This is a genomic window from Tropicimonas sp. (genome assembly GCF_047971885.1).
Lineage (GTDB): Bacteria > Pseudomonadota > Alphaproteobacteria > Rhodobacterales > Rhodobacteraceae > Tropicimonas.
The window spans coordinates 1-56,834 of the sequence record NZ_JBKEAE010000146.1 but is presented as its reverse complement, the minus strand read 5'-3'; the positions used below and the strand labels follow the sequence as shown (position 1 = coordinate 56,834).

The 56,834-nt window shown below is 66.9% G+C and carries 54 protein-coding genes (1 of these 54 running past the window's edge); 32 read left to right on the top strand and 22 right to left on the bottom strand.

Going from position 1 to position 56,834, the window contains the following annotated elements; genetic code table 11:
• The 13 genes from ACK5IR_RS12465 to secG form a co-directional block, all read right to left on the bottom strand.
• A protein-coding gene (locus ACK5IR_RS12465; RefSeq protein WP_416929365.1) for a type 1 glutamine amidotransferase crosses the window boundary here: on the bottom strand, window positions 1-567 show its 5' portion. Its footprint begins 120 nt before the window's first position; only the first 567 of its 687 coding nucleotides appear in the window; it begins with the start codon at window positions 565-567; its stop codon lies off the left edge, out of view.
• Window positions 568-606: 39 nt separating this feature from the next.
• Window positions 607-1,941 (bottom strand): glutamine synthetase family protein, encoded by a 1,335-nt coding sequence (locus ACK5IR_RS12460; RefSeq protein WP_416929386.1) that lies wholly within the window; start codon window positions 1,939-1,941, stop codon window positions 607-609.
• Between the two features lie 51 nt (window positions 1,942-1,992).
• Complete coding sequence (locus ACK5IR_RS12455; RefSeq protein ID WP_416929363.1) at window positions 1,993-2,832, bottom strand: ABC transporter permease; 840 nt, start codon at window positions 2,830-2,832, stop codon at window positions 1,993-1,995.
• The gene (locus ACK5IR_RS12450) at window positions 2,829-3,707 is read right to left on the bottom strand and encodes an ABC transporter permease (protein ID WP_416929361.1); all 879 of its coding nucleotides are present in this window, start codon (window positions 3,705-3,707) and stop codon (window positions 2,829-2,831) included. The genes ACK5IR_RS12455 and ACK5IR_RS12450 overlap by 4 nt, the downstream gene beginning before the upstream one ends.
• Window positions 3,708-3,752: 45 nt before the next feature.
• Window positions 3,753-4,475, bottom strand: a complete 723-nt coding sequence (locus ACK5IR_RS12445) for a transporter substrate-binding domain-containing protein (RefSeq protein WP_416929359.1) — start codon at window positions 4,473-4,475, stop codon at window positions 3,753-3,755.
• A gap of 38 nt (window positions 4,476-4,513) precedes the next feature.
• Complete coding sequence (locus ACK5IR_RS12440; RefSeq protein WP_416929357.1) at window positions 4,514-5,293, bottom strand: ABC transporter ATP-binding protein; 780 nt, start codon at window positions 5,291-5,293, stop codon at window positions 4,514-4,516.
• 97 nt (window positions 5,294-5,390) lie between these two features.
• On the bottom strand, window positions 5,391-6,149 hold the full coding sequence (locus ACK5IR_RS12435) for a phosphate/phosphite/phosphonate ABC transporter substrate-binding protein (protein WP_416929355.1): 759 nt from the start codon (window positions 6,147-6,149) through the stop codon (window positions 5,391-5,393).
• A gap of 1 nt (window position 6,150) precedes the next feature.
• The gene (locus ACK5IR_RS12430) at window positions 6,151-6,591 is read right to left on the bottom strand and encodes a TerB family tellurite resistance protein (protein ID WP_416929353.1); all 441 of its coding nucleotides are present in this window, start codon (window positions 6,589-6,591) and stop codon (window positions 6,151-6,153) included.
• A gap of 5 nt (window positions 6,592-6,596) precedes the next feature.
• Window positions 6,597-7,073: a TerB family tellurite resistance protein gene (locus ACK5IR_RS12425; RefSeq protein ID WP_416929351.1), complete on the bottom strand. Its 477-nt coding sequence runs from the start codon at window positions 7,071-7,073 to the stop codon at window positions 6,597-6,599.
• A 61-nt stretch (window positions 7,074-7,134) separates the two neighbouring features.
• The gene (locus ACK5IR_RS12420; RefSeq protein ID WP_416929349.1) at window positions 7,135-7,434 is read right to left on the bottom strand and encodes a DUF1330 domain-containing protein; all 300 of its coding nucleotides are present in this window, start codon (window positions 7,432-7,434) and stop codon (window positions 7,135-7,137) included.
• Window positions 7,435-7,517: 83 nt separating this feature from the next.
• Window positions 7,518-8,432 carry a PhzF family phenazine biosynthesis protein gene (locus tag ACK5IR_RS12415; RefSeq protein ID WP_416929347.1) on the bottom strand — a complete coding sequence of 305 codons (915 nt, stop codon included), beginning with the start codon at window positions 8,430-8,432 and terminating at the stop codon, window positions 7,518-7,520.
• An 83-nt stretch (window positions 8,433-8,515) separates the two neighbouring features.
• Window positions 8,516-10,159 (bottom strand): CTP synthase, encoded by a 1,644-nt coding sequence (locus ACK5IR_RS12410; RefSeq protein WP_416929345.1) that lies wholly within the window; start codon window positions 10,157-10,159, stop codon window positions 8,516-8,518.
• 196 nt (window positions 10,160-10,355) lie between these two features.
• Window positions 10,356-10,718: a preprotein translocase subunit SecG gene (secG, locus tag ACK5IR_RS12405; RefSeq protein ID WP_416929343.1), complete on the bottom strand. Its 363-nt coding sequence runs from the start codon at window positions 10,716-10,718 to the stop codon at window positions 10,356-10,358.
• Between the two features lie 157 nt (window positions 10,719-10,875).
• Here secG and ACK5IR_RS12400 point away from each other — a divergent pair, with 157 nt between their 5' ends.
• Window positions 10,876-12,168, top strand: coding sequence for an adenylosuccinate synthase (locus tag ACK5IR_RS12400; protein WP_416929341.1), 1,293 nt, complete (start codon window positions 10,876-10,878; stop codon window positions 12,166-12,168).
• A 1-nt stretch (window position 12,169) separates the two neighbouring features.
• On the top strand, window positions 12,170-12,436 hold the full coding sequence (locus ACK5IR_RS12395) for a DUF2842 domain-containing protein (protein ID WP_416929339.1): 267 nt from the start codon (window positions 12,170-12,172) through the stop codon (window positions 12,434-12,436).
• A gap of 57 nt (window positions 12,437-12,493) precedes the next feature.
• On the opposite strand, the gene ACK5IR_RS12390 is transcribed toward ACK5IR_RS12395, so the two are convergent.
• Window positions 12,494-13,333, bottom strand: a complete 840-nt coding sequence (locus tag ACK5IR_RS12390) for a hypothetical protein (RefSeq protein WP_416929337.1) — start codon at window positions 13,331-13,333, stop codon at window positions 12,494-12,496.
• 129 nt (window positions 13,334-13,462) lie between these two features.
• Here ACK5IR_RS12390 and ACK5IR_RS12385 point away from each other — a divergent pair, with 129 nt between their 5' ends.
• Complete coding sequence (locus tag ACK5IR_RS12385; RefSeq protein ID WP_416929335.1) at window positions 13,463-14,158, top strand: thiamine diphosphokinase; 696 nt, start codon at window positions 13,463-13,465, stop codon at window positions 14,156-14,158.
• Window positions 14,159-14,167: 9 nt separating this feature from the next.
• Here ACK5IR_RS12385 and ACK5IR_RS12380 read toward each other — a convergent pair whose 3' ends face one another.
• Window positions 14,168-15,541: an L-serine ammonia-lyase gene (locus tag ACK5IR_RS12380; protein WP_416929332.1), complete on the bottom strand. Its 1,374-nt coding sequence runs from the start codon at window positions 15,539-15,541 to the stop codon at window positions 14,168-14,170.
• Between the two features lie 192 nt (window positions 15,542-15,733).
• Here ACK5IR_RS12380 and rpiA point away from each other — a divergent pair, with 192 nt between their 5' ends.
• From rpiA to ACK5IR_RS12330, 10 genes are all read left to right on the top strand, one after another.
• On the top strand, window positions 15,734-16,513 hold the full coding sequence (gene rpiA / locus ACK5IR_RS12375) for a ribose-5-phosphate isomerase RpiA (RefSeq protein ID WP_416929331.1): 780 nt from the start codon (window positions 15,734-15,736) through the stop codon (window positions 16,511-16,513).
• A 22-nt stretch (window positions 16,514-16,535) separates the two neighbouring features.
• On the top strand, window positions 16,536-17,924 hold the full coding sequence (gene gor / locus ACK5IR_RS12370) for a glutathione-disulfide reductase (RefSeq protein ID WP_416929385.1): 1,389 nt from the start codon (window positions 16,536-16,538) through the stop codon (window positions 17,922-17,924).
• A 100-nt stretch (window positions 17,925-18,024) separates the two neighbouring features.
• The gene (gene hflK, locus ACK5IR_RS12365; protein ID WP_416929329.1) at window positions 18,025-19,182 is read left to right on the top strand and encodes an FtsH protease activity modulator HflK; all 1,158 of its coding nucleotides are present in this window, start codon (window positions 18,025-18,027) and stop codon (window positions 19,180-19,182) included.
• Window position 19,183: 1 nt separating this feature from the next.
• Window positions 19,184-20,074: a protease modulator HflC gene (hflC, locus tag ACK5IR_RS12360; protein WP_416929327.1), complete on the top strand. Its 891-nt coding sequence runs from the start codon at window positions 19,184-19,186 to the stop codon at window positions 20,072-20,074.
• Window positions 20,074-20,268 (top strand): DUF2065 family protein, encoded by a 195-nt coding sequence (locus tag ACK5IR_RS12355; RefSeq protein WP_416929325.1) that lies wholly within the window; start codon window positions 20,074-20,076, stop codon window positions 20,266-20,268. The genes hflC and ACK5IR_RS12355 overlap by 1 nt, the downstream gene beginning before the upstream one ends.
• A 245-nt stretch (window positions 20,269-20,513) precedes the next feature.
• Window positions 20,514-21,956 (top strand): DegQ family serine endoprotease, encoded by a 1,443-nt coding sequence (locus tag ACK5IR_RS12350; protein ID WP_416929383.1) that lies wholly within the window; start codon window positions 20,514-20,516, stop codon window positions 21,954-21,956.
• A 109-nt stretch (window positions 21,957-22,065) separates the two neighbouring features.
• Window positions 22,066-22,899: an aldo/keto reductase gene (locus tag ACK5IR_RS12345; protein WP_416929323.1), complete on the top strand. Its 834-nt coding sequence runs from the start codon at window positions 22,066-22,068 to the stop codon at window positions 22,897-22,899.
• Window positions 22,900-23,075: 176 nt separating this feature from the next.
• A complete protein-coding gene (locus tag ACK5IR_RS12340; RefSeq protein WP_416929321.1) occupies window positions 23,076-24,257 on the top strand; it encodes a vWA domain-containing protein in 1,182 nt (393 codons plus the stop codon).
• A gap of 56 nt (window positions 24,258-24,313) precedes the next feature.
• A complete protein-coding gene (locus tag ACK5IR_RS12335; RefSeq protein WP_416929320.1) occupies window positions 24,314-25,195 on the top strand; it encodes a DMT family transporter in 882 nt (293 codons plus the stop codon).
• Window positions 25,196-25,242: 47 nt separating this feature from the next.
• Window positions 25,243-25,944: a M48 family metallopeptidase gene (locus ACK5IR_RS12330; protein WP_416929318.1), complete on the top strand. Its 702-nt coding sequence runs from the start codon at window positions 25,243-25,245 to the stop codon at window positions 25,942-25,944.
• 4 nt (window positions 25,945-25,948) lie between these two features.
• Here ACK5IR_RS12330 and ACK5IR_RS12325 read toward each other — a convergent pair whose 3' ends face one another.
• A complete protein-coding gene (locus ACK5IR_RS12325) occupies window positions 25,949-26,491 on the bottom strand; it encodes an RSP_2648 family PIN domain-containing protein (protein ID WP_416929316.1) in 543 nt (180 codons plus the stop codon).
• Window positions 26,491-27,681 (bottom strand): RSP_2647 family RNA methyltransferase, encoded by a 1,191-nt coding sequence (locus tag ACK5IR_RS12320; RefSeq protein WP_416929314.1) that lies wholly within the window; start codon window positions 27,679-27,681, stop codon window positions 26,491-26,493. Before ACK5IR_RS12320 ends, ACK5IR_RS12325 begins: the two co-directional genes overlap by 1 nt.
• 205 nt (window positions 27,682-27,886) lie before the next feature.
• On the opposite strand from ACK5IR_RS12320, the gene edd reads away from it, so the two are divergent.
• The 10 genes from edd (at window position 27,887) to ACK5IR_RS12270 (ending at window position 39,163) form a co-directional block, all read left to right on the top strand.
• A complete protein-coding gene (gene edd, locus ACK5IR_RS12315) occupies window positions 27,887-29,692 on the top strand; it encodes a phosphogluconate dehydratase (RefSeq protein WP_416929312.1) in 1,806 nt (601 codons plus the stop codon).
• 77 nt (window positions 29,693-29,769) lie between these two features.
• Window positions 29,770-30,411: a bifunctional 4-hydroxy-2-oxoglutarate aldolase/2-dehydro-3-deoxy-phosphogluconate aldolase gene (gene eda / locus ACK5IR_RS12310; protein ID WP_416929381.1), complete on the top strand. Its 642-nt coding sequence runs from the start codon at window positions 29,770-29,772 to the stop codon at window positions 30,409-30,411.
• 537 nt (window positions 30,412-30,948) lie between these two features.
• Entirely contained in the window at window positions 30,949-32,280 is a 1,332-nt protein-coding gene (dddP, locus tag ACK5IR_RS12305) for a dimethylsulfonioproprionate lyase DddP (RefSeq protein WP_416929310.1), read from the top strand.
• A gap of 194 nt (window positions 32,281-32,474) precedes the next feature.
• Window positions 32,475-33,686 carry an alpha/beta fold hydrolase gene (locus ACK5IR_RS12300; protein WP_416929308.1) on the top strand — a complete coding sequence of 404 codons (1,212 nt, stop codon included), beginning with the start codon at window positions 32,475-32,477 and terminating at the stop codon, window positions 33,684-33,686.
• Between the two features lie 60 nt (window positions 33,687-33,746).
• Window positions 33,747-34,688, top strand: coding sequence for a nucleoside hydrolase (locus ACK5IR_RS12295; protein ID WP_416929306.1), 942 nt, complete (start codon window positions 33,747-33,749; stop codon window positions 34,686-34,688).
• A gap of 52 nt (window positions 34,689-34,740) precedes the next feature.
• Window positions 34,741-35,202 (top strand): GNAT family N-acetyltransferase, encoded by a 462-nt coding sequence (locus ACK5IR_RS12290; protein ID WP_416929304.1) that lies wholly within the window; start codon window positions 34,741-34,743, stop codon window positions 35,200-35,202.
• Between the two features lie 60 nt (window positions 35,203-35,262).
• On the top strand, window positions 35,263-36,705 hold the full coding sequence (locus tag ACK5IR_RS12285) for a protein adenylyltransferase SelO (RefSeq protein ID WP_416929302.1): 1,443 nt from the start codon (window positions 35,263-35,265) through the stop codon (window positions 36,703-36,705).
• Between the two features lie 177 nt (window positions 36,706-36,882).
• Complete coding sequence (locus ACK5IR_RS12280; protein ID WP_416929300.1) at window positions 36,883-38,292, top strand: DUF2927 domain-containing protein; 1,410 nt, start codon at window positions 36,883-36,885, stop codon at window positions 38,290-38,292.
• A gap of 29 nt (window positions 38,293-38,321) precedes the next feature.
• Window positions 38,322-38,486, top strand: coding sequence for a hypothetical protein (locus tag ACK5IR_RS12275; RefSeq protein WP_416929299.1), 165 nt, complete (start codon window positions 38,322-38,324; stop codon window positions 38,484-38,486).
• A 353-nt stretch (window positions 38,487-38,839) separates the two neighbouring features.
• Window positions 38,840-39,163, top strand: a complete 324-nt coding sequence (locus ACK5IR_RS12270) for a 2Fe-2S iron-sulfur cluster-binding protein (RefSeq protein ID WP_416929297.1) — start codon at window positions 38,840-38,842, stop codon at window positions 39,161-39,163.
• A 57-nt stretch (window positions 39,164-39,220) separates the two neighbouring features.
• On the opposite strand, the gene truA is transcribed toward ACK5IR_RS12270, so the two are convergent.
• Window positions 39,221-39,991 carry a tRNA pseudouridine(38-40) synthase TruA gene (gene truA, locus ACK5IR_RS12265; protein ID WP_416929295.1) on the bottom strand — a complete coding sequence of 257 codons (771 nt, stop codon included), beginning with the start codon at window positions 39,989-39,991 and terminating at the stop codon, window positions 39,221-39,223.
• Between the two features lie 114 nt (window positions 39,992-40,105).
• Between truA and ACK5IR_RS12260 the strand changes: the two genes are divergently transcribed.
• The 4 genes from ACK5IR_RS12260 (at window position 40,106) to ileS (ending at window position 48,462) form a co-directional block, all read left to right on the top strand.
• The gene (locus ACK5IR_RS12260; RefSeq protein ID WP_416929379.1) at window positions 40,106-41,527 is read left to right on the top strand and encodes a YcjX family protein; all 1,422 of its coding nucleotides are present in this window, start codon (window positions 40,106-40,108) and stop codon (window positions 41,525-41,527) included.
• On the top strand, window positions 41,524-42,531 hold the full coding sequence (locus ACK5IR_RS12255) for a YcjF family protein (protein ID WP_416929293.1): 1,008 nt from the start codon (window positions 41,524-41,526) through the stop codon (window positions 42,529-42,531). Before ACK5IR_RS12260 ends, ACK5IR_RS12255 begins: the two co-directional genes overlap by 4 nt.
• Window positions 42,532-42,600: 69 nt before the next feature.
• The gene (locus ACK5IR_RS12250; RefSeq protein WP_416929291.1) at window positions 42,601-45,327 is read left to right on the top strand and encodes a DUF2339 domain-containing protein; all 2,727 of its coding nucleotides are present in this window, start codon (window positions 42,601-42,603) and stop codon (window positions 45,325-45,327) included.
• Window positions 45,328-45,528: 201 nt separating this feature from the next.
• The gene (gene ileS, locus ACK5IR_RS12245) at window positions 45,529-48,462 is read left to right on the top strand and encodes an isoleucine--tRNA ligase (protein WP_416929289.1); all 2,934 of its coding nucleotides are present in this window, start codon (window positions 45,529-45,531) and stop codon (window positions 48,460-48,462) included.
• Window positions 48,463-48,539: 77 nt separating this feature from the next.
• On the opposite strand, the gene ACK5IR_RS12240 is transcribed toward ileS, so the two are convergent.
• From ACK5IR_RS12240 to ACK5IR_RS12225, 4 genes are all read right to left on the bottom strand, one after another.
• Window positions 48,540-49,250, bottom strand: coding sequence for a CDP-alcohol phosphatidyltransferase family protein (locus ACK5IR_RS12240; protein ID WP_416929287.1), 711 nt, complete (start codon window positions 49,248-49,250; stop codon window positions 48,540-48,542).
• Window positions 49,251-49,321: 71 nt separating this feature from the next.
• On the bottom strand, window positions 49,322-50,242 hold the full coding sequence (locus ACK5IR_RS12235; RefSeq protein ID WP_416929377.1) for a tyrosine recombinase XerC: 921 nt from the start codon (window positions 50,240-50,242) through the stop codon (window positions 49,322-49,324).
• Window positions 50,239-50,946, bottom strand: coding sequence for a DUF484 family protein (locus ACK5IR_RS12230; protein ID WP_416929285.1), 708 nt, complete (start codon window positions 50,944-50,946; stop codon window positions 50,239-50,241). Before ACK5IR_RS12230 ends, ACK5IR_RS12235 begins: the two co-directional genes overlap by 4 nt.
• A 56-nt stretch (window positions 50,947-51,002) precedes the next feature.
• Window positions 51,003-51,413: a transaldolase family protein gene (locus ACK5IR_RS12225; protein ID WP_416929375.1), complete on the bottom strand. Its 411-nt coding sequence runs from the start codon at window positions 51,411-51,413 to the stop codon at window positions 51,003-51,005.
• Between the two features lie 48 nt (window positions 51,414-51,461).
• Between ACK5IR_RS12225 and ACK5IR_RS12220 the strand changes: the two genes are divergently transcribed.
• From ACK5IR_RS12220 to ACK5IR_RS12200, 5 genes are all read left to right on the top strand, one after another.
• On the top strand, window positions 51,462-53,660 hold the full coding sequence (locus tag ACK5IR_RS12220; protein WP_416929283.1) for a primosomal protein N': 2,199 nt from the start codon (window positions 51,462-51,464) through the stop codon (window positions 53,658-53,660).
• Window positions 53,661-53,831: 171 nt separating this feature from the next.
• Window positions 53,832-55,064 carry an MFS transporter gene (locus tag ACK5IR_RS12215; RefSeq protein WP_416929281.1) on the top strand — a complete coding sequence of 411 codons (1,233 nt, stop codon included), beginning with the start codon at window positions 53,832-53,834 and terminating at the stop codon, window positions 55,062-55,064.
• Between the two features lie 92 nt (window positions 55,065-55,156).
• Complete coding sequence (gene msrA / locus ACK5IR_RS12210) at window positions 55,157-55,816, top strand: peptide-methionine (S)-S-oxide reductase MsrA (RefSeq protein ID WP_416929279.1); 660 nt, start codon at window positions 55,157-55,159, stop codon at window positions 55,814-55,816.
• A gap of 13 nt (window positions 55,817-55,829) precedes the next feature.
• Entirely contained in the window at window positions 55,830-56,390 is a 561-nt protein-coding gene (locus ACK5IR_RS12205; RefSeq protein ID WP_416929277.1) for an adenylate kinase, read from the top strand.
• A gap of 31 nt (window positions 56,391-56,421) precedes the next feature.
• Window positions 56,422-56,834: 50S ribosomal protein L11 methyltransferase (locus tag ACK5IR_RS12200; RefSeq protein ID WP_416929275.1), on the top strand; the 413-nt coding region annotated here is incomplete at its 3' end.

Below are 56,834 nucleotides of genomic sequence, written 5' to 3'. Positions count from 1 at the left end.
CTGGCCACGCAGGCGGATCAGGGCATCGATGAAGCCGGGCGAAAATTCCGGGTGCGGTTGCAGAGATAACATCTGATCACCATAGGCGAGGCCGGCGAAACGGCAGAAATCGGTTGCGGCGATCACCTCGGCACCATCGGGCGGTTCGACGACCTGATCCTGATGCCAGGCGTTGAGCGTGATTTCGCGGCCGTCCCAGCGATAGGCGGTTGGCCCGATCGACCAGCCGCCGGCAAATTTCTCGACCTTTCCGCCAAGCGCCTGCGCCATGATCTGATGACCGAAGCAGATACCGACCATCGGGCGCCCGTCGGCGCGTACCGCGCGGATGAACCGTTCCAGCGGGGCGATCCAGGGGTGATCCTCGTAAACGCCGTGCCGCGAGCCGGTGATCAGCCAGCCATCGGCATCGGCGACCGAATCGGGGAACTCGCCGTTCACCACCAGCCAGGTACGGAAACGCAGCCCGTGCCCCGCCAGCAGGGTTTCAAACATCTCCGGATAATCGCCGTGTTCGGCCACGGCATCTTCGGGCGGAAGCCCGGTCTGCAGGATTCCTATCAGCATCGGGTGGCTCTTGTCCTGAAACCGCCGGCCGGGGTGCGATCAGACCGTATCAATGTAGATCTCGGTCATCTCTTCCCGCGATGTCTCGGCCATGTAGCGCAGTTCCTGCCGTTTTGTCATCACGTAGTTGCGAACGAGTTCGGGGGCGAATATGCGCCCGGTTTCCGGGCAGGTCTCGAACGTGTCGATGGCACGTGCCCAGTCGGTCGGGATGGTCGGCAAGTCGAGGTTGTAGGCGTTGCCGGAGATCGGCTCTGGCGGCAGGATGCCGTCCTCGATTCCGTTCATCGCCGCGCCCAGCACCGCCGCGATGATCAGGTAGGGGTTCACGTCGCCACCCGCCAGCCGGTGTTCGATTCGCCGTGCCCGGTGATTGCCACTGGGAATGCGCAGCGCGGTCGTGCGGTTTTCGTAGCCCCAGCAAATGCCGGTCGGAGCATGGGCGCCCGGCACCATGCGCTCGTAGCTGTTGGCGTGCGGCGCGAAGATCAGGGTCGATCCGGCCATCGCGTTCAGGCAGCCGTTGACCGCATGGAGCAGCAGGTTGCTGCCTTTTTCGGATCCGTCATCGAAGATGTTGTTGCCGTTCTTGTCGAGCACCGAGAAATGCATGTGCAGCCCCGAGCCGGCGTAATCGTCGTAGGGTTTGGCCATGAAACTGGCGGCAAAATTGTGCCGCCGGGCAAGCCCCTTGACCAGCATCTTGAACAGCCACGCGTCGTCGGCGGCGCGCAGCGCGTCGTCCTGGTGCATCAGGTTGATCTCGAACTGGCCCAGCCCTGCCTCGGAAATGGCGGTGTCGGCGGGAATGTCCATCGCCTCGCAGGCGGCATAAAGTTCGGTGAAGAAGCCGTCGAACACGTCGAGCGCACGCAGCGACAGAATTTCGCCCATCATCCGGCGCTTGCCGGTCCGGGGCGAGGGCGGTACGCGAAGCTGCCGGCCGCTGTCGTCGATCAGGAAGAACTCAAGCTCGACCGCGACCACCGGGGTCAGGCCGCGCGCGGTATAGCGCGCAACGACATTTGCCAGCGCGTGCCGCGGATCGCCTTCGAACGGGTGGCCGTCCTCGTGGTACATCCAGATCGGCAGCAGCCCCGTCGGCGTATCGAGCCACGGCATCGGCAGAAAGCCGCGTTCGGTAGGCAGCAGCACGCCGTCACGGTCGCCGGTCGCCAGCACAAGCGGGCTGTCGTCGATATCCTCGCCCCAGATATCGAGGTTCAGCACCGACATCGGAAACCGGGTTCCATCCTCGATGGCCTTGTCGGCGAAGCGGACCGGAACGCGCTTGCCGCGCGGCTGGCCGTTCAGGTCGGCCGCCGCGACCCGTATCGCACGGACCTGCGGATTCTTCCGCAGCCAGTTCTTCATCAGCAGAATATCACGTCCCACGACCGTCTCCGAAATTTGATCAAATTTCTACTATCGGATCAGGTTGAGGCGCAAGCGCATTCGTCTGCGCCGGTCGGTGGGCAGGTGGCGGTTCAGGCGTTTGTTGACGATGCCGAAAAGCGCGATGATCAGCAGTGTCATGACGATGAAATAGCCCGCCACGATCGGATAGGGGATGAAGGGGTTGAAGGTCTTGTCGGCGAAATAGCTTGCATAATACAGCGCGTCACCCATCTGCTTCCACGCCGGAAATCCCGAAAAGAAGACCAGCGTCGTGGCGTGGAAGAGAAAGATCGCCTCGTTGGTATAGGCCGGCCAGCCAAGCCGCATCATGGTCGGCCAGACGATGCGGCGGAACCGGTGCCACCCGGTCAGCCCATAGGCATCGGCCGCTTCCAGATCGCCCTTGGGAACCGAGCGCAGCGCGCCATAGAAGATCTCGGCCGCATAGGCCGAGGTGTTGAGCAGCAGGACGATCGTCGCCCCCAGCCAGGCGCGGGTCAGCCAGCGGGTTGAGGCGGAGAATTCCATGCCGAACAGGTGAAAGTCGATTTCCGCCTTGGGCAGCAGGACGAATGCCTCGTAGGCGAGGAAGAACTGGATGAAGAGCGGCGAGCCGCGAAAGACGAAGATGAACCATTCCGCCGGCTTGCGCAGCCATCTTGTGCGGCTGTTCTTGGCCATCGCCAGCCCGGTGGCAAGGAAGAAGCCGAAGAACAGCGCCAGCACCGCGAAGTAGATGTTCCAGATCAGGCCCGAACCGATCAGGACGGTCTGATCGCAGACCGAAATGTCCGCGCGCGGCAGCAGCCGCTCGCCCTGGCCAAGCGAGCGCAGAGCATAGGCATGGAAGGTGTCCCAGCAACTCATGCCGCGCGCCTCAGTTCTTCGCCGGCGGCGGTGGCCTGCCCGTGCGACAGGCGGCGAGTGAGGCGTTCGAGGACGATCTCGGAAACCCGGGTGAAGGCAAGGTAGAAGACCAGCAGGAAGAGGAAATAGTATATGCGCCAGTCAGGGTGCGGATAATCGTAGATCGCCGTCTTCGACCCGCCCAGCTCGCGCGCCCAGTAGACGATATCGCGCACGCCCAGCAGAAACAGGAGCGGCGTCGCCTTGATCAGGATCATCCACAGGTTGCCCAGCCCCGGCAGCGCATAGATCCACATCTGCGGCACGAGGATTCGCCAGAAGGACTGGCGGTTGTTCATGCCATAGGCATGGGCGGTTTCAAGCTGTGCCCGGGGAACGGCGTTCATCGCGCCGTAAAGCACGTTGGCGGCGAAGGCGCCGAAGACGATGGAAAAGGTGAAGACCGCCAGCGAGAAGTTGTAGATCTCGTGAATGCTTTCGGGGGCGGTCGAAAGCGGCATCTTTGCCTGCGGGCAGACGACAAAGTCGTTTCCCTGTCGCACCGCTGCGGTCCAGTCCGGGCACAGCGCCTTGTGCCGCAGCCATTCGATTCCCTGATCGAGCGCGATGACGAAGAACAGGAAAAACACGATGTCGGGAACGCCGCGCACCACCGATGTATAGACTTTGCCCAGAAGAGACAGCGGCAGGAAATGCGAGCGCGACGCCATGGCCCCGGCAAACCCGAAGGCCAGCGCGACCGGCGCGGTGATTGCCAGCAGCAACAGCACGGTTGCGAAAGAGCCATAGAAGAGCATGTGCTTGCCGCTGGTCAGGTAGCAGGCGAGCCATGACAGGCCGTCGAGGGCGGAGGGATCGCTACAATATGCGAACATGGCGGCGGGGCGCAGCCCGCAGGGGCTGCGCCGTGGCGTTGCGGATCAATACGGGCCTTCCATGCCGTCGAACCATTTGGCGATAAGCTCGTTGAGCGAACCGTCCTCCTTCATCGACCGGATGGCGGCGTCGAACGTTGTTTTCAGTTCGGCATCGGACTTGCGCAGCCCCATGCCGATACCCTTGCCGAGCATCACGTCGTCGCTGACGATATGCAGGTCGGGGTCTTCGTTGGCGATCGGCGCAAGAAAACCCTTGTCGCCGAAGGCGGCATCGGCCTCGCCGTTGCGGACGGCGGCGACCGCCTCGTCACCGGTGGCGAATTCGACCAGTGTCGCGCCGCTGGCGGCGACATGGTTGGCCTGAATGGTGCCGGCCTGTGCGGCGACGACGCCGCCGTCAAGATCGACATCCTCGTCCAGGCTGACATAGATCGACGGATCGGGGGGGAAATAGGCCTCGGTGAAATCGATCACCGCCTCGCGCTCCTCGGTGATCGACATGCCGGCGAGGATCGCGTCGTAGTTGCCCGAGGTCAGGTTGGGGATGATCGAATCCCAGTCGTTGGTCACCCAGCTACAATTCAGTTCGGCGCGCTTGCAAAGCTCGTCACCCAGTTCGCGCTCGAAGCCATCGACTTCGCCCGAATCGTTGATCAGGTTGAACGGAGGATAGGCGCCCTCGGTCCCGAGGCGCACGACATCCTGCGCCAGCGCGAAGCTGGTGGAAAGCGCCAGCGCGGCGGTGGAAAGGATCAGTTTTTTCATCAGTTTTCTCCCGGTTGGTATCTGGATCCCGCTGGTTCTCAGCGGGCCTGCGTATGCGACAGGAATTGTTGCAGCCGTTCCGTCTGCGGATTGCCGAAAAGGCTGCCGGGCGGCCCCTCCTCCTCAATCTTTCCCTGATGCAGAAAGACGACATGATCCGACACGTCGGCCGCCAGCCGCATGTCGTGCGTCACCAGCAGCATGGTGCGCCCCTCCTGGGCAAGCTGCTTGATGACCTTGACGACCTCCTGCTCAAGCTCGGGGTCGAGGGCCGATGTCGGCTCGTCGAGCAGCAATGCCTTGGGCTCCATCGCCAGCGCCCGGGCAATTGCGGCGCGCTGCTGCTGACCACCCGAAAGCTGTGCCGGATAGGCATCGCACTTGTCGCCGATGCCGACCTTGTCCAGCAATTCGCGCCCCAGCGCCTCGACCGAATGGCGGTTGCGCTTCAGAACCGTGACTGGCGCCTCCATGACGTTTTCGAGGATCGTCATGTGCGCCCAGAGGTTGAACTGCTGGAACACCATCGACAGATTGGTGCGGATGCGGATCAGTTGCCTATGATCGCCCGGCCGCCGGTGCATGCCGGTGCCGTGCCATTTCACCGGCTCGCCCTCGAACAGGATCTCGCCCTGCTGGCTGTCTTCCAGCAGATTGGCACAGCGCAGCAGAGTGGACTTTCCCGAACCTGACGAACCGATCAGCGAAACCACCTCGCCGCGTTCGGCCACCATGTCGACACCCTTCAATATCTCCAGCGCCCCGTAGGACTTGTGCAGGTCGGTGATCTTGATGACGGGTGGCGGTGTCTGGGTCACTGGAAATACGCGTTTGTTCGTCTGGTGGGGGAGTAGGGCCTAATTGCGGAGCAAATGCAACGCCGAATGGCGCATCGCGTGCTGCGGGGCTGCACGATCATGCCGGTCGGGAGGCAAATGCCGCGGGACTGGGCGGAACGGGAACCGCAAGATACTCGGCCGGGGATATCCTGACAAATCCCACTGTTCCCAATGCCTGACGGTCCGGCGGGGCGAGATCGGCGATTGCACCGGCAATCGCCGCGCGCAGCGCCGGCGCCCTGTCGGCAAAGGCGGTGATCAGCGCCTGGCCGGGCGTTGCCGCGCTGCGTCCGACGATCTTCAGCCCTCCGGTCAGATCGGTATGTGCCGCCAGAAGCCGCCAGCTTATCGCGTCGATCGCCGCGATATCGGCCTTGTGCCCGGCGATGGCGCGGGCGCTTTCGCGGTGGCTTCCGGTCTGCGGGCCGATGCGGAAACCGACCCGCGCGGCGGCGGCGGCGGCCCAGCCCGAATGCGAGACCGCCTCGTTATAGGCAAGCAGGGCGCCGTCAAACTCGGCCAGCGTGTCGCGCGTGTCGTCGGCGCGGGCGACGAAAAGCGACCGGTAATAGCCCGGGGGCGTATCCGGCAGCCCGTAGTCGATGGCCCCGAGCAGCGTGACGTGTTGGTGCAGTTCGCTGCGAAAGGGCAGGCCGCAGGTCTGGCCGAGCAGCAGCGCCGGGCTGCGCCACTGGGCGAAAAGATCGTCCGAGCGGCTGAGCGCCTCGGGGGCGTCGATGCCCGAGGCCCGCAGCCTGTCGCGGATTGCCTGCCAGAGCGCATCGGTCGCGCCACGTACGCCGGGGTGGTCGTACATCGGCAGGGCGGCGATCATCTCAGCGACGCGCCTGAACGCGCTGACGGGCCAGCGCGCTGTCGCGGTCGTTTACACCCAGAAGGCTGGCGACCAGCCGGATCATCGCATCCTCATCCTCGTCGCGAACCCCGTCGGCCAGCACGACCGCCCAGAGCGCCTCGATCACCGCGCTGCGGTCTTCATACGGCACCGCGTCCTTGATCGCGCGGGTGAAACGCACGTTGTCGGGCGCCTCTGTCTCGAGCTGTTCGGCCTCGACGCGCAGATGCGCGGCCTCGAAGGGCGAAAGCCCGTAGCGCCGCACGAGGATCCGGTCGATGCGCGCGATCTCGTCCGGCGCATAATCGCCGTCCGAACGCGCGACTCGTACCAGAAGCGCCGTCAGCGCCAGCCGTGCGTCCGGGTCGGGCAGGCGCCCGGGTTGCGGTTCGGTCAATCGTTTCAGAAGATCGCCAAACATCGTCTCTATCCCCTGCTGCCGCGACCCGAGGCGGCGTCGGGCGGATCGGCACGCCCGGCAGCCTCGCGTGCGCGTGCCGCCTCGTCCTCGTCCAGGCCCAGCCGTGCCGCCGCGCGGTCAAGGTAGGCATGTTCTTCGGCGCGTTCCACCCCGTCCGACAGAGCGACCCGCCACATGGCCGCCAGAACCGCGATGCGCCGGCCCGTCTCGACCCGCTCGCGTACCGCCCTGGCGAATCGGCCGTCCTCGGGCGCCTGCGCCTCGAGCCGCTCGCTTCCGGCCCTCAGCCGGGCGGCCTCGACCGGGTTCAGATCGAAGGTGGCGGCGAGGATCCGGTCGATGCGGCGGATTTCCTCGAAATGGTACGAGCCGTCGGTCTTGGCGGTGCGCACGAGCAGCCCGGCCAGCGCATGGCGGATGTCAAGCTCGGGCAGCGGGACCGGATGGGGCGAGAAGAGACGGTTGAGCAGTTGGGTGAACATGCGTTGGGTATGCCGGGACGGGCAGGCGGCGGCAAGCCCCGTCACGTGTCGCAGCGCGGCGTCAGCCGGCGTCGTCGTAGCCTTCGACGATCACCACATCGCCGTCGGCGATCGGATCGCGTATCGCCTTGGCAGCCAGATGGTCCGGATCGTCGTAGCAGGCCAGCGCGTCGGCAAAGGTCGGAAACTCGATCACCACGGTGTGCGGGTGCAGTTCGCCCTCGCGCACATCCGACTGCCCGGCGCGAACGAGAAACCTCGCGCCGTAGCGGGCAAATGGCCTTGCCGCCGCCTCCTTGTATTTCGCGAAGATCTCCTGATCCTGCACGTTCACATGGGCGACCCAGTATCCTTTTCGCATCGGCTTTCTCCCTCCCCCGTATCGCATGGCTACCGCAGCCCCGCGTTCCGGCAAAGCGATATTCCGGCGCCTCCGCCGTGGTGTCAGGCGGCGGGGGGCGGCGGCGCAAGCTCGCCGGCCGAGATCGCAACCGCCGAGCCCGCGATATGCACACCGGTCAGCGCGCCGTTCTGCACGGTGATTCGCGCGTCGATCCGGCTCGGCCGGCCCATCTCGAGTCCCTGATGCAGCAGAAGGCGGGTTTCGCCGTTTGCCAGCGCGCCGCTGTCCAGCAGTTGCGCCGCGAGGATCGCGCTGGCCGAACCGGTCGCCGGATCTTCCGGGATGCCGGCGGTGGGCGAGAACATGCGCGCGCGGTAGTCGCAATCCTCGCCCGGCGTATAGAGATAGGCCGCGTCGACGCCCGCCTGCCGCATCAGGTCCGACCAGTGCGGTTCGGCCGGCCGGGCCGCCGCCAGCGCGCCGCGGTCCCGCAGCGGAACGAACAGGAAGGCCGGGCCGCCGCGATAGCTGCCCGGGCGGTGAGCGGCGAAACCGACCGCTTCGGCGGGCAGGCCGATGGCGGCGGCGACAAGGTCCGCCGGGGCCGGCCCGTGGTGGAGATGCGGAAGAACCGGCGCGGTGAATTCGGCGCGGGGCCTGCCGGCGATGCGGCTGATGCGGACGGGCACCGGTCCGGCCTCTTCTTCGAGAACGAGTTCCGTTTCGAAATCCTCCGCCCCCCGGCCCATCTGCGCCAGCAGCAGGGCGCAGCCGATGGTCGGATGGCCGGCAAAGGGGATTTCCGCCGTGGGAAAGAAGATCCGCACCCGCGCGATATTGCGGGCGTCACGCGGGGCCATGACGAAGATCGTCTCGGACAGGTTGAACTCCCGCGCGATGATCTGCATCTGCGCATTGTCCAGCCCGTCGGCATCCAGCACCACCGCAAGCGGATTGCCGGCATAGGGTGTATCGGTGAATACGTCCAGCGTGTGGAAACGAAGTGTGCCGGCCATGCTGAAACCCCTTCCGGTACGCGACATACGGCGAATGCTATGTCATTTGTATCCGGGCGCAAGGTATCTCTGCCAGCGGCCGGTCAGACCAGCCGGCTGACATCCTTGGCGGCGCGGATGAAATCGCGGAACAGCGGGTGCGGCTCGAACGGTTTCGATTTAAGTTCCGGGTGAAACTGCACGCCGATGAACCACGGATGGTCCGTCACCTCGACGATCTCGGGCAGGCGGCCATCGGGTGACATGCCCGAAAACCGCATCCCGTGCTCCTCGAGCCTGTCCTTGTACCTGACATCGACCTCGTAGCGGTGACGGTGGCGCTCGTCGATCCGCGTCGTGCCGTAGATTTCGGCCACCTTGCTGCCCGGGGTCAGAACCGCGTCGTAGGACCCCAGCCGCATCGTGCCGCCCTTGTCGTCCTCGACCGCGCGTTCGATCTTCGCGTTGCCCTGCACCCATTCCTTCAGGTGATAGACCACCGGGGTGAAGCGCTTCCGGCCCGCCTCATGGTCGAATTCCTCGGAGCCCGCATCGGGGATATCGGACAGATGCCGCGCCGCCTCGATCACCGCCATCTGCATGCCGAGGCAGATGCCCAGATAGGGAACCTTGCGGGTGCGGGCGAATTCGGCTGCCTTGATCTTGCCCTCGGTGCCGCGCTCGCCGAAGCCTCCCGGCACGATGATGGCGTGATAGGGCTCCAGATGCGGCGTCGGATCCTCCCTGTCGAAGATCTCGGCGTCGATCCAGTCGGCCCTGACCTTGACCCGGTTGGCCATGCCGCCGTGGGTCAGCGCCTCGGCGATGGATTTATAGGCGTCCTCAAGCTGGGTGTACTTGCCGACGATGGCCACGCGAACCTCACCGTCGGAATTGTGAATCCGGTCGGAGACATCTTCCCAGCGATCCAGATTGGGTCTGGGCGCCGGGCTGATGTTGAAGGCATCCAGCACCGCCTGATCGAGCCCTTCGCGGTGGTAGGCCAGCGGCGCGTCATAGATCGACTTGAGGTCCTGCGCGGCGATCACCGCATCGGGGCGGACGTTGCAGAAGAGTGCCAGCTTGTCGCGCTCCTTCTGCGGGATCGGCATTTCCGAGCGGCAGACCAGCAGGTCCGGTGCCAGACCGATGGAGCGCAACTCCTTGACCGAATGCTGCGTCGGCTTGGTCTTGAGTTCGCCCGACGCCTTGATGAAGGGCAGCAGCGTCAGATGCATGAAGATGCACTGCCCGCGGCCCTTGTCCTGCGCGAACTGGCGGATCGCCTCGAAGAACGGCAGCCCCTCGATATCGCCGACCGTGCCGCCGATCTCGCACAACATGAAATCGACCTCGTCCTCGCCGATGGCGATCCAGTCCTTGATCTCGTTGGTGACATGCGGGATCACCTGTATTGTCTTGCCGAGGTAATCGCCGCGCCGCTCCTTCTCCAGCACGTTGGAATAGATCCGCCCGGAGGAGACGGAATCGGTCCTGCGCGCGGCCACCCCGGTGAAACGCTCGTAATGGCCGAGGTCGAGATCGGTCTCCGCGCCGTCATCGGTGACGAACACCTCGCCGTGCTCGAACGGGCTCATCGTGCCGGGATCGACGTTCAGGTAAGGGTCGAGCTTGCGCAGCCGCACGCTGAAGCCGCGTGCCTGCAGGAGCGCCCCGAGCGCGGCCGAGGCAAGCCCCTTGCCAAGCGATGAAACGACGCCGCCAGTGATGAACATGAACCGAGCCATGAGCGGCCGTCCCCCGTGATCGTTGAGAATTATGCGACTGCACTATTCCGAGAAAATCCACAACTTGCGCGTGTGCGGATAACACATCAACACGGGATTAGGACTCTAACGGATTCGCTCCGGATGGGCAACACGCACCGCAACATGATGTTGCCGGAAATGGCGAACGGGCAACGGATGGTAGAGCCACCCGCGATCATTCGGCGGCTTGCGGAACCACCGGTGCGTTCGAGACCGGCGCGGGCGGAAGCAGGTCGTCGCTTGCCGGTTCGGCCGGCGCGGGTTCCTCGGCCGCCGGCGGCTGGTCGGTGATGCGGTCGACAACCGAACTGCTGTCCGATCTGGCCGCCGCCAGGATCGTCAGCGTGATCGAGGTCACGATGAAGGCGATGGCGAAAAGCCAGGTGAGTTTTCCGAGCGCCGTGGCCGCTGCGCGCCCCGACATCACGCCGCCGCCGCCGCCCATGCCCAGACCGCCGCCCTCGGACCGTTGCAGCAGCACGATGCCGATCAGGCACAGGGCCAGGATCAGGTGGATAATCAGGATGACATTCTGCATGCGTCGGGCCTCGGTTTCGGATGGGCGGTATCTAATGGGAAGGCCGGTGGCCCGCAACCCCCGACCTCCGGTGTGAGGGCGCGGCGAATTGCAGGTTTCCCGCTGCCGCAACTGCCGCTATACGGTGCGCGTTTGCCGGAGAGCCAAGGAGATCGATATGGCCAACGTCGTCGTCGTGGGCGCCCAGTGGGGCGACGAGGGAAAGGGCAAGATCGTCGACTGGCTGTCCGAACGCGCCGACGTGATCGCGCGCTTCCAGGGTGGTCACAACGCCGGGCACACGCTGGTGATCGACGGTACCGTGTTCAAGCTTTCGCTGCTGCCCTCGGGGATCGTGCGCAAGGGCAAGATCAGTGTCATCGGCAATGGCGTGGTGCTCGATCCGTGGGCGCTGGTCGACGAGATCGAGAAACTGCGCGGCCAGGGGGTGGAGGTCACGCCGGAAAACCTGATGATCGCCGAGAACACGCCGCTGATCCTGCCGCTGCACGGTGAACTGGATCGCGGGCGCGAGGCACAAAGCGCGGTTGCCAAGATCGGCACCACCGGCCGCGGGATCGGCCCGGCCTACGAGGACAAGGTGGGCCGCAGGGTGATCCGGGTTGCCGATCTGGCCGACGAAGCGACGCTGGACACCCGGATCGGGCGGCTGCTGGTGCACCATGACGCGCTGCGCAAGGGGCTTGGCCTGCCGCCGGTGGATGCCGATGCGCTGCGTGCCGCGCTGCGCGAGGTCGCACCCAGGGTGCTGCCCTTCGCCCGGCCGGTCTGGCGCGAGATGAACATCGCCCGCAAGGCGGGCAAGCGGATCCTCTTCGAGGGTGCGCAGGGCAGCCTGCTCGATGTCGATTTCGGCACCTATCCCTTCGTTACTTCGTCGACCACGCTGTCGGGCAGTGCCGCCGCCGGCACCGGGATGGGGCCGGGCGCGATCGGCTTCGTTCTGGGCATTGTCAAGGCCTATACCACCCGTGTCGGTGAAGGGCCGTTCCCCTGCGAGCTTTTCGACGAGGTGGGCGAGCATCTGGCCACCGTCGGACGGGAGAAGGGCACCGTCACCGGCCGGTCACGGCGCTGCGGCTGGTTCGACGCGGTTCTGGTGCGCCAGACCTGTGCGCTTTCCGGGGTCAACGGCATTGCGCTGACCAAGCTCGATGTCCTCGACGGGCTCGGGGAACTCAGGATCTGCACCGGCTACGAACTGGATGGCGAACGGCTCGACTATCTGCCCACCGCCGCAGACCAGCAGGCGCGTGTCGTCCCGGTCTACGAGACGATGGAGGGGTGGCAAGACAGCACCGCCGGCGCGCGAAGCTGGGCGGATCTGCCCGGCGCGGCGGTCAAATACGTGCGCCGGATCGAAGAACTGATCGAATGCCCGGTGGCGCTGCTGTCGACCTCGCCCGAGCGCGAGGATACGATCCTCGTCACCGATCCGTTCGCCGACTGACATGGCGCTTTCCTACCGGGCACGGCGGCGCTGGTCGCTGTTCGTTCTGCTGGTGGGGATGCCGGCCTATGTGGTGCTGGCGGTCACCCTCCTGTCGCATATCGACCGGCTGCCGTTCCTGGCCGAGGTTCTGGTCTATGTCGCGGTCGGGATAGGCTGGGTCTTTCCGCTGCGCTTCGTTTTCCTCGGTGTCGGAAAGCCCGATCCGGATCAGGCGGACGACGATGCGCCCGCCAGGGGGGCGTCCGCGCCGCCTCCGGAACGGTAGCGCCGGCACCCGGATCGGTGGTGCATTCTCCCGTGGCGGCCTGTCGGTTCCGGGCAGTCAGATATCCGGTTCGGTCGTCGTGCCGGGGCGGTGCGGCCGGACGGGATTTATTCGGCGCGTCTCCGGGCTCGTGTCTTCCCCTGCATCGCGATCTTCCCTGTCCCCGGCGATCGGCGCCCGTTGCATGGTTTCGCGCGCTGCCGAGGCGGCTGCCAACCGTTTGGCCGGAGGGGCGGGGCGCTCGTGCCGTTCCGCCGAAACCGGATGTCGCGGGCGCACCGGACCGGGCGCCTGCCGGTCCTGCGGCAGGCCGGCCGCACTCTCGCCGGCGGCCGGCGGTTCGGCTGCAGGCGTGTTGGATCGCGGGTTCAGGTGCGGCAAGAGTTTCGCAAAGGCGAGGTCTTCCCGATAGGGCTGCTCCTGCGTGCGGTCCTGCCCGTATATGTCGCCATTCGCGGTGTGGATCGCCTTGAATGCGGATTTGAGGTGTTCGATGGTCGCGCGCCGCCGCAGATGATCCCGCCCCTCCATCTCCAGACCGGCCTTGTCGAGCAGGCGTTCGACATCCTCCTCGCCGGAGGCGACCGGACCACCCTGCGGGGAACCGTCCTCTGCGTATGAAACCGACGGATCCTCCCGTGCCGGAGACACCCGCAGGATTACCCTGTCGTCATCGGCATGTGCCTCGACATGTCGCCGGGTTTCCCGGCTGGCGATCTGTTGCAGCATGTCGACAGAGGGGGCTGGCGGTGCGGCACCGGCATCGGCCTCATCCGCAGCGAGGGTGCAGAAATACGCGCATATCGCCTTCAATGCGCCGAACGATCCCTCGAACCCCTCCAGCCTGCAGGAAAACGCCCCGTAGGAAACGGTCAGTACCTTGCTCGTCTCTGTCATTGTCCTGTTCGCGCCCATCTTTCCCGAGTGGCGCCGGAATCGCGCCGCCAGTCTTCGATCCGAACAGATCAAGGGTATCATTTTCGGGCAAGAATGTGTTTTTCATGTGGAAAAAATGGGAAGCCCGGAATGAATGCCATCATCGTCAGCAGCACCGAAAACGTGACCCTGCTCGGAGGGGGCAAGGCGCGGCCGGACGAACTTGACGAGGCATTGGGCCTTGCGCCCGTCCTGGTGGCCGCCGACGGTGGCGCGGCCTATGCGCTGGCCCGGGGGCGCATGCCCGAGGCGGTGATCGGCGATCTCGATTCGCTGCCGCGCGAGGTGCGCGATCGCATCCCGGCGGGGCGCGTTCACGAAGTGGGCGATCAGATAAGCACCGATTTCGACAAGGCGCTGCGCTCGATCCGGGCGCCGCTGGTGCTGGGGGTCGGATTTCTCGGGCGCCGCGTCGACCATCAGCTTGCCTGTTTCAACGTGCTGGTCCGGCGCGCCGACCAACCCTGCATCCTGATCGGCAAGCACGATGTGGTGTTTGCCGCTCTGCCGCACCTGTCACTCGACCTGCCGGCAGGAAGCCGGGTTTCGCTGTTTCCGATGGCGCCGGTCACCGGGCGTTCGGCCGGTCTGCACTGGGCGCTGGACGGGCTGGAATTTACGCCGGGCGGGGTGGTCGGAACCTCGAACCGGGTGGCGCACGGGCACCGGGGGGCGGTCGATCTGGCATTCGACGGACCGGGCATGCTGGTGATCCTGCCCCGGCGGGCGCTCGGTGTCGCGATGCGCGGCATTCTTGCCCGGAACGATCCCGACGGCGGGCGATAGCCGCCGGGATCAGCAGTTCGGCACGTTCACGGCAAGCCCGCCGAGCGATGTTTCCTTGTATTTTTCCGACATGTCGCGTCCGGTCTGACGCATCGTCTCGATACAGGCGTCGAGCGGAACCAGATGATGCCCGTCGCCCCGCAGTGCCAGCGACGCGGCGCTGACCGCCTTGATCGCGCCCAGCCCGTTGCGTTCGATGCAGGGCACCTGAACCAGCCCCCTTACCGGATCGCAGGTCATGCCAAGGTGATGTTCGAGCGCAATTTCGGCCGCGTTTTCGATCTGCTCCGGCGTGCCCCCCATCACGGCGGTCAGACCGGCGGCGGCCATGGCGCTGGCGGTGCCGACCTCGGCCTGACATCCCGCCTCGGCGCCCGAGATGGAGGCGTTCGTCTTGACCAGCCCGCCGATGGCAGCGGCGGTCAGGAAGAAATCGGGCAGCCGCGCGCCGGCCGCGCCCGGCACATGGCTCAGCCAGTATTTCACCACCGCCGGCAGCACGCCCGAGGCGCCGTTGGTCGGCGCTGTCACCACCTGCCCGCCGGCGGCGTTCTCTTCGTTCACCGCCATGGCGTAGGTGCTCATCCAGTCGTTGATCGTATGCGGCGCGCCGAGGTTCAGTCCGCGTTCGTCGAGCAGGGCGGTGTGGATCGCCGCCGCGCGCCGCCGCACGTTCAGCCCGCCGGGCAGGGTGCCGCGTGCCGCCAGCCCCCGGTCGATGCAGTCCGACATGACCTGCCAGAGCCGGGCTATTCCACGGTCGAGATCCTCCCGCCGGTGGTGCACCAGTTCGTTGGCCCGTTTCATTGCGGCGATGGACCTGCCCGAGGTCCGCGCCATATCGAGCATCTCGGCGGCGGACTTGAACGGGTAGGGTACCGCCCGGGCCTCGGCCACGCTTTCGCCGCGCGCCAGTTCGCCGGCGGTCAGGACGAATCCGCCGCCGACCGAATAATAGGTTTCCCGCAGCAGGACATCGCCCTGCGCATCGGTCGCCATCAGGATCAGCCCGTTGGAATGCCCCTCGAGCGCCGGGCCGAAATCGAAGATCACATCCTGCTTCGGATCGAAGCGCATCGGTGGCAGGGCGGGCGGGGCAACCCGCCGGTCGTGAGCGATTGCCGCCAATGCGGCCTCGGCGGCGTCCGCGTCATAGGTCTCGGGCGAAAATCCGGCGAGGCCGAGGATCACGGCACGGTCGGTCGCGTGACCGACGCCGGTAAAGGCGAGCGAGCCGTGCAGCGAGGCGCGCAATCCGTCGGGATGGAAGGGCGAGGCGCGCAGCAGATCGAGAAAGCGGCCCGCCGCCACCATCGGTCCCATGGTATGCGACGAGGACGGCCCGATGCCGATCTTGAAGATATCGAAGACGCTGAGAAACATCGGCCCCCCGCATGTGCTTTCCCCTGCAATAGCGTGACGCACCGGCAGGCGTCAGCAGATTTGCGACCGATCCGCGCGAAAAGAGGCAATGCACCGGGTTTGTGCCGCACCGGAAGGCACCCGGCGGCACGAAACCGCTCGCAGCCGCCCGAACCATGGCCTATAACTTCCCCGACTTCGGGAGAGAGTGCCATGACATCCGATCTGTCGCCCGCCGACCGGGCCAAACGCGCCGCCGCGATCCGTGCCTGCGATTTCGTCGAGGACGGAATGCGGGTCGGGCTGGGAACCGGCTCGACCGCCGCCTGGATGGTCAGGCGGCTGGGCGAGCGGGTGCGCGACGAAGGGCTGAGGATCACCGGTGTTCCCACCTCGGACCGGACGGCGGCGCTGGCGCGCGAACTGGACATTCCCGTCATCACGCTGGACGACGCCGGCTGGCTGGATGTCACCATCGACGGCGCCGACGAATTCGACCCGGCATTCAACCTTATCAAGGGCGGCGGCGGTGCGCATCTGCGCGAGAAGATCGTCGCCACGGCATCCGAAAGGATGGTGGTGATCGCCGATGCGGGCAAGGATGTGACAACGCTCGGGGCCTTCCCGCTGCCGGTCGAGGTCATTCCATTCGGCCATGTGGCAACAAGAAAACTGATCGGGGAACTGCTCGCCGGTTACGATGTGGGCGGCCGCGATGTGGCGCTGCGGATGGCTGGCGGCGGTCCCTTTGTCACGGACGAGGGCAACTACATCTACGACCTTCACCTGAAACGGATCGGCGATGCGCCGCGGCTGGCGGCCGGCCTGAACCGTATCGCCGGGGTGGTCGAGAACGGGCTGTTCATCGGTGTCAGCGATACGGTCGTGATCGGCTTCGAGGACGGATCGGCCGAGGTGCGCACCCTGACCGCCGCGGGCGGGGCGTGGGATGTGCTCGACGGCGAGAATATCTTTGCCGATCCCGGCACCTGAGCCGGAAGCGGAAAGCATGGCGATGGAATTCGATTTCGATCTGTTTGTCATCGGTGGCGGCTCGGGCGGCGTGCGGGCGGCGCGGGTCGCGGCGGGCGAAACCGGCGCCCGTGTCGGGCTGGCCGAGGAAAGCCGACTGGGCGGGACCTGCGTCATCCGCGGCTGCGTGCCGAAAAAGCTGATGGTGTTCGCCTCGGAATATGCCAAAGGCATGCACGAGGCGGCCGATTACGGCTGGGAGGTGAAGATCAGGGGGTTCGACTGGCCGCGGTTCCGCAAGCGGCTGGAGGCCGAACTCGACCGGCTCGAAGGGGTCTACAACGGCCTGCTCGAAAATGCCGGGGTGCGGGTCTTCGCCCGGCGGGCGATGGTGGCGGATGCGCATTCGGTGCGGCTTGCCGACGGAAAGACCTTTACCGCCAAGCATATCCTGATCGCCACCGGGGGCCGGCCGGCGCTGCCCGAGATCGGAAACGCCGGGCTCGGCATCACCTCGAACGAGGTTTTCCACCTCGACGAGTTGCCCCGGCGCCTGCTGATCGTCGGCGGGGGGTATATCGCCTGCGAAATGGCCTGCATCTTCAACGGGCTGGGCAGCAAGGTCACGCAGTTCTATCGCGGTGCGCAGATCCTGCGCGGCTTCGACGACGAGGCGCGCGGCCATATCGCCGAACACATGGAGCGCCACGGGATCGACATACATCTCGGGACGACCGTGCTCGGCATGGACAGGGCCGGGGGGGCGGGCGGTCTGCTGCACAAACCTGCCGGCGGGATCGAGGTCCGCTCGTCAACGGGCGATACCTTCACCTTCGATCAGGTGCTGTTCGCCACCGGCCGCATCCCGAACACCGCCGGGCTCGGCCTCGAGGCGGCGGGGGTGGAACTGGGCCGTCGCGGCGAGGTGGTGGTGGACGAATACAGCCAGACGGCGGTGCCGTCGATCTACGCCATCGGCGACGTGACCGACCGGGTGCAGCTGACGCCGGTGGCGATCCGCGAGGGCATGGCCTTTGTCGAGACCGTCTTCAGGGGGAACCCGACGCCGGTCGATCACGAACTGATCCCGTCGGCGGTATTCACCCAGCCCGAATACGGATCGGTCGGGCTGACCGAGGACGAGGCGGCGGCGCGGGAGCCGGTCGAAATCTACTGCACCACCTTCCGGCCGATGCACAAGGCCTTCATCGGGCGCGAGGATCGTGTTCTGATGAAGCTGGTGGTGTCGAAGGCGACGCGCCGGGTGCTGGGCGTGCACATCGTGGCCGATCATGCGGGCGAGATGATCCAGCTTGCCGGTGTCGCGGTGAAGATGGGGGCCACCAAGGAGGATTTCGACCGGACCGTGGCGGTGCATCCCACCATGTCCGAGGAGCTTGTGACACTGAAATCGCCGGTGCGCACTCTCTGAGCCGTGGTCTTTCGGCGCTTGAAATGCGCAGAATGGCACACACATGGCTTGAGACGGGCATTCCCACCGGCCCACCCGAAACCGAGAGGATAAGATACTCATGGCAGGAAACAGCGGCGGACCCTGGGGCGGCGGCTCCGGCGGCGGCCAACAGGGCGGAGACAATCGCGGCGGCAACGGTGGTGGCCGCAGACCGGGCGGCGAGGGGCCGCAGATCCCCGAAATCGACGAGATCGTGAAGAAGGGGCAGGAGCAGCTTCGCGTCCTGATGGGTGGCAGGGGCGGCAACCGCGACCCCAATCGTCCGGGGGGCGGTGGCGACGGCCCGAAGCTGACGCGCGGGACGGTGCTGATCGGTCTGGCTGCGGTGCTGGCGCTGTGGGGCTTCGCCTCGTTCTACACGATCAAGCCCGAAGAACAGTCGGTCGAGCTTTTTCTCGGAGAGTTCTCGACCATCGGCAATCCGGGCCTCAACTTCGCGCCTTGGCCGCTGGTGACGGCCGAGGTGGTGAACGTGACCTCGGAACGGACCGAAGACATCGGCGCCGATTTTGCCTCGCGCGCGGACGACAGCGGCCTGATGCTGACCACCGACGCCAATATCGTCGACATCGATTTTCAGGTCGTCTGGAACATCAACGATCCGGCCAAGTTCCTGTTCAACCTGCGCGATCCGCGCGACACGGTGCGCGCGGTTTCGGAATCGGCCATGCGCGAGATCATCGCGGCGTCGGAACTCGCCCCGATCCTGAACCGGGATCGCGGCATCATCGCCGAGTCGGCCAAGACCTCGATCCAGGACACGCTCGACAGCTACGAATCGGGCATCACCATCGTCCGCGTCAACCTCGACAAGGCGGACCCGCCGCGCGAGGTGATCGACGCCTTCCGCGAGGTGCAGGCCGCCGAACAGGAGCGTGACAGGCTGGAACGGCAGGCGGATGCCTATGCCAACCGGGTGCTTGCCGGCGCCCGCGGCGAGGCCGCGCAGGTGCTTGAGGAATCCGAGGCCTATCGCGCCCAGGTCGTCAACGAGGCGCTGGGCGAGGCGAGCCGCTTCTCGGCGGTGCTTGCCGAGTATCAGAAGGCGCCCGAGGTGACGCGCAAGCGTCTCTATCTGGAAACCATGGAAAAGGTGCTGGGCGACGTGGACAAGGTGATCCTCGGCGAAACCGGCGGAGAGAACGCGCAGGGCGTCGTTCCCTATCTGCCACTGAACGAGCTTCGCAACTCCGGCAGCACGCGGGAAGGGAACTGACATGAAGCGGATGACCTTCTTTCTTCCGATCGCCATCATCGTCATCGCGGCGCTGATGTCGTCGATCTTCATCGTAGACGAGCGCGAAAAGGCGCTGGTCCTTCAGTTCGGCCAGATCAAGCGGGTCAAGGAGGAGCCGGGCCTCGCCTTCAAGATTCCGCTGATCCAGGAGGTCGTGACCTATGACGACCGGATTCTGGCGCTCGACACCGACACGATCGAGGTTACGCCGTCTGACGACCGGCGCCTTGTGGTCGATGCCTTCGCGCGCTACCGGATCTCGGATGTGGTGCGGTTCCGTCAGGCGGTCGGCGTCGGCGGGCTTCCGGCGGCCGAAACGCGCCTCAGTTCGATCCTGAACGCGCAGATTCGCGAGGTTCTGGGTGCCGATCAGGTGACATCGGACACCATCCTTTCCGAAGACCGGCGCGTCCTGATGAACCGCATCCGCGACCAGTCGCGGGCTCAGGCGCGGGCACTCGGGCTCGATGTGGTCGACGTGCGGCTGAAGCAGACCAACCTGCCGCAGCAGAACCTGAACGCCACCTTCGAGCGGATGCGCGCCGAGCGCGAACGCGAGGCCGCCGATGAGATCGCGCGCGGCAACGAGGCGGCGCAGCGGGTGCGCGCGCAGGCTGACAGGACGGTGGTCGAACTGGTTTCGCAGGCCAACAGAGAGGCCGAGATCGTGCGCGGCGAGGCCGATGCCGAACGCAACGGAATCTATGCCGAGGCCTTTGGTGCCGACGAGGATTTCTTCGAGTTCTACCGCTCGCTTTCGGCCTATGAATCCTCGCTCAAGGGCGAGAATTCGTCGATGGTCATCGCGCCCGACAGCGAGTTCTTCGATTTCTTCGCCGGGTCCGACGGCCGCGGCCGCACGGCGGAGTGATGTCGGCCCTCCTGCTCGGCCTCGGGCTGGTATTCGTTCTGGAGGGGCTGGTGCTTGCGCTGGCCCCTTCGCGTATCGACGAGATATTGCAGGCGCTGGCCGCCATGCCGGTGGAAACCCGCCGGCTGCTCGGGTTGCTGGCGATTACCCTGGGCGGGCTGCTTCTTTGGCTTGCGAACTTCCTGTCGGCCTGAGACACTTTCCCCAGATGCGAAGGGGCTGCGGGCCGTTCCCCGGCCATCGCCGAAGCGTCACAGAGACGTGACGCCGCGCGATGGCCCTTTGAGTTGCCACGCCGACCCCCAAATCCAACATTGCGGCCGAGTGCTCGCGCTCGCGCATTCAGGAACAACCAACGACCCGCGCGATGCGGGTAACGGACATGAAGGAATATCGAGTGACCTCCAACATCATCCCCGTGCCCCGGCCGCGAGCCGGGATGATCCCGTCGCGGCTGGTGCCGGGTTTCCTGCTCGGTCTGGCTTTGCTCATCGCCCAGGCCGTGGGCGCGCATGCCCGCGCCGCGCCCGAGAGCTTCGCCGATCTTGCCGACAAGGTGAGCCCGGCGGTGGTGAATATCACCACATCGACCACCGTCGCCTCGATCGGATTCGGCGATGGTGGCCCGATCGTTCCCGAAGGCTCGCCCTTCGAGGATTTCTTCCGCGACTTCATGGAGCGCAACGGGCCGGGCGGCGACCAGCGGCGCCCGCAGCGGTCGTCGGCGCTCGGGTCCGGCTTCGTGATCTCCGAAGACGGCTTCATTGTCACCAACAACCACGTCATCGAACAGGCCGACGAGATCTCGATCGAGTTCATGGACGGCAGGGAACTGCCGGCCGAGGTTGTCGGCACCGATCCGAATACCGATCTCGCGCTGCTCAAGGTCGAGGCCGAGGCACCGCTGCCGTTCGTCTCGTGGGGCGATTCGGACAAGTCCCGCGTCGGCGACTGGGTGCTGGCGGTGGGCAACCCGCTCGGGCAGGGCTTTTCGGTCTCCGCCGGCATCGTTTCGGCGCGGGGCAGGGCGCTTTCGGGCTCATACGACGATTTCATCCAGACCGACGCCGCGATCAACCGGGGCAATTCGGGCGGACCGCTCTTCAACATGGATGGTGCGGTGATCGGGGTGAACACCGCGATTCTCAGCCCCAACGGCGGCTCGATCGGCATCGGCTTCGCCATGTCGAGCCGGGTGGCCGAGAACGTCATCCACCAGCTCAAGGAATTCGGCGAGACCCGTCGCGGCTGGCTGGGCGTACGCATTCAGGACGTGACCGACGACGTTGCCGAGGCGATCGGGCTCGATAACGCGCGCGGCGCGCTGGTGACCGACGTTCCCGACGGCCCGGCGGAAGAGGCCGGGATGAAGGCGGGCGACGTGATCACCTCGTTCGACGGCGTCGAGGTGGGCGACACCCGCGAGCTTGTTCAGCAGGTCGGCAATACCGACGTGGGCAAGGCGGTGCGCGTCATCGTCTACCGCGACGGCAAGACCGAGACGCTGATGGTCACCCTTGGCCGTCGCGAGACCGCCGAGGGTGCGGTGCCCGCCGCCGCGAGCGAGGATGCGGGTGAAGCGCAGGATGCGGATGTTCTCGGCATGACGGTTACCGCGCTGACGCCGCAGATCGTCGAGGAGATGGGTCTCGATCCCGACGAGGCCGGGCTTCTGGTCAAGGCGGTCGACGAATCGTCCGAAGCTTACGAAAAGGGGCTGCGCGAGGGTGATATCATCACCCAGGCCGGGCAGGTTGCGGTGGCGTCGGTCGACGAGTTCGAGGCGCGCGTCGCCGATGCCAGGGAAGGCGGCCGCAAGTCGATCCTGCTGCTTATCCGCCGCGGCGGCGAGCCGCGCTTCGTGGCACTGACCCTCGAGTAGCGCCTGCCGCGACAAAGCGCCGAAGGGGCGTCCGGAGGGGCGCCCTTTTTCATATCCGCCGTTGCCGCTAGGCTTCGGGTTGCGGCCGCACCGGAAAGGAGTCTCCGCGATGAAAACCGTGAGCTTTCCCGATGGTGCGCGTGTGCCCGCGCTTGGCCTCGGCACCTGGCACGTCGGCGACAGCCGCAGTCGCCAGGCCGAGGAAATCCGCGCGTTGCGCCGGGGGCTGGATCTGGGCATGACGCTGATCGACACCGCCGAAATGTATGGCGACGGTGCCGCCGAGGAACTTGTCGGCGAGGCGATCGCCGGGCGGCGCGACGAGGTTTTCCTCGTCTCGAAGGTTTACCCGCACAATGCCTCGCTGCGGGGCGTGCAGGAGGCCTGCGAGCGCTCGCTCGGGCGGCTCGGCACTGACCGGCTCGATCTCTACCTGCTGCACTGGCGCGGCGGCGTTCCGCTGTCGGAAACGGTGGCGGGGTTCGAGCGGCTGGTCGCGTCGGGCAAGATTGCACGCTGGGGCGTTTCCAACTTCGACGCAGCCGATCTGGAAGAGCTTTCGGCCATCCCCGGCGGCGATGCCGTCGCGACCGATCAGGTGCTCTATAACCCGATGCGCCGGGGCATCGAATGGAACCTGCTGCCGCAGGCGCGCGCACGCGGGGTACCGGTCATGGCCTATTCGCCGATGGAACAGGGACGGTTGTTGCGCAACCGGGACATCGCGGCACTTGCGCACGAGGCCGGGATCTCCCCGGTGCAACTCGCGCTGGCCTGGCTGCTGGACCAGGATGGCGTGATCGCCATTCCCAAGGCCGGGCAGGTGTCTCATGTCGACGAGATTGCGGCCGCGGCAGATGTTGTCCTGAGCGACGGGATCCGCGCGCGGCTCGACGCTCTTTTCCCGCCGCCGACAGGGCCCGCGCCGCTCGACATGCTCTGAGGCGACGGACTTCGGTGTTGTTTCGCGTCTTGGCGCCTTGCTTGATCGGGGTTAAGGGCTCAGTGCTGCCACGCGAAGGCGAATCGGGTCGTTCGTCAATATGCCGGTATGACGGCCCGGTTGACGATCGCCCGATCAGCGGGAAATGTGGGACACCCGAACAATGGGAGCGCCCGATGTTCCTGCCTTTTTTCCAGTCCCTGCGCGCGGGTGGCGTGCCGGTTTCGCTGCGCGAGTTTCTTTCCTTCCTCGAAGGGGTGAGCGCGGGGCTGGTCACCTATGACATCGACGGCTTCTACTATCTCGCCCGTACCGCCATGGTGAAGGACGAACGCCACCTCGACCGGTTCGACCGCGCTTTCGCCGCTGCCTTCAAGGGGCTGGAAACGATTTCTGCCGAACAGGTCCTTCAGGCGATCGACCTGCCGGCCGACTGGCTGCGCAGGATGGCCGAGAAACACCTGACGCCCGAGGAGATGGCCGAGATCGAGGCGCTCGGCGGTTTCGACAGGCTGATGGAGACGCTGAAACAACGGCTGGAGGAGCAGAAGGGCCGCCATCAGGGTGGCAGCAAGTGGATCGGAACCGCCGGAACCTCGCCTTTCGGCGCCTATGGCTACAATCCCGAGGGGGTGCGCATCGGACAGGACGAAAGCCGCCACCGGCGCGCGGCCAAGGTGTGGGACAGGCGCGAGTTCCGCAACCTCGACGATACGGTCGAACTTGGCACCCGCAACATCAAGGTGGCGCTGAAACGGCTGCGCCAGTGGGCGCGGCATGGCGCGCACGAGGAACTGGACCTCGACAGCACGATCCGTGCCACCGCCGATCACGGCTATCTCGACCTGAAGATGCGCCCCGAGCGGCGCAACGCGGTCAAGGTGCTGCTGTTTCTCGACGTGGGCGGCTCGATGGATCCGTTCGTCAGGGTGGTGGAAGAACTGTTTTCGGCCGCCCGATCCGAGTTCAGGCATCTTGAGCACTATTACTTTCACAACTGTCTTTACGAAGGCGTCTGGCGCGACAATGCCCGCCGCTGGAGCGAACAGACCCCGACATGGGAGGTGCTGAATACCTATGGGCCCGATTACAGGTGCATCTTTGTCGGCGACGCCTCGATGAGCCCCTACGAGATCGTGCACAAGGGCGGCGCCAACGAACACTGGAACGACGAATCGGGCGAGACCTGGCTGCGCCGCGCCCTCGGCCAGTGGACCGATGCGCTGTGGATCAACCCGAGCCCCGAACGCCACTGGCGCCATACCCAGTCGATCAGGATGATCGGCGAGATTTTCGAGGGGCGCATGGTCCCGATGACGCTGGAGGGGATCGACCGTGGCATGCGAATACTACGCTGAGCTTGCGGATTATTTCGGTTAGCGCTATCGACGGCTATTCCGCTCCGAGGCGCCCCATGCCCGTGCTTCCCGGCATCCTTCTTTACCTTTGCGCGACGCTGCTCGGCACCACGATGTCGGCGGTGGTGCACGAGGTTTCGGCAACCGTGCCGCTGGGACAGATCATCTTCTGGCGTTCGGGCGCGGCATTGTTGCCGATCCTCGCCTATATGGCGATCCGGCGGGAATTGCCCGCAGCGCTGAGCACCGCCCATCCGGGCAAGCACCTGACCCGCAGCCTGTTCGGCGTGATCTCGATGGCGCTGTCGTTCCTGTCGCTGCGCTACCTGAACGTGGCCAATGCGCAGGCGCTCGGTTATCTGGCGCCGATCATCGTTCTGCCGATGGCGGCACTGATCGCCCGCGAACGCATCGGCCCGATGGTGATCGGCGCCACGGCGCTGGGGTTCGCCGGGGTGCTGGCGATGATATGGGAATCGCTGCGATTGCCCTGCAACGGTGCTCTGGCCGGCATTCTTGCCGGACTTGGCTTCGCCTTCACCATGGCCTTCGTCCGCGTTCATGTGAAGACGATGACGGCGACCGAACGCCCCGCGACCATCGCCTTCTATTTTGCCGTGACCGGAACGCTGGTGGGCCTTGCCAGCCGGCCGTTCGGCTGGGTCAGCCCCGACCCGCAAACGCTGATGCTGCTGACCGGGGCGGGGCTTCTCGGCGGTCTGACACATATCGCGGCGACCGAGGCCGTGGCGCGCGTGCCCGTCTCGGTGCTGGCGCCCTTCGATTATACCGGGCTGGTCTGGGCGCTGCTGTTCGACATATTGATCTTCGCCACGCCGCCCGGACCGCTGGGGCTGGCCGGTGCGTTTGCCATTACCGGCGCGGTGTTGTGGGTCAGCCTCGCGCAGCGGCGCGCCGTGGCAACGGCACCGCGATAGGCGTGGCAGCGCTTGCCCGGCGCGCGATTGCACCCCATATCTTGCCCATGATCAAGTTTCTGCCCCTGCTGATGATGCTTGCCTACGGGCTGGTGATGTACCAGTTTTCCGTCTGGCGCACGGCGCGCGAGCTTGATGCCCGCTCCAGCGAGCTGGCCGATGCACGGCTCCGGCGGCTGACCGATCGCATGGCGCAGGCGCTGGACCTGGAGCGGATCAGGGTTCACATCTACGAGGTCGCGCCGATCAACGGCCTGGCCGCGCCGGACGGACGGATCTTCATCACCCGCGGTTTTTACGACCGTTATCTGGCCGGCGAGGTTTCGGCCGAGGAGTTGGCCGGCGTGATCGCGCACGAACTGGGCCATGTGGCGCTTGGCCATTCACGACGACGGATGATCGACTTCTCCGGCCAGAACGCGATCCGCATGACACTGGCGACAGTGCTGAACCGGTTTCTGCACGGCCTCGGCGCAATGATCGCCTCGGGTCTGACCGCGCTGCTGGCCGCGCGCCTGAGCCGGCAGGACGAATACGAGGCCGATTCCTATGCCTCGGCGCTGCTGGTCAAGTCCGGCATCGGCACCGGGCCGCAGAAAAGCCTGTTCCGCAAGCTGGAGCATCTGAGCGGCGGCCCTGGTGCGGGAACGCCGGCATGGCTGCTCAGCCACCCCGGCACCGACCAGCGCATCGCTGCCATCGAGGCGCGCGAGGCGCGCTGGAACACGACGCCCCGGATCGAAGGATAATCCGTCAGGCGGTCAGCGCCCTGGCCAGCCGCGGCAGGCGCGCCTTCTTCAGCAGCCGGCGCAGGTCGTGCGGCGCGTTGTCGAGCCGCTCGGCTTCGGCCAGAACCGCAGCGGCAACGGAGGCGACCGGGCCGGGCTGCTCCTGCCACAGGCCGGTCAGGAAACCGTCGGGATCGGCGCGGTTCAGCCCCTCCTCGGCCAGCGTATGACGCGGAAAATCCCTGGCGTTCAGGGTCAGGATCAGATCGGCCGATCCGGCGATGGCGGCGCCCAGAACGTGAATGTCGTTCGGATCGGGCAGCCACAGCCGCTTCAGGTCGCTTTCGCGTGGGGTAACGCAGGCCTGTGGCCAGCGGGCCCGGGCCAGCGCGATCTCACCGCGCGCCTGAAGCTCCTGCGCCGAACCGTGGCGGGCGGCGGCGCGGGCCCATTCCCCAAGGACTCGTTCCGACCACAGCGGAACAAACAGCCCCGCGCCGGCGACGCCGAGCACCATCTCGCGCATGACGGTCGGGTAAAGCACGCAGGCGTCGATCATCACACGCATCAGTCGAGCCTGAAGAACAGTGCCTTGAGGTAGCCGCTTTCGGCCAGTTGCGGCAGCATCGGGTGATCCGGCCCGGCAAAGCCGGTGTGCAGGATCTGCGCGCGCCGCCCGCCCCGCCCGATGCCGCGCGCCGAGGCATTGCGGAACCGCGTCAGATCAACGGCGTGCGAGCAAGAACACAGTGCCAGATAGCCACCCGGCACCACAAGCGGCGCAGCCAGCTTCGCCACCCGCTCATAGGCGCGCAGGCCGGCGTCGAGCGCATTGCGCGACGGGGCGAATGCGGGCGGATCGCAGACCACCAGATCGAATGCCGCCCCTTCGGCCACCAGCGCCTCCATCACTGCAAAGGCATCGCCCTTGCGGGTGGCAAAACGATCCGCCACGCCCGAGGCACGCGCCCCGGCTTCCGCCAGTTCCAGCGCGGCGGCCGAACCGTCGACCGCCAGCGCGCTGGCTGCCCCGCCGGCCAGCGCCGCCAGCCCGAAGCCGCCCACATGCGAAAACACGTCGAGCACCCGGGCAGCCGGCGCCATCCGGGCGGCAAAGGCATGGTTCGGGCGCTGATCGTAGAACAGGCCCGTCTTCTGGCCGCCAAGCAGGTCGGCCATGTAGACCGCACCGTTCATCGGCACCGCGACCGGACCGTCAAGCACGCCGCAGGCCAGCCGCGTTTCCTCACGCAGGCCCTCCAGCGCCCGCGCCCGTCCGGTACCGTTGACGACAATCGCCGAAACTCCGGCAACCTCGCGCAGGGCGCCGACCAGATCGTCCGCCATCCGGTCGGCCCAGGCGGCATTGGGCTGGATCACCGCCGCATCGCCGAAGCGGTCGACGATCACACCGGGCAGCCCGTCGGCCTCGGCATGGACCAGACGGTAGAACGGCCCGTCGAACAGCCGTTCGCGCCGCGCCAGCGCATGCGCGATGCGGGTGGCGATCCAGCCCCGGTCGATTGCGGTATCCGGTCTCCGGTCGAGCACACGGGCGATGATCTTCGAGTTCGGGTTGACCGCAACGACGGCAAGCGGCCGCCGCTCGGTATCCTCAAGAAGCGCGACGGCGCCGGGGGCGAGCGCCCGGGTCCGGCGATCGGTCACCAGTTCGTTGGCATAGACCCACGGGAAGCCATGCCTGATGGCGCGGGCATCGCCCCTGGGCATCAGGCGGATAACGGGGAGATCGGGCATGTTCGCTGTCATGCGCAGCACCTAGCGAAACCCCGCGCCGGGATAAAGCCCCGGCGCAGGCTGGCGTCGCTTTCGCTTCGCCATGGCTTTTGCCATATTTTCGTGAAATGCTGCGCGGACGGGCGAAAACGGCGCACCATTGCACTGGAATTGACCAGTTAGCGCTAACCTGCTAGGCCGCGACAAACGCGAAGGAACGAGTCCCATGCCGCTCAACCCCACGGTCGCCGAAGTCACCACACGCATCACCGAACGCAGCCGGGAAAGCCGTGGCGCCTATCTCGATCGCATGCGCCGTGCCGCCGGGGACGGGCCGGCGCGCGCGCATCTGACCTGCGGCAACCAGGCACATGCCTATGCCGCGATGGGTGCAGACAAGGCCGAGCTTGCCGCCGGACGCGCACCCAACCTCGGGATCGTCAGCGCCTATAACGACATGCTGTCGGCGCATCAGCCGTTCGAACGTTTCCCCGATCTGATCCGCAAGGCCGCACACGAGGCGGGTGCCACCGCCCAGGTCGCCGGCGGCGTTCCGGCGATGTGCGACGGGGTCACGCAGGGCCAGCCGGGCATGGAACTGAGCCTGTTTTCCCGCGATGTGATCGCGCTGGCAACCAGCGTTGCGCTGTCGCACAACACCTTCGATGCGGCGGTCTATCTCGGTGTCTGCGACAAGATCGTGCCCGGGCTGATCATGGCGGCGGCGGCGTTCTCGCATGTTCCGGCCGTCTTCCTGCCTGCCGGCCCGATGACCAGCGGCCTGCCAAACGATGAAAAGGCAAAGGTGCGCCAGCAATTCGCCACCGGCGAGGTCGGGCGCGACAAGCTGATGGAGGCCGAGATGGCCTCCTATCACGGGCCGGGTACCTGCACATTCTATGGTACGGCCAACACCAATCAGATGTTGATGGAGTTCATGGGCCTGCATCTGCCCGGCGCCAGTTTCGTCAACCCCAACACGCCGCTGCGCGACGCGCTGACCGCCGCCGGGGCAAAGCGTGCGCTGGCGATCACCGCGCTTGGCAACGATTACCGCCCGGTGGGCGAGGTGCTGGACGAACGCGCCTTCGTCAACGGGATCGTCGGGCTGATGGCGACCGGCGGTTCGACCAACCTCGTGCTGCATCTGCCGGCCATGGCACGCGCCGCCGGTGTCCAGCTTGCGCTGGAGGATTTCGAGGCGCTTTCCGAGGTCACGCCGCTTCTGGCCAAGGTCTATCCCAACGGACTGGCCGACGTGACTCACTTCCACGCCGCGGGCGGGCTCGGGTTCATGATCGGCGAGTTGCTGAACGCGGGCCTGCTGCACCCCGACACCCGCACCGTGGCAGGCGACGGGCTGGAGCTTTACACCCGCGAGCCGAAACTGAAGGATGGCGAACTGATCTGGCAGGACGGTGCCGGCGAAAGCCTGAACGAGAAAGTCCTGCGCCCGGCAAGCACCCCGTTTCAGGCGACCGGCGGGTTGAAGCAATTGTCCGGATCGCTGGGCACCGGGGTGATGAAGGTATCGGCCGTCGCGCCGGAGCGTCGCATCATCGAGGCCCGCGCCCGCGTCTTTCACGATCAGGAATCGGTCAAGGTGGCGTTCCGCGCCGGCGAGTTTACCCGGGATACGGTGGTGGTCGTCCGTTTTCAGGGGCCGGGCGCCAACGGAATGCCCGAGCTTCACAGCCTGACGCCGACACTTGCGGTGTTGCAGGACCGTGGCCTGAAGGTCGCGCTGGTCACCGACGGGCGCATGTCGGGGGCCAGCGGCAAGGTGCCGGCGGCGATCCACGTCTGCCCCGAGGCGGCCTCGGGCGGCCCCATCGCCCGCGTATGCGACGGTGATCTGATCCGTGTCGACGCCGTTGCCGGCACGCTTGACGTGCTCGAGGATGGCTTTGCCGACCGGCCGGTCGCCGAAGCCGATCTTTCGGGCAACGCCCATGGGCTCGGCCGCGAGCTGTTCGCCACCTTCCGCCGCAACGCCGGCCCGGCCACCACCGGTGCCTGCGCGATACTCTGACCGCTTGCAAACCGGCGGAGGGCTTGGGAAAACGGCGCCAGGACCGGGCAATCCGCTGGGACAGGAGAAAGCCGATGATCACCCCGCAGCACGCAAGCCACGAAACCGAACAGATCTGCACGCTGGCGCCGGTGATTCCGGTTCTGGTGATCGACGACGCCGATCTGGCGCGGCCGCTGGCCGAGGCGCTGGTCGCTGGCGGCCTGCCGGTGCTGGAGGTGACATTGCGCACCCCGGCCGCGCTCGACGCGATCGCGCGCATGGCGCAGGTCAAGGGTGGGATCGTGGGCGCCGGAACGCTTCTGACCCCCGCCGACGTTCAGGCCGCCAGGGATGCCGGCGCGTTGTTCGGTGTATCCCCCGGCGCCACCGACCGGCTTCTCGACGCCTGCGAAGAGGCCGATCTGCCGATGCTGCCCGGCGCCGCCACCGCCAGCGAGGCGATGCGCCTGCTCGAACGCGGCTACACGGTACAGAAGTTCTTTCCCGCCGAAGCCTCGGGCGGGGTGGCCGCGCTCAAGGGGATCGGCGCGCCGATCCCGCAGGTCCGCTTCTGCCCGACCGGCGGCGTAAGCGCGGCGAACGCCGCCCAGTATCTGGCGCTTTCGAACACGCTGTGCGTCGGCGGAAGCTGGGTCGCGCCCAAGGGCCTGCTCGATGCGCGCGACTGGGCGGGAATCGAGGCGCTGGCACGCGAGGCGGCGCGGCTTTCGGCCTGATACCGGCGGCCTCCAGAACCGACCGTTTGCAACGTCGGCAATGCGGGACGAAGCTGCCTTTCGCGTGAGATGCAAGCCGCGCCGGCGCATGGCCGTGGCCGGGCGCTCCGACGGCTGAACGTGGCGCTTTATGCAGCCACGTCTGCGCGCAATACGAGCGCTGCGCTTGTGTTACCAAAGCGCCTGGCCGCGGGAACGGCCATGCGCCGGCGCGGCGGCCTTCGGCCTTGTTCCGCGCCCGGGTGCCTTGCTCATTCGCGTCACAATGGGCTTAATACCGTCTTTCGCCGCGTCTGTCCGAACGAGTGGCGTCTGGCCACCAGTCGAGGATCGATGCAAGCCCGCTAGCGCAGACGAGCAGTTCCGGAACCGCAGACCAATTGACCGGAATAGAATCAGGCGCGGATTTCACCGGATTGCGGCAGTCGCCGCACCGCTTCCGCGAACACCGGCCCGAAAGCGACCGCAGCCGTCGCATTCGGGCCGGACGGCGCTGACGGTTTGTCGCGACGCTGGATCAGCCAGAGGAGTTGCCAGATGCACCAGTATTCCCGCGACCGCCGCAAGATCGATCCTTCCCGGGGGGCTACCCTGGCCGACGGTACCCCAAACGACAACGACCGCATCGAGATCGGCCCCACCCTGCTGGCGCTGCGCGAATGGGAGGAGGCGGGGCTGGCGCTTCCGAATCTTCCCGCGATGCGCGAGTTCAGATGGAAGCGGCTGACGCGCCACATCGTCGAGCGCGACTACGGCGGATTGCTGATGTTCGATCCGCTCAACATCCGCTATGCGACCGACACCACCAACATGCAGCTCTGGAACGCGCATAATCCGTTCCGCGCCTGCCTGCTCTGCGCCGATGGCTACATGGTGCTGTGGGACTACAAGAATTCGCCCTTTCTGGCCGATCATGCGCCGCTGGTGCGCGAGGTGCGCTCGGGCGCGTTGATGTTCTATTTCTCGGTCGGCGACCGGGGGCCGGAAGCGGCGCACGACTTTGCCGGTCAGGTGGCCGAGGTCATGGCCGCTCACGCGGGCAGCAACCGGCGGCTCGCCATCGACAAGATCATGGTGCACGGACTGCGCGCCTTCGAGGCCCGCGACTTCGAGGTGATGGAAGGCGAGGAGGTCACCGAAAAGGCCCGTTCGGTCAAGGGCGCGGACGAGATTCTTGCCATGCGCTGTTCGATCAACGCCTGCGAGGCGTCGATGGCGGCGATGCAGGCCGCCGCCCGGCCGGGCATGAGCGAAGACGAGATCTGGGCGGTGCTGCACGCCGAGAACATCCGGCGCGGCGGCGAATGGATCGAAACCCGGCTGCTGGCGACCGGCCCGCGCACCAACCCGTGGTTTCAGGAGTGCGGACCGCGCATATTGCAGGAAGACGAGATCCTCGCCTTCGACACCGACCTGATCGGACCCTACGGTATCTGCACCGACATCTCGCGTACCTGGTGGATAGGCGCGGGCAGACCGCGGCAGGACATGGTGGCGGCGATGCGCCATGCGCACGAGCACATAGCCGAAAACATGGCGATGCTGCGCCCCGGCGTGACCATCGGGGAACTGGTACATGGCGGCCACCAACTTGCACCCGAATACTGGAAGCAGAAATATTCCTGCAAGTATCACGGTGTCGGGCTTTGCGACGAATGGCCCCATGTCGATTACCCCGACACCTATCACGACGGCGCGTGGGATTACGCGCTGGAACCCGGCATGGTGCTCTGCGTCGAGGCACTGGTCGGCGAGGAAGGCGGCGATTTCTCGATCAAGCTGGAGGACCAGGTTCTGATCACCGACAGCGGTTTCGAGAACCTGACACACTATCCTTTCGATGCGCGGCTGATGGGGCGCGGCGGCTGAACCTCGGGGGATAGGCACCGCCGCACCTATCAGCCGGCCGCTGCGCGACCGATCCGCCACGCACCGCCCGCATCGGACCCCGTCGGCTGCCGGGGCAGGGTGATCCGCGCGGGCGCGCCCTGCAACGTCGCGCGGCATCGCGGGCTTGCCCTGCCGCGTGCCGAGTCCTATTGCGGAAACGGGAGGAGAGCATCATGGAACGCATCACCTTCACCGGAGCCGACGGAACCCCGCTTGCCGCCCGGCTGGACCTGCCCGAGGGGCCGCTGCTCGCCACCGCGCTGTTTGCCCATTGCTTTTCGTGCTCCAAGGATATCCTTGCCGCGCGGCGCATCGCCCAGCGGCTGGCAAGCATGGGAATCGCGGTGTTGCGCTTCGATTTCACCGGGCTCGGCCATTCCGGCGGCGAGTTCGAAAATACCACCTTCGCCACCAACGTGCAGGATATCCGGGCGGCGGCGGGCTTTCTTGCCGGGCGCGGGATGGCGCCGGCGCTGCTGATCGGGCATTCGCTGGGCGGTTCGGCCGTGCTGAAGGCCGCCGGCGATATCGAAAGCGCCCGCGCCGTGGTCGCGATCGGCGCGCCGGCCGATCCGTCGCATGTTACCCGCCATTTCGAAGACGCGCTGGCCCGGATCGACGCCGAAGGCGTGGCCGAGGTGGATCTGGGCGGCCGGCCCGTCCGCATCGGTCGCGATTTCGTCCGTGACGTGAGCGAGGCATCGCTGATCGAGGCGGTGCATGCCCTGCGCAAGGCGCTTCTGGTGCTGCACGCCCCGCGCGACAACGTGGTCGGAATCGAAAACGCCGCGCGGATATTCGTCGCCGCGCATCACCCCAAGAGCTTCATTTCACTGGACGACGCCGATCACCTGATCACCCGCGCCGAAGATGCCGAATACGTGGCCGAAATCGTCGCAGCCTGGGCCGGGCGTTACGTCGATCTGCACCCGCCCGCGCCGCCCCCCGGCGCGCCCGAGGGCGTGATTCGTGCGTCCGAGGTCACCCCCGAGGGCTTCCTGCAGGACATCACCTCCGGTCCCTTTCACCACACGCTCGCTGACGAGCCCGAGGCATACGGCGGCACCGACCGCGGCATGTCGCCCTACGGGTTTCTCGCCGCCGCGCTTGCCGCCTGCACCTCGATGACGATCCGGATGTATGCGCGCCGCAAGGGGCTGCCACTTGAACATGTGCATGTCGATGTGACCCATTCTAAGGTGCACGCGCGGGATTGCGAGAATTGCGATGGCAGCCGCATCGACCATTTCACCCGTGTCGTCCACCTTTTCGGGCCGCTCGACGACGACCAGCGCCGGCGCCTGCTCGACATCGCCAACCGCTGCCCGGTGCACCAGACGCTCGAGGCCGGCGCGCGGGTCAGCACCCGGCTTGCACAGGTCTGAGGCTGGACAATCCGCCACCTCGCGGCCAAGCTCGCGCATCGACAGAGCAAGGGTGCCGCCATGCCGCCGCGCAAGATTATCATCGATACCGACCCGGGTCAGGACGACGCCGTGGCGATCCTGCTGGCGCTGGCCAGCCCCGAAGAGCTCGACGTGCTCGCCATCACCGTCGTCGCCGGCAACGTGCCCCTGATCAAGACCTCGCGCAATGCGCGGGTGGTGTGCGAACTGGCCGGGCGCCCCGACATGCCGGTTCACGAAGGCTGCGGGCATCCGCTGGAACGCATGCTCATCACGGCCGAACACGTGCACGGCAAATCCGGGCTCGACGGGTGCGACCTGCCCGAACCGACGATGCCGGTATCGGATCTGTCCGCGGTCGAGGCGATCATTCATCAGGTGCGGCGCCATCCGCCCGGCACGGTCACGCTGTGCCCGCTCGGGCCGCTGACCAATATCGCCACCGCGCTGAAACGCGCCCCCGACATTGCCGGCCGTCTGGCCGGGATCGTGCTGATGGGGGGCGGATTCTTCGAGGGCGGGAACATCACGCCTGCGGCGGAATTCAACATCTACGTCGATCCGGAAGCGGCGGATATCGTCATGCAATCCGGTGTCGATATCACCATGATGCCGCTCGACGTGACCCATCAGGCGCTGATCACGCGCGAATGGCTCGACCGGATCGCGGCGCTCGGCACACCCGTCAGCCGCGCCGTCTGCGGCTGGCTGGATTTCTACGAACGTTTCGACATCGAGAAATACGGCGGAAACGGTGGCCCCCTGCACGACCCCTGCGTGATCGCCCATCTGCTGAAGCCCGGGCTTTTCGAGGGCCGGTTCATCAATGTCGAGATCGAAACGGCAAGCGATCTGACCCGCGGCATGACCGTCGCCGACTGGTGGGGTGTGAGCGGGCGTGCACCGAACGCAAACTTCATCGCCAAGGTCGATGCGCCGGCGTTCTTCGACCTGCTGGCGGACCGGCTCGCACGCCTGTGACCCGCACCGTCCGTCACCACGCGGCCGGACGGCCAGCCATCGAGAGGTTCCCGTGAGCACCAAACTGCATCTGGCGAAAACGGAGGATCTCGACCGGGTCCTGGCCATGGTCGCCGCCTTTCACGAAGAAACCGGCATCGAGCAGAGTGCCGAAACGCGGATGGATGCCATCGTCCCGCTGCTGGAGGGCTGCCCGCATGGCGTGATCTACACGCTCGGGCCGCGCAAATCGCCGGTGGGCTACATCTCGATCTCGTTCGGCTGGTCGATCGAGATGGGCGGCATCGACGGATGGGTCGACGAATTCTGGATTCGCCGCGCGGTACGGGCGCGCGGCATGGGCAGCGAGGCGATCACGGCGCTGCTGCCGGCATTGCGCGATGCCGGTGTGGCCGCGCTTCATCTGGAGGTCGACCGCGACAGCGCGGCGGCCGAGCTTTACCGTCGGATGGGTTTCGTGAAGCGCGACCGCTACTGCCTGATGACGGCGCGGCTGAAACGGCGCGATACCTGAGCGGGCGCGCCTGCTGAATTCTGCCGCCGGCCCCCTATATGGATCGGCAGGAGGCCTGCGATGACCCTGCAAATTCCGTTCGACAACAGCTACGCCCGCCTGCCGGAGCGTTTCTATGTCCGCCAGCCGCCGGTTCCGGTTGCCCGGCCCGAACTGGTGCTGCTGAACCGCGTGCTGGCCACCGATCTGGGCATCGACCCTGCGGCGCTGCAATCGGACGAAGGGATCGCGGTGCTTTCGGGAAATGCGGTGGCCATGGGATCCGAGCCGCTGGCGCAGGCCTATTCCGGGCATCAGTTCGGCGGCTTCTCCCCCGTTCTGGGCGACGGGCGGGCGCTGCTTCTGGGCGAGGTCATGGACCGGCGCGGACGGCGCCGCGACATCCAGCTCAAGGGATCGGGGCGGACCGCCTTCAGCCGGCCCGGCAGCGACGGGCGCTCGCCTCTCGGGCCGGCGATCCGCGAGTTCATCGTCAGCGAGGCGATGCATGCGCTCGGCATCCCGACGACGCGCTCGCTCGCCGTGGTGGCAACCGGCGAAAGCGTGCGCCGGAACGGGCCGGAGCCGGGTGGCGTGCTGACCCGCATCGCCGCCAGCCACCTGCGCATCGGAACCTTCCAGTTCTTTGCCGTCCGGCAGGATATCGAGGCGCTGCGCCTGCTGGCCGATTTCGCCATCGTGCGCCATTTCCCGGAGGCGGAAGGGCCGCTCGACCTGCTGAACGCGGTGATCGCCCGCCAGGCGGATCTGGTTGCGCGGTGGATGGGAGCCGGCTTCATCCACGGCGTGATGAACACCGACAATACCGCGATTTCGGGGGAAACCATCGACTATGGTCCCTGTGCCTTCATGGACGAATACCACCCGCAGACGGTGTTCTCCTCGATCGACCGTCATGGCCGCTATGCCTTCGACAGGCAGGCCGGAGTGCTGGCATGGAATCTGGCGCAATTCGCCAGTTGCCTGGTGCCGCTGCTGGATCGGGATACCGACACGGCGGTCCGGATCGCGCAGGGGGCGGTGGGCGCCTATCCAGCCCTGGTGGAACGCTCGTGGGGGGCGGTTTTCGCCGCAAAGCTGGGTCTGGCCGAGATTCGGGGCGGCGACGATACGCTTGCCGTTGAGCTGCTCGACCTCATGGCACGGCAGCAGGCCGATTTCACCAATACCTTCCGCGGGCTTGCCGACGGAAGCGCCGGGGCGCAATTCACCGACCCCGCGCCGTTCGACACCTGGGAATCGCGGTGGCGGCAGCGCGTCGCGCAGGGGGCCGCCCCCGAAGCTGTCGCTGCCCGCCTGCGCGCCGCCAATCCGGCAATCGTCCCGCGCAACCACCGGGTCGCCGAGGCGATTTCTGCGGCGGAAGCCGGTGATCTTGCCCCCGTCCATCGGCTGATTGCGGCGCTTCGAACCCCATTTGCCAGCCCGGATACGGCAACCCACGCACTGACAAAGCCGCCGGCGGACGACGAGCGGGTGCGGCAGACCTTTTGCGGCACCTGACAGCTCCGTCGACCGATCAATGCTTCGGTAACGGGATCGCGGCAGAGATGGCACCTGTTCACCCGGCGCGCGGGCGACTATAGCTTTGCTCAGACAAGGAAGGCGAACACCCCGGATGCCGCACACGGCCGAGCAGTCTTTTCTCCCCATCGCGGCCCAGTGCCGGTGTAAATTTCCGTGAGGCGCGCAGCCGAAAGGTGCCGGCAGGTGCTGCCCGGTGCGCGCTTTCTAGGTACCGCGCTGATGCTGCTGGCTGTGGCCGCCTGCAGCCCGCCCGCCCCGGACGACGCGCCGCAGCGCGACACGCCGGCGGCCGATCCCCTGCCGCCGATGCGCAGCTTCGGGGCGCCACAGGTCCGGCCGAGCCTGCGCAGCAACGCGGCACTCGCCGCCGATTTCCTCGATCTTACCTTCATGCTGGAAAACGGCCGGCCGCTCGAACGGCTGACACGTTACAAGGGCGATATCGCCGTCTCGCTGCGTGGTGCGACCAACCCGGTGCTGGAACGGGATCTCGACCGGCTGCTTGCCCGGCTGCGTGGCGAGGCGCGCCTGCCGATCCGCCGCGCCGAAACGGACGAGACGCCGCAGATCGTCGTCGAGGTGATGCCGCGCCGGACGCTTCAGCGGGCGGTCCCCGACGCAGCCTGCTTCGTCGTGCCCCGCGTTGCCGGCTGGCAGGACTTTCTCGCGGCGCGGCGCAGCGACCGGGTGGACTGGACCACGCTGGAACGGCGCGAAACCGCAACCGTGTTCCTTCCCGGCGATGTCAGCCCGCAGGAAGCGCGCGATTGCCTGCACGAGGAGATCGCGCAGGCCGTCGGCCCGCTCAACGATCTTTATCGCCTGCCGGATTCGGTTTTCAACGACGACAACTTCCATACCGTCCTGACCGGTTTCGACATGCTGATGCTGCGCGTCACCTACGATGGTGCGCTGACCAACGGCATGACACGCGATCAGGTGGCCGCCGCGCTCCCCGCCGTTCTCGACCGCCTGAACCCGGGTGGCCGGCGCGCGGGCACCGCCGCAGCGTCGGAAACCCCGCGCGCCTGGGTCGATGAGATCGAATACGCCCTGGGTCCGCGCGGTTCGGAGCGGCGGCGCAAGGCGGCAGCGGAACGCGCGGTCGGGATTGCCACGGAAGAGGGCTGGAACGATGTCCGCCTCGGCTTTTCGCTCTACGCGCTGGGGCGCTTGGCGCTGATGGACGACCCGGAACTGGCGCTTCAGGCCTTTGTCGCGGCCGCCCGCACCTACCGAGCCCTGCCCGACGCGCAGGTTCAGGACGCCCATGTGGCGATGCAGCTTGCGGCCTTCGCGCTCAGCGCCGGTCAGCCAGAAGGCGCGATGGCGCTGATCGACGAGAGCCTGCCGGCGGTGCGTGCTTCGGAAAATGCAGCACTGCTGTCGTCGCTGATGATGATGCGCGCGGCGGCGCTGGAACTGCTCGGCCGCGACGCCGAGGCGAGGCGCGAACGCGAGCAGGCCCTCGGCTGGGCTCGCTACGGTTTCGGATCCGACCGGATCGTGCGCGAACACGCGGTCGAGATCGCCTCCCTTGCCCATCGCCCGGCCGACCGTTAGATCGGCTGCGTACAGACCGGAACAGGCACATGATCGTCATTCTCTGCGCCATATTCGGCGCGTTTCTCGGGGGATATCGCGCAAGGAACCGTGGCGGCAACATGGCCGACATCGCCCAATATGCCACCGCCCACGCCATCGCCTTTGCCCTGCTGGGGCTGTTTGCGACCATCTTCATCGAACGCATGCTCTGATTTCAACGGCCACAGGGGCTGACTGCTGGAAAAGCCGGCAATGCGGACTTTGCTCTCGTTTGGATGAAGCCCGCGCCGTGCCCAGCGGGCTTTTTCCGCACGGGGTGCTTTGCACAAACGTCACACCAGATTCGATGCCATCCTTCGGAAGCGAACATGGGCCATGCATCGATGCCGTTGGAACACGGTGGCGCGTTGGTCGGGTTGATCGTTCGGTGGTTCGGCGGACCTGCGGGGGACTGCCGCAGGCGTATTGTCGTGTGTGGCCGCGCCCTCTGGCATTGCGGTGTCGTTTGGCCTATGTCAGCCAGCGGACCAGCCCACCAGGAACAGGCAGCTAGAAGGATCGAGTCGTGCCAAGGATCACCTATATCGAACATTCCGGCAAGGAACATGTCGTGGACGTCGCCAAGGGGCTGACGGTGATGGAAGGCGCTCGCGACAATGGTGTTCCGGGCATCGACGCGGATTGCGGCGGTGCCTGTGCCTGTTCGACCTGCCATGCCTACATCCATCCCGACTGGGTGGCGAAGTTGCCCGAGATGGACGTGATGGAGGAAGACATGCTCGATTTCGCCTACGAGACCAGGCCCGGGCTTTCGCGGCTGACCTGCCAGATCAAGGTCACCGATGCGCTCGACGGTCTGATCGTCCAGCTTCCCGAAAAGCAGATTTGAATCTGCGGCCGACCGGCGATTTGCCACGGCCGCGCCGGCCTGTCGCAGGTGCCCGCCTCAGCCTTCGAACGGCGATTGCGGATAGCTGACCCCGGCCAGATAAAGGCCCGAGGGCGGACAGACCGGGCCGCAGGCGGCGCGGTTGCGGCATTCCAGCGCGCGGCGCACATCGTCGGGCTGCCATGCCCCGGCCCCGACCCGTTCCAGCGTGCCGACGAAGCTGCGGACCTGGCTGTGCAGGAACGAACGGGCGCGGACATGAAAGTGGATTTCGCGCCCGCAGGATGTTTCCACCGCCTCGATATCGAACTGGTCGAGCGTTCGCACCGGGCTGTCGGCCTGGCATTCGGCGGCGCGGAAGGTGGTGAAATCGTGCCGCCCCAGCAGATGGCGTGCCGCTTCCCGCATCGGTGCCAGCGCCAGCGGATGCGCGACCTGCCAGACGCGCCCGTGCAGCAGCACCGCAGGGGCGCGCCGGTTCAGGATGCGGAACAGGTAGCGCCGCTCGACGGCCGAAAAGCGGGCGTGCCAGTCGTCGGGTACCTGGGCGGCGGCGACCACGGCCACCGGATCGGGCCTGAGGTGATAATTCAGCGCCTCGGACAGGCGAAACGGCTCCCATTCGCGCGCCATGTCGGCATGGGCGACCTGACCCAGCGCATGCACCCCCGCATCGGTCCGCCCGGCGGCGGCGACGGGCGGGCAGCCCGGGTCGAGCCTGCGCAGCGCGGCCTCCAGCGCCGCCTGCACGCTGGGGTGATCCTTCTGGCGCTGCCAGCCGGAAAAGGGCGTGCCGTCGTATTCGATCCTGAGGGCGTAGCGGGGCATGGGCGGCGCTTAGCCGCTGGCGCCCCGGCTGTCCACAGGCGACTTGCGCCGCTCCGGGGCTAGGCAGCGCGGGGGGGCGGCCATATGTAGGGCGTGGCAAGACGAGAGGTTCAGGTGGTCATCGGGCGGATAGCGGACGGAATCGCGCGGGGGGTGGATTCCACCGGTGCGGCGGTTTCGGAAATGTTCTTCGAGCCGACGATCCGGCTCGGCGTGACCGGGCTGGCGCGGGCCGGAAAGACGGTCTTCATCACGTCGCTGGTGGCGAATCTGATGGATCGTGGCCGGATGCCGGGGTTTCAGGCGGCGGCCAATGGCTCGATCCGTGCCGCCTGGCTGCAACCGCAGCCTGACGATACGGTACCGCGCTTCGCCTTCGAACGGCACCTTGCCGCGCTGACCGGGCCGGCGCCGCACTGGCCTGAACCCACCAGCGCGGTGTCGGAGATCCGGTTGTCGCTCAAGGTGCAGCCGCAGGGGATGCTTGGCGCCCTGTCGGGGCCGCGGACTGTGCATCTCGATATCATCGACTATCCCGGCGAATGGCTGCTCGATCTCGAACTGCTGAACCGCAGCTACGACGAATGGTCGGCCGATGTGCTGGGATGGGCGCGTCAGCGCGATGCCGCGGCAGGGTTTCTTGCGCTGCTTGATGAAACCGACGGTGCCGCGCCGCTCGACGAGCCCCGGGCGCAGGCGCTGGCCGATGCCTATGTCGGATACCTGCGGGCGGCGCGGGCTGCCGGCTATTCCGACTGCACGCCGGGCCGCTTCCTGATGCCGGGCGACATGGCGGGCTCGCCCGCGCTGACCTTCGCCCCCATGCCGCCGCTTGAGGCCGCGCCCGCGCGCGGCACGCTCCGGCGCGAGATGGAGCGCCGCTACGACGCCTACAAGTCGCGGATCGTCAAGCCGTTCTTCCGCGACCACTTTGCGCGCATCGACCGGCAGGTTGTGCTGGTGGATCTGCTGGGCGCTATTCATTCCGGCCCGCGCGCGATCGAGGATCTGGGCCGGTCGATCAACAATATCCTCGGCGCCTTCCGGCCGGGGCGCAATGCCTGGCTGACGCGGCTTCTGGGGCTGAAGCGGGTGGACCGGCTGCTCTTCGCCGCCACCAAGGCCGATCACATCCACCACAGCCAGCACCAGGCGATGACCGCGATCATGGAGGCGCTGCTGAGGCAGGCGCGCGACCGGGCGGATTTCGCCGGTGCGAAAACCAGGGCGATGGCGATCGCCTCGTTGCGGGCGACGGTCGAGGAGCAGCGCGATGTCGATGGCGAACCGCTGGGCATGGTGCGCGGGCGGCTGATCGACACCGGGCGCGAGGCGGCGCTTTATCCGGGCGAACTGCCTACTGACCCCGCGCGCCTGCTGGCGCCGGCCCGCGACGGGGCCGAACGGTGGCTCGACGGCGATTATTCGGTCATGCATTTCGCACCGGCGCCCGGAACGCTGAAGCCGGGCGAGGGCCCGCCGCATATCCGGCTTGACCGGGCCGCCGAATTCCTGATCGGGGACAAGCTGACATGAGCGACAGCCGCAAGCAGCCGGTGATGATCGAAATCGAGGCCGAGGAACCGGCGGTACCGGGCCCCGCCGAGGCGCCGCCGGTGCCCGATCCGGCGCCCGAGCCGCCGGGCGGCCGGGCGATGCAGACGGTGGCGGTGCTGGGCGCGCGCCGCACCTCGCTTCCGGGCCGGTTTTTCTGGGGTGCGCTGGCCGGATTTGTCGGTTTTGCCGTTTCCGTTGCCGCGTGGGATTTTGTCACCTCGATGTTCGCGCGCAACGATGCGCTCGGCACGCTTGCCTTCGGGCTGCTGCTGGCGGTTGCTCTCGCCTTGCTGCTGATCGCCCTGCGCGAACTGGCCGGGTTCTTCCGCCTGTCGCGGCTCGACCATATCCATCGCGATGCCGGTACCGCGCTTGCCGCCGAGGACCTGAAAGCGGCGCAATCGGTGGTCCGGCGGCTGGACGCACTTTATGCGGGGCGCCGGGAGATGGACTGGTCGCGCCAGCGCGTGAACGAGCGCGCGGGAGACATTTTCGATGCCGACGCGCTGCTCGGGCTGGCGGAGGCCGAACTGATGGCGCCGCTCGATGCCGCCGCGCGGCGCGAGGTCGAGGCGGCGGCGCGCCAGGTGGCAACGGTGACCGCGCTGGTGCCGCTGGCGCTGGCCGATGTGGTGACGGCTTTCTTCGCGACGGTGCGGATGATCCGGCGTATCGGCGAGATCTATGGCGGGCGCTCGGGGCTGCTCGGCAGCCTCAGGCTCACCCGTTCGGTGTTGACGCATCTGGTTGCGACGGGGGCAGTTGCGGTCGGTGACGACATGATCCATTCAGTTGCCGGCGGCGGGCTGCTGAGCCGGCTGTCGCGGCGCTTTGGCGAAGGGGTGGTGAACGGCGCGCTGACCGCGCGGGTCGGTGTTGCCGCGATTGAGGTCTGCCGGCCGCTGCCGTTCGTCAGGTTGCCGCGGCCCTCGGTCACATCGCTTGTCCGGCGGGCCCTGACCGGGCTTTTCGGCAAGGAGTGAACGGCGGCCCTTCGGTTCGGGATTTCATGCGCGGCCCTACGGGCGCGTACCAAGGTATGGAGAACGATTTTGGATTTACTGGCGCTGGCAGTGATTGCCGTTCTCGCCCTGCCGGTCTTGCTGATCGTTCTGACTATCGGGTATTTCAACCTGCGACGGGATGTCGGCGTGCTGCGCAGTCGGATCGACCTGCTTGAGGCGCGGCCCGGCCACGACATCGCGCCGGTGCCCGCTCCCGGGCCATGGATCGCAACGCACCGGCAAGCGCCCGAACGCGCGACGCAGCAAAGCGCTGCCGCCACGCCTGCCGATGCGGCGCCGGCGGCCCGGGACCGGCGCGCCCGCCGTGCTCCGCCTGCCGTGCAGGCACCGGCCCCGCAGCCCGTTGCGCCCAAGGGGCCGTCACATGCCGACCGGCTGATCCGCTGGCTGCGCGAGAACTGGTTTTACGTGCTTTCTGCGATCTCGCTGGCGCTGGCCGGGATATTTCTTGTCGATTACGGCATCGAAACCGGGTTCCTGACGCCCGCCATGCGGGTTGCGCTGGCGGCGGTGCTGGGGGTCGGGCTGATTGCCGCCGGCGAGCGGATACGCCGGCGTTCGGGCGGTGACGACGCGGGGGCAACGGCGCTGCTGCCGTCGACCTTTTCCGGCGCGGGAATCGTCGTTCTCTACGGCGCGGTCTTTGGTGCGCGGATGCTCTATGGGCTGCTCGGGCCCGGCGCGGCACTGGCCGGGCTGGTGGCGGTCTCGTTGGTGGCGCTGGTCTTCGGCTGGTTCTATGGGCCGTTCCTTGCCGCCATCGGCCTTGTCGGCGGCGCGGCGGCGCCGTTTCTCGTCGGCGGCGGCAGCGATGACCCGGGCCTGTTCTATTCCTATTTCGGGATGCTGGGGATTCTCGGGCTTGCCATCGACGGGGTGCGGAAATGGCGCTGGGTATCGTGGCTGGCGCTTGCCGCCGCCATCGCGCCGGCATGGGTCCTGTTCGTCGATGGCGGGGCGGGCTATGCCGGGTTTGCGGCGATGCTGACGGCGGTCGGGCTGGGAACGCTCGCCTGTTCGCGCATGGAGCGCCTGCCGGCGCATTCCGGCCCGCCCGCGGTGCTCGGGCGCCTGATGCGCAGGAAGGACGATGCGCCGCACCAGCCCGTCGCGCCCGATGTCCGGATCGTCTTCGGCGCCATTGCGGTGGCCACGGTCCTGATCGTGGCCGGCGTCGGCTGGAACGAAGCCGAAGCGCTGCTTGCCGCGCTCTGCCTGACCGTGCTGCTGGTCGCGCTGGCGGTCTGGTGCTGGCGCGCCGGGGCGCTTGTCGATAGCGCGCTGCTGCCCGGGATCGGTCTGATCGCGCTTGCCTGGCAGGGAAAATTCCTGTTCGCGCGCCTGCTCGACCTCGGTCAGCAGACGCCGCTGTCGGAAATTCCGCCCGAGGTGCCCACTGGCGTATCACTGTTTCTCGCTTTCGCGGTGGCAGGTACGCTTGCCTATGCCTGGCGCAGCGGGCGGGCGCCGGTCTGGAAACCGGTCTGGGCGGCGGCGGCGGTGATCCTTGCGCCTGCCGTGGCGGTCGCGATTCATCTGGCGTGGCCGGCCTATCTGCCGCAGCCCGGCATGGCCTGGGCGCTGCACGTGATCGCGCTCGCCGCGCTGATGACGCTGCTGGCCGAGCGGTGGGCGCGGGCGGACGGCCCGGACGACCGCCGGCGCATGGCCTATGCGGCGCTGTCGGCTCTGTCGCTGATCGCGCTGGCGCTGTTCGTCCTGCTGAGCCAGGCGGCGCTGACGGTGGCGCTGTCGGTGCTGATCGTCGCCGCCGCGGCGCTCGACCGGCGGTTCGGGCTGCGCGAGATGGGCCTGTTTCTGAGTGTCGGGGTGGCGGTGCTGGGCTGGCGCCTGGCGGGTGACCCCGGTATCGGCTGGGCGCTGCATGCGCCGCTGACCGATGTGCTGCTGTCGTTCCTGTCGGCGCTCGCGGCTCTGGTGGCGGCATGGCTGCTGCTGGCGCCGCGCGGCCGCAACCGGGCGCGGGCGCTGGCCGAAAGCGCCTTCTGGGCCTATGGCGGGATATTCGTTTCGGTCCTGCTGCACCGGGCGATCACCGCCGTTGCCGGTGAGGCGCAGAACGACAGTTACTGGAGCCTGTCGTTGCAGGGCATGGTGTGGCTGCTGCTGGCCACGGTTCAGTTGCGCCGGCTCGAGCAGGGCGGGCGGCTGCGCCAGGTGCGGCTCGGGCTGCTTGCGCTTTACGGGCTGATCGGTATCGGTGGGCTTGCCGCGTCGGTCTTCGAGGCCAATCCGCTGCTGAAGGAGGGCGCGCCGGTCGTCGGCCCGTGGCCGTTCGATACGCTGATGGTTGCCTATCTGCTGCCGGGGCTGCTGCTGTTGTGGCTCGCCCGGTCCGGCGGGGGGCAGAAAGCGCTGCGGCTGGGGGCGGCGGTCGCCGGGGGGGCGCTGGTGCTGCTGTGGCTTGCGCTGGCCGTTCGCGCGTTCTGGCACGGCGGCGTCTACATCGGGCTCGGCACCTCGGCGCCGGAGCTTTACACCTATACGGTCGTGATGCTCGCACTTGGCGCGGGGCTGCTGTTCCGGGCCGTCACAACCGCCGACACGCGGCTCAGGCGCGTGGCGGTCGCGGTGATCGGGTTGACGGTGCTAAAGGTATTCCTGATCGATGCCGCCGGGCTGACGGGGCTTCTGCGCGTGTTCTCGTTCCTCGGCCTCGGGCTGGTTCTGGCCGGACTCGCCTGGCTGAACCGCTGGGCGGCAAGCCGGGCCGGCGCACCGCCCGACCGATAGATCGCGGCATCCGGTTGCGACCGTGCGAGGCTCTGGACCGCCGCAGCGACGCGGGCTATAGGCCAAGCCAAGATGTATGAACGGTCGATCATCATTCGAATTAGCGGCCCGGCGCTCTGATCAGACGAGCCGCCGGGACAAGGCGTATGGAAGACCGCGCCGACCGACATCCGACCACCCGATTTCCAGAGGACGCGAACCATGTGCGCCGATACGCCCGAAACGACATTGCCCGACTACAAGGACACCCTGAACCTTCCCAAGACCGATTTCCCGATGCGGGCCGGTCTGCCCAACCGCGAGCCCGGCTGGCTGAAGCACTGGGAGGAGATCGGCGTCTACGACCGGCTGCGCGAGAAGGGCAAGGCGGACACGCGGCCTTCCTTCGTGCTGCACGACGGCCCGCCCTATGCCAACGGCAACCTTCATATCGGGCACGCGCTGAACAAGACCATCAAGGACATGATCGTACGCTCGCACCAGATGATGGGACGGGATTCGCGCTACGTGCCCGGCTGGGACTGCCACGGCCTGCCCATCGAATGGAAGATCGAGGAGCAGTATCGCGCCCGGGGCCTGAACAAGGACGAGGTACCGGTGCTGGAGTTGCGCAACGAATGCCGCGCCTTCGCCTCCAGGTGGATCGACATCCAGCGCGAGGAATTCAAGCGGCTGGGCGTGACCGGCAACTGGAAACACCCCTATCTGACGATGAACTATCATGCCGAGGCGGTCATTGCCGAGGATTTCATGAAATTCCTGATGAACGGCACGCTTTATCAGGGCTCCAAGCCGGTCATGTGGTCTGTGGTGGAAAAGACCGCGCTGGCCGAGGCCGAGGTCGAATACCACGACCACACCAGCCACACGATCTGGGTCAGGTTCCCGGTGATCCGCTCGCTCGACCATACCGGCGCGCGGCAGTCGCTGCGCGGTGTCGATGTGGTGATCTGGACGACGACACCGTGGACGATCCCGTCGAACCGGGCGGTCGCCTTCAACCCCGAGCTTTCCTACGGGCTCTACGAGGTGACCGCCGCGCCGGCGGACAACTGGGCCAAGGCGGGCGACAGATACATCCTTGCCGACAATCTGGCCGGCGAGGTGATGAAGGCGGCGCGGGTCGATGCCTTCGAGCGCCGGCAGGATGTCAGCGGCGAGCAGCTCGACCTGATGATCTGCGCCCATCCCTTCCGCGGGATCGGGGGCGGTGCGGGCGAATGGGACTATGACGTGCCGATGGTCCCCGGCGAGCACGTGACCGACGAGGCGGGAACCGGGTTTGTCCACACCGCGCCCAGCCATGGCGCGGACGACTTCATCCTCGGCGTGCGCCACGGGCTGAAGATGACCCACAACGTGCTGGAAGACGGCTCGTTCCGGTCCGACCTTCCGCTGTTCGGGGGGGCGGTGATCTTCGACGAGAAGGGCAAGGAAAAGGATGCCAACAAGCGGGTGATCGATGCGCTGGCCGGGGCCGGCGCGCTGATCGCGCGCGGCCGCGTCAAACACTCCTATCCCCATTCGTGGCGCTCAAAGGCGCCGCTGATCTTCCGCAACACGCCGCAATGGTTCGTCGCCATCGACCGCGATGTCGGCGACGGGCACGATACCTATGGCAGGACGATCCGCGCGCGGGCGCTCAACTCCATCGACCAACTGGTGAAATGGACCCCGCCGGCCGGCCGCAACCGCCTGCATGCGATGATCGAGGCGCGCCCCGACTGGGTGCTGTCGCGCCAGCGCGCCTGGGGTGTGCCGCTGACCTGTTTCGTGAAGAAGGGCGCCACGCCGGACGATCCCGATTTCCTGCTGCGCGACCCGCAGGTCAACGCCCGCATCGTCGAGGCCTTCGAGGACGAGGGCGCCGACGCTTGGTACAGGGAGGGCGCGGCGGAGCGCTTTCTCGGCAAGGATCACGATCCCGCCGCCTACGAGCAGATCTTCGATATCCTCGATGTCTGGTTCGATTCGGGTTCGACCCACGCCTTCGTGCTGCGCGATCGGGCCGATGGCACCCCGGACGGGATCGCCGATGTCTATCTGGAGGGGACCGACCAGCACCGTGGCTGGTTCCATTCCTCGCTGTTGCAGGCCTGCGGCACGATGGGGCGTGCACCCTATCGCAATGTGGTCACCCACGGCTTCACGCTGGACGAGAAGGGCAACAAGATGTCCAAATCGCTCGGCAACACGATCCTGCCTGAGCAGATCGTCAAGCAGTACGGGGCCGATATCCTGCGGCTCTGGGTGGCGCAGACCGATTATACCGCCGACCAGCGGATCGGCCCCGAGATCCTCAAGGGCGTGGCCGACAGCTACCGGCGGCTGCGCAACACGCTGCGCTTCATCCTCGGCGCGCTGCCCTATTTCGACGAGGCAAGGCGCGTGCCCTACGATCAGATGCCCGAGCTTGAGCAGTTCCTGCTGCACCGGCTGTCGGAACTGGACGAAATGGTGCGCGACGGTTACGGGCGCTTCGATTTCCAGGGGGTGTTCCAGACCGTCTTCAACCTGGCGACGCAGAACCTCTCGGCCTATTACCTCGATATCCGCAAGGATGCGCTCTATTGCGATGCTGCGGACAGCCCGCGGCGGCTGGCGGCGCTGACGGTGCTGGACGAGATCTTCCGCCGCCTCGTCACCTGGCTGGCGCCGATCCTGCCTTTCACCATGGAAGAAGTCTGGCTGGAGCGTTACCCGGGCTGGGAAAGCTCGGTCCATCTGGAGGATTTTCCGGCGACCCCCGCCGAATGGCGCAACGACGATCTGGCGCGGCGGGCACGGCGCGTCCGCGATATCCGCCGGGTGGTGACCGGCGCGCTCGAGGTCGAGCGGGTGAACAAGGTCATCGGCGCCTCGCTCGAGGCGGCGCCGGTCGTCCATGTCGCGGAAGCGGACGCGGAATTGCTGAAGGGCGTTAACTTCGCCGATCTCTGCATCACCTCGGGGATCGCCGTGACCACCGATCCGGCGCCCGAAGGCGCGTTCCGGCTGGCCGACGAGGATGGCGTGGCGGTGGTCTTTGCCCCAGCCGAGGGCGAAAAGTGCCTGCGATGCTGGAAGATCCTGCCCGATGTGGGAACGCACGCGCATCCGGGCACCTGCCAGCGCTGCAACGACGCGCTGGGGTGATCCGCCCGGCGCGGCGCCGGAGGCGTTTCGGCATTCGGCCGGGGCGTCCTGTCAGCAGACAACAGGGGCGGTGACGGCTATCGCCGCTCCGCCTTTTTCTTTCTCACCGGGATAGCCTGCTGCACAAGCCCGGCGCAGAGCAGATAGAGGCTGGAAGCCATCAGCCCGACCTTGGCCCAGCTTTGCGGATCGAACTCGACCCAGGCGGCCCACCCGGCGCAAAAGGTCCAGACAAGGGCCACGGGCAGCGAAACCGCCCGCCAGCGGCGGGTCCGCACCGGGTGGATGAAGCGCAGGTTGGTGAACATTGCGGCAGCCAGCAGCAGGATGACGGTCAGCGCCAGCCAGTCGGGCGGCCTGATGGCGAAGAAGACCAGAACCACCATGTTCCAGCAGCCCGGAAAGCCGGCAAAGGAGTTGTCGGCGGTCTTCATGCCCGTGTGGGCGAAATAGAGCGCGCTGGCGAAGGTAATGATGAACAGGGCCGCCCAGCCGGTCCAGCCGTCCAGCAGGCCCGAGGCGTAAAGTGCAAAGGCCGGGATGAAGACATAGGTCAGATAGTCGATGATCAGGTCGAGAAGCACGCCGTCGACCTGCGGCGCATAGTTCCAGACATCGTACCTGCGCGCCAGCGGCCCGTCTATTCCGTCGACCACGAAGGCGAGAACCAGCCAGAGGAACATCATCGGCCAGTCGTAATCCACCGCCGCAAGCAGTGCGAGCATCGCCAGGACGGCACCGGTGGCGGTAAAGAGATGGACGCAATAGGCGCTGTGCTGCGGTTTCATGCGCACTTCATGCACGATAGCGGACGCCGGGGCAATTCACTGTGGCGCGCCACGGCCGCGATGCGGAATTTTCAGGCCTTCGGATGTGCCATATCGTAGACTTCCATCAACCGGCGCGTATCGACGGCGGTATAGGCCTGGGTCGTCGAGAGCGACGCATGCCCCAGCAGCTCCTGGATCGTGCGCAGGTCGCCGCCGGCCGCCAGCAGATGCGTGGCGAAACTGTGGCGCATGGCGTGCGGTGTGGCCGAGGCGGGCAGGCCAAGCTGCATCCGCGCCCGCTCCATCGCCCTGGCGATCAGCCGGGGGTTGAGCGCACCGCCGCGCGCACCGCGAAAGACCGGCGTGCCGGGGCCGAGTTCCCACGGGCAGAGCGCGGCATATCGCGCGACGGCACGGCGTGCGACCGGAAGAACGGGTACCAGTCGCTCCTTGCCGCCCTTGCCGCGAATCCGCAGCATATCGCCCAGCGGAAGCTGATCGCCGGTCAGTCCCAGCGCTTCGGATATCCTCAGCCCGCAGCCGTAGAGCAGGGTGACGACCGCCACATCGCGCGCGGCAATCCAGTCTTCCTCCGATTGCAGCGCAACCGATTCCAATATCTCGCGGGCGGCGTCTTCGGCGAGCGGGCGCGGCAGGCGCCGGCGGTATTTCGGCCCCCGCGCGGCAAGGATCGCGGTGATGTCGTAGCCATCGCGCTCGGCCAGCCAGCCGGCGAAGTTCTTCACCGCCGAAAGCTCGCGCGCAAGCGTGCGTGCCGAAACGCCCCTGCCGCGCTCGTCGGCCATCCAGGCGCGCATGTCGGTGACGGATACCCGCGCCAGCGGCGCCAGCCCGAGGCTTTCGCCCAGATGCCGGGTCAGGAACCCCAGAAAGCCCGAAACATCGCGCCGATAGGCGGTCAGCGTATTGTCGGCGACGCCCTCGATGGCACGCAGGTGGTCGAGCCAGCGCGCCAGCGCATCGCCGAGACCGGCGGAGATATGGGTCAGTTCAGCCAGCGCAGCATCTGCCGTTCGAAAACGCCGGTGAGGAAATCGAGCAGATCGGTGCCCTGTTCAGGTGAAAACTGCGCCACGTCTTCGGCGCCGAACAGCAGCATCGCGGGCAGCCGGCTGGCACCCAGATCCAGCACCAGCGCCGCCTCAGAACCGATTTCGCGATCATGCCCCTCGTAGAGCGCGCCGAAGCTCTCGGGCAGCGGGCGCAGGGTGATGCGCCGCGCGCGGGCGCCGGAGCGGCCGGCACGAACATAATGATCGACATAGCCGGGTTTGACGATACGCAGGATTTCCCCCGCCTCGGGCAGGTCCGCCTCGGCGTTGGCGGCCGATTCGAGCACCAGACGCACGCAATCGACCCTGAGAATGCCGGGAAGCGCCTCGGCCAGAACGCCAAGCATGTCGGTGAAACTCTCCGCATCGAGCAGCGCCAGCACCGCGCGGTGAATCTGTCCGGTGCCGGCGACATTGTCATAGGCCGCGGCAAGCACCGAACGATGCGTATCCTCGAGCCGCTCCAGCCGGTCCTCGAGCCGTTCCATCGCGACGCCGCGCAGGTCGATCACGTTTTCGCCCTGCATGCCGCCGGTGGCGGTCACCAGGCTGCTCATGATCGCCGGGTCGTCGAGAACCAGACCGGGATCGGCCAGGATCTGGTCGCGCAGGGCGGCGGTTTCGTGGATCGAATCTTTCATGCCGGACTCCATCGGATCAGCATTCACATCAACTTCACCCGGCAAGGCGTTGCGGGTCAGGGTATTTTCCCTGTCTTTTTTGCCCGGTCCGGCGCCGCGGCGTCCAGTCCCTTGTAGGTCAGGGCATGATTTGCCATTGCTTTTATCACTGTGGGTGGCGCCGTGGCCACATCGGCGCCGGTCAGGGCGGCACGCTTCAGTTGGCCGGGCGCGTGGACCGAGTTGGCGACGACCCGGGGCCGGTACCCGCAGGTGTTGTAGATCCGGCGGATATCGGCGATCAGGGTCATGCCGTCGAGCGCAAGGTCGCCGACCCGGCCGGCCGGGGCTGAAACCGGGATCGTGCCGGCCCTGACCGCAAGCAGCGCCTGATTTTGGGGAAGAAACAGCGTGACGTTGACCATGAGGCCCTCGCCGGTGAGCACCCTGAATTTCCTGAGCCTGCCCCGGGTGAGCGGAACCGCGATGGCGACATCTGTCGGCGACCGTCGCGGGGCGACGTGCCGGGACCGGCGATGACCGATCCGGGCCGTTTTTCCAAGGGAACGCCGGTTGCCGTGCTGACCACCCAGCCGATCGACCGGCTTCTGGATTACTTCGCGCCCGACGAAGGCTGTGCCGAGGGCGCGGTTGTCGAAGTGCCGCTGGGGCCGCGCAAGGTGCCGGGCGTGGTCTGGGGGCCGGGGCAGGGCGGCTTCGAAAGCAGCAGGATACGCGGCATATCGCGTGTGCTCGACGTGCCGCCGCTGCGCGCCGAGATGCGCGAATTTCTGGGCCGCGCCGCCGATTACACCCTGACGCCGATGCCCGCCATGCTGCGGCTGGCGACCCGTGCGCCGGGCCTGGGCGATCCGCCGTCGATGCGCCGGGTCTACCGGCGTGGCGATGCCGATCCCGACCGGATGACCGATGCCCGGCGCCGGGTTCTGGAGGTTCTGGAGGATCACGGCGGGCTGGCCTTTACCCTGTCGGAACTGGCCGCAACGGCCGGGGTAAGTACATCGGTGATCGGGGGACTGGTCCGGCAGGGTGCCGTGCGCGAGGAGGCGACGCCGCGCGATCTGCCCTATCCCCGGCTCGATCCCGAACGGGGGGGAGTGCCGCTGAGCGAGGCTCAGGCGGCAGCGGCGGCGGCGCTGCGCGCCGCCGTGGCGCGCACGACCTACGCCACCACAAAGCTGAAGGGCGAGTCCGGTTCGGGCAAGACCGAGGTCTACCTGGGAGCGGTGGCCGAAACCCTGCGCCGGGGGCGGCAGGCGCTGGTGCTGCTGCCGGAAATCGCACTGACCGGCGAATTCCTCGACCGCATCGAGGCGCGGTTCGGCGCGCGGCCCGCCGAGTGGCATTCGGGCGTGACCATGACCGAGCGGCGGCGGGCCTGGAAGATGGTGGCCGAGGGCGGTGCACAGGTTGTCGTCGGGGCGCGTTCGGCATTGTTCCTGCCATTCCGCGACCTTGGGCTGATCGTCGTCGACGAGGAGCACGACAGTTCCTACAAGCAGGAGGACATGGTTCTTTACAACGCGCGCGACATGGCGGTGCTGCGGGCCTCGATCTGCGATGCGCAGGTGGTGCTGGCCTCGGCGACCCCCAGTCTCGAAAGCTGGGTCAATGCCGAGGCAGGGAAATATGCGCGGCTCGACCTTGAGGCGCGGTTCGGCGCCGCCGAATTGCCCGAGATGCACGCCATCGACATGCGGGACGAGAAGCTGCCGGCAAGCCGCTGGATCTCTGGCGGATTACGGCGCGCGGTCGATGCGCGGCTGGCGGCGGGAGAACAGGCACTGCTGTTCCTGAACCGTCGCGGCTATGCGCCGGTGACGGTCTGCCGGGCCTGCGGACATCAGATCGGCTGCGATCATTGCGATGCGCGGATGGTGGAACACCGGTTCCGGAAACGGCTGATCTGCCACCAGTGCGGCGAGACCAGGCCGATGCCGGAAGCCTGCCCGAAATGCGGGGTCGAGGGGCGTCTGGCGCCGGTCGGGCCGGGTGTGGAGCGGCTGGCGGAAGAGGTTGTCGGGCTTTTTCCCGAGGCGCGGGTGGCGGTGCTGTCCTCGGACCTGTTCGGTTCGGCGCGCGCGCTCAAGGCGCGTATCCGGGAAATCGCCGAGGGAGGCGCGGATATCGTCATCGGCACGCAGCTTGTCGCCAAGGGGCACAACTTCCCCCTGCTGACGCTGGTGGGCGTGATCGACGCCGATCTGGGCCTGCAGGGAACCGACCTGCGGGCGGCCGAGCGGACCTTCCAGCTGGTCCGGCAGGTGGCCGGCCGGGCCGGGCGGACGGCGGAACGCAAGGGGGTGGCGCTGCTACAGACCTATCAGCCCGAACACCCCGTCATCCGGGCGATCCTTTCGGGCGACGAGGAGGGCTTCTGGCGTACCGAAGCCGCCGAGCGGCAGGTGGCGGCAGTGCCGCCTTTCGGCCGGATGGCCGGGATCATCCTGTCCTCGCCCGAACTGGCCGAGGTTTTCGACCTCGGCAATGCGCTCGCCCGGTGCGACGGGCCGCTACGGGCGGTAGGGGCGCAGCTATTCGGGCCGGCGCCCGCCCCGATCGCCCGGGTGCGCGGCCGCCACAGGGTGCGGCTGCTGATCAAGGCCGACAAGTCCGCGCCGCTTCAGGCGGCCATCCTTCGCTGGCTGGAGCAGGTGCGCGTGCCACCCAGGGTACGGCTGACGGTCGATATCGATCCGCAGAGCTTCTACTGAAGCGCTTCGGTCTGACGTTGAAGCACCCCATTCCGGGGAATGCGTCCGGACCAAAGGCGAGAGGCTGCGCTTCCCAATTTGCTGAACGGTCGAAATACCGCGGCGCCGCCACGCGCGTGGCATATGCGGTTTGTCCTTCCCTTTGCCCCGGCGCGGCCCTAGAGCGATTGCATGCGCACCATGTCCCTTTCCGAAGCGCGCGCCCTGCCGGTCTGGCGCCGCCCTGTCACGCTGCTGTTCGTCACCGCGGCGGCGATGCCGGTTTCCTTTGCCACCTGGTCGGCGCTGCTGAACAATTTTGTCATCGAGGTGGCCGATTTCGACGGGTCGGACATCGGCTGGCTGCATACGGTTCGCGAGATCCCCGGCTTTCTGGCCATCGGAGTGATCGCGCTGATCCGGATGATCCGCGAACAGGTTCTGGGCCTGCTGTCGCTGGCCCTGCTGGGCGTCGCGACGGCACTGACCGCATGGTTCCCGACGCTTGGCGGCATCCTGACCATAACCATGCTCAGTTCGATCGGGTTTCATTATTACGAGACGGTCAACCAGTCGCTGCAACTGCAATGGCTGGACAAGGCGCGCGCGCCGCAGGTGCTGGGCTGGATTCTGGCGACGGGTTCGGCCGCGACGCTGGTTGCCTATGGGCTGATCGTCGCGACGTGGAAGACCTTCGGGCTCGACTACAACACCGTCTACATGACGGCCGGGCTGGTCACGGCGGCGATCGCGCTGATCAGCCTGGTCTGGTTCCCGCAGTTCGAATCGCCGACGCCGCAGGTGAAGAAGTTCGTGTTGCGCCGCCGCTACTGGCTCTATTACGTCCTTCAGTTCCTCGCCGGGGCGCGGCGGCAGATATTCGTCGTTTTCGCCGGGTTCATGATGGTCGAGCGGTTCGGTTTCGACGTGCACCAGGTCACCTCGCTGTTCCTGATCACGCTGGTGGCCAACATGATCGCCGGGCCGCTTTTCGGGCGTGCGGTGGGAAAATACGGCGAACGCAACGTGCTGCTGTTCGAATATGCCGGCCTTGCGATCATCTTCTTTCTCTATGGCGGCATCTACATGTTCGGCTGGGGGGTGGTGCTGGCCGCCACGCTCTATGTGGTCGACAATATTTTCTTTGGCCTTGCGCTGGCGCTGAAGACCTATTTCCAGAAGATCGGCGATCCGGCCGACATGGCGCCCACCGCCGCCGTCGCCTTCACCATCAACCACATCGCGGCGGTGTTCCTGCCGGCGCTGCTGGGCTATGTCTGGCTGTCCTCGCCGGCGCTGGTATTCGTGCTGGCCACTGCCATCGCGATGGCTTCGCTGCTGATGGCGCTGCTGATCCCGCGCCATCCCGCGCCGGGCAACGAGACCGTCCTTGCCCGCAGGCGGAACTCCCAAGCGGCCGGCTAGGCGGGGCGGTTCGTGGCGACGCTGCGACCGCAAGATGCTGGAAGCGCGCCGGCGCAGGTCTTATATGTTCGCGGTATCGCAAGGAGACCCCGATGTTCCCCAGCCGCAAGACAACCGGAATGGTACTGCCCGAAGACGCGCTTTCCGGCCGCGCCCGGCCCATCCCGACGGCAGAGACGCATTTCGTCAACGGGCGAAGGCTGGCGGATGCGCCGCCCGAGGGCATGCGGGCGATGACAGTCGGCATGGGGTGCTTCTGGGGTGTCGAACGGATTTTCTGGCAGGTTCCCGGCGTCTGGCTGACGGCGGCGGGCTACGCCGGCGGCTACACCCCCAACCCGACCTACGAGGAGGTGTGCGGCGGAAAGACCGGCCATGCCGAGGTCGTGCGGCTGGTTTTCGATCCGGATATCGTTTCCTACGATACCCTGCTCGGGATTTTCTGGGAAAATCACGATCCGACGCAGGGTCTGCGACAGGGCAACGACATCGGTTCGCAATACCGCTCGGCGCTCTACGTATATGGCGCGGAACAGCGCGCCGCGGCCGACGCCTCGTGCCGGGCCTATCAGAACGCATTGCACGCCGCCGGGCACGGGGCCATCACCACCGAAATCCGCGACGCGCCGGAATTCTATTTTGCCGAGGACTACCACCAGCAATATCTCGCCAGGAACCCGGCGGGATATTGCGGGATCGGCGGCACCGGGGTCGCCTGTCCGCTGGGGGTGGGTGTGTTGACGGGTCATTGATCTGAAGGAGCCGATGGCGGGGCACCGCATTCATATTTTCGGGGCAAGTGGTTCGGGAACCTCGGCGCTGGGGCGCGCGCTCGCCGAAGCGCTGGCGTCGCAGCATTTCGATACCGACGATTTCTACTGGTATCCGACCGATCCGCCATTCCAGAACGTGCGTTCCGTTTCCGAACGGCGCGCGCTGATGGAGCAGATGTTCCTGCCGCGGCGCGACTGGGTGCTCTCGGGGTCGCTGGACAGCTGGAGCGAGGGGATCGACCACCGCTTCACCCTTGCGGTGCGGATGGAACTGGATGCGGAAACCCGCCTGGCGCGCCTGCGCGCGCGCGAGGCGCGGCGCCTGAGCTTCAACGGCGGGGTCAGGCCGTCGGAACGGGCCGATGTCGATGCCTTCCTCGAATGGGCCGCCGGCTACGAGGACGGCCTGCTGCCCGGGCGGAACAGGGCGCGGCACGACGCATGGGCGAAAACGCTCGAATGCCCGGTGCTGCGCATCGATTCCGGCCCGCCCGTCGAAAGGCAGGTTTCGGAAGTTCTGGCGATGCTTGACCTTGGCCGCCGCAGGCCCTAGCGGCGGGAGCGATCCAGCAAGGGAGCCGCAGATGCCGACCTTCACAGCCTTCACCACCCTGCCGGGCAAGGAGCCGGCCGAAGCGCTCGGCCTTGCCATGGAACGGCTCGATCCGGAGCCCACCGGGGTAGGCGTTTTCGAGATCGAGGACGAGTCCGGATTGTGGGAGGTGGGCGGGTATTTCCTCGAAACGCCCGATGCGGCCGCGCTCGCCGTGCTGTCGGCGGCCTTCGGCGCGCGGGAATTCGCGATCTCCGAACTGCCCGAGACCGATTGGGTCGCCAAGGTGAAGCGCGACCTGAGCCCGGTCAGGGGGGGCAGGTTCTACCTGTACGGCAGCCACGATGCCGATACGGTGCCCGACGATGTGGAACCGCTGCTGATCGAGGCGGCGATGGCCTTTGGCACCGGGCACCACGGCACGACGCTGGGCTGCCTGCGCGC

Bases quoted from the DNA above. Each gene is read 5' to 3' on its own strand.
- ACK5IR_RS12460 (WP_416929386.1), bottom strand. From the start codon at position 1,941: ATGAAGAACTGGCTGCGGAAGAATCCGCAGGTCCGTGCGATACGGGTC.
- ACK5IR_RS12455 (WP_416929363.1), bottom strand. From the start codon at position 2,832: ATGAGTTGCTGGGACACCTTCCATGCCTATGCTCTGCGCTCGCTTGGC.
- ACK5IR_RS12450 (WP_416929361.1), bottom strand. From the start codon at position 3,707: ATGTTCGCATATTGTAGCGATCCCTCCGCCCTCGACGGCCTGTCATGG.
- ACK5IR_RS12445 (WP_416929359.1), bottom strand. From the start codon at position 4,475: ATGAAAAAACTGATCCTTTCCACCGCCGCGCTGGCGCTTTCCACCAGC.
- ACK5IR_RS12435 (WP_416929355.1), bottom strand. From the start codon at position 6,149: ATGATCGCCGCCCTGCCGATGTACGACCACCCCGGCGTACGTGGCGCG.
- ACK5IR_RS12430 (WP_416929353.1), bottom strand. From the start codon at position 6,591: ATGTTTGGCGATCTTCTGAAACGATTGACCGAACCGCAACCCGGGCGC.
- ACK5IR_RS12425 (WP_416929351.1), bottom strand. From the start codon at position 7,073: ATGTTCACCCAACTGCTCAACCGTCTCTTCTCGCCCCATCCGGTCCCG.
- ACK5IR_RS12420 (WP_416929349.1), bottom strand. From the start codon at position 7,434: ATGCGAAAAGGATACTGGGTCGCCCATGTGAACGTGCAGGATCAGGAG.
- ACK5IR_RS12415 (WP_416929347.1), bottom strand. From the start codon at position 8,432: ATGGCCGGCACACTTCGTTTCCACACGCTGGACGTATTCACCGATACA.
- ACK5IR_RS12410 (WP_416929345.1), bottom strand. From the start codon at position 10,159: ATGGCTCGGTTCATGTTCATCACTGGCGGCGTCGTTTCATCGCTTGGC.
- secG (WP_416929343.1), bottom strand. From the start codon at position 10,718: ATGCAGAATGTCATCCTGATTATCCACCTGATCCTGGCCCTGTGCCTG.
- ACK5IR_RS12400 (WP_416929341.1), top strand. From the start codon at position 10,876: ATGGCCAACGTCGTCGTCGTGGGCGCCCAGTGGGGCGACGAGGGAAAG.
- ACK5IR_RS12395 (WP_416929339.1), top strand. From the start codon at position 12,170: ATGGCGCTTTCCTACCGGGCACGGCGGCGCTGGTCGCTGTTCGTTCTG.
- ACK5IR_RS12390 (WP_416929337.1), bottom strand. From the start codon at position 13,333: ATGACAGAGACGAGCAAGGTACTGACCGTTTCCTACGGGGCGTTTTCC.
- ACK5IR_RS12385 (WP_416929335.1), top strand. From the start codon at position 13,463: ATGAATGCCATCATCGTCAGCAGCACCGAAAACGTGACCCTGCTCGGA.
- ACK5IR_RS12380 (WP_416929332.1), bottom strand. From the start codon at position 15,541: ATGTTTCTCAGCGTCTTCGATATCTTCAAGATCGGCATCGGGCCGTCC.
- rpiA (WP_416929331.1), top strand. From the start codon at position 15,734: ATGACATCCGATCTGTCGCCCGCCGACCGGGCCAAACGCGCCGCCGCG.
- gor (WP_416929385.1), top strand. From the start codon at position 16,536: ATGGAATTCGATTTCGATCTGTTTGTCATCGGTGGCGGCTCGGGCGGC.
- hflK (WP_416929329.1), top strand. From the start codon at position 18,025: ATGGCAGGAAACAGCGGCGGACCCTGGGGCGGCGGCTCCGGCGGCGGC.
- hflC (WP_416929327.1), top strand. From the start codon at position 19,184: ATGAAGCGGATGACCTTCTTTCTTCCGATCGCCATCATCGTCATCGCG.
- ACK5IR_RS12355 (WP_416929325.1), top strand. From the start codon at position 20,074: ATGTCGGCCCTCCTGCTCGGCCTCGGGCTGGTATTCGTTCTGGAGGGG.
- ACK5IR_RS12350 (WP_416929383.1), top strand. From the start codon at position 20,514: ATGATCCCGTCGCGGCTGGTGCCGGGTTTCCTGCTCGGTCTGGCTTTG.
- ACK5IR_RS12345 (WP_416929323.1), top strand. From the start codon at position 22,066: ATGAAAACCGTGAGCTTTCCCGATGGTGCGCGTGTGCCCGCGCTTGGC.
- ACK5IR_RS12340 (WP_416929321.1), top strand. From the start codon at position 23,076: ATGTTCCTGCCTTTTTTCCAGTCCCTGCGCGCGGGTGGCGTGCCGGTT.
- ACK5IR_RS12335 (WP_416929320.1), top strand. From the start codon at position 24,314: ATGCCCGTGCTTCCCGGCATCCTTCTTTACCTTTGCGCGACGCTGCTC.
- ACK5IR_RS12330 (WP_416929318.1), top strand. From the start codon at position 25,243: ATGATCAAGTTTCTGCCCCTGCTGATGATGCTTGCCTACGGGCTGGTG.
- ACK5IR_RS12325 (WP_416929316.1), bottom strand. From the start codon at position 26,491: ATGCGTGTGATGATCGACGCCTGCGTGCTTTACCCGACCGTCATGCGC.
- ACK5IR_RS12320 (WP_416929314.1), bottom strand. From the start codon at position 27,681: ATGCCCGATCTCCCCGTTATCCGCCTGATGCCCAGGGGCGATGCCCGC.
- edd (WP_416929312.1), top strand. From the start codon at position 27,887: ATGCCGCTCAACCCCACGGTCGCCGAAGTCACCACACGCATCACCGAA.
- dddP (WP_416929310.1), top strand. From the start codon at position 30,949: ATGCACCAGTATTCCCGCGACCGCCGCAAGATCGATCCTTCCCGGGGG.
- ACK5IR_RS12300 (WP_416929308.1), top strand. From the start codon at position 32,475: ATGGAACGCATCACCTTCACCGGAGCCGACGGAACCCCGCTTGCCGCC.
- ACK5IR_RS12295 (WP_416929306.1), top strand. From the start codon at position 33,747: ATGCCGCCGCGCAAGATTATCATCGATACCGACCCGGGTCAGGACGAC.
- ACK5IR_RS12285 (WP_416929302.1), top strand. From the start codon at position 35,263: ATGACCCTGCAAATTCCGTTCGACAACAGCTACGCCCGCCTGCCGGAG.
- ACK5IR_RS12275 (WP_416929299.1), top strand. From the start codon at position 38,322: ATGATCGTCATTCTCTGCGCCATATTCGGCGCGTTTCTCGGGGGATAT.
- truA (WP_416929295.1), bottom strand. From the start codon at position 39,991: ATGCCCCGCTACGCCCTCAGGATCGAATACGACGGCACGCCCTTTTCC.
- ACK5IR_RS12255 (WP_416929293.1), top strand. From the start codon at position 41,524: ATGAGCGACAGCCGCAAGCAGCCGGTGATGATCGAAATCGAGGCCGAG.
- ileS (WP_416929289.1), top strand. From the start codon at position 45,529: ATGTGCGCCGATACGCCCGAAACGACATTGCCCGACTACAAGGACACC.
- ACK5IR_RS12240 (WP_416929287.1), bottom strand. From the start codon at position 49,250: ATGAAACCGCAGCACAGCGCCTATTGCGTCCATCTCTTTACCGCCACC.
- ACK5IR_RS12230 (WP_416929285.1), bottom strand. From the start codon at position 50,946: ATGAAAGATTCGATCCACGAAACCGCCGCCCTGCGCGACCAGATCCTG.
- ACK5IR_RS12220 (WP_416929283.1), top strand. From the start codon at position 51,462: ATGACCGATCCGGGCCGTTTTTCCAAGGGAACGCCGGTTGCCGTGCTG.
- ACK5IR_RS12215 (WP_416929281.1), top strand. From the start codon at position 53,832: ATGCGCACCATGTCCCTTTCCGAAGCGCGCGCCCTGCCGGTCTGGCGC.
- msrA (WP_416929279.1), top strand. From the start codon at position 55,157: ATGTTCCCCAGCCGCAAGACAACCGGAATGGTACTGCCCGAAGACGCG.
- ACK5IR_RS12205 (WP_416929277.1), top strand. From the start codon at position 55,830: ATGGCGGGGCACCGCATTCATATTTTCGGGGCAAGTGGTTCGGGAACC.